The following is a 57,671-nucleotide window of genomic DNA, read 5'->3' on the forward strand; positions in this document are numbered from 1 at the left end:
GACAAGGACGATATGACCTTGTACAAGGTGAGATTCAACGATATCGCCTGCGCGATTGCGGACGGTGTGGCCGAGGGCTTTGGCAAGATGGTTATAGAAACGGAGGAGGAGGACGAAACTATGACGATGGAACAGTTTCAGGCGATGTATGACAAGGTAAACCCGCTGTATACGGCGGTGGCCGATGTACCGGACTATTGGCAGGCCGAGCTGCGTGAGCTGATGCAGTGCGGTGCGATCAAGGGCGACGGCAAGCACGAGATCGCCATCCGGCGCGAGGAGCTGCAGGCGGCGGTCGTGGCATATCGCGCGGCCGTGGCGGTGAATAAATAACGGTGTTCAATTTGGACACGGGAAAGCCCCTCTGGCCGAAAGGCCGGAGGGGCTTTGCTCTATTCTGTGCCGCCGGTGGAGGCGGTTTGCTGTGCTGGCGCCGAAGCCGCCGGTGTGTCTTCAACGGCAGGGGGAGTGGCAGTAGACACACCTTGCGGTGGATCGGCGTTCTTTCCGATTAGAATCACCTTGTTACGTAAGTTAGCGATCTCAATAGGTGGTATGGAGGAGGAAGGATTCCATTGCTGCTCACTTTCATCTATAAAAATCTGCTTGAATGGAGGTTTTTTCAATTTACTTGCCCGACTTCGCAATGCCTTAGTGATAGAAAGTATTTCGTTATTATCAGTGAGAATGTCAAAATAGCCCTTCCAATACATTTGGTCTGACAGGCAAAAATTGGAATTTGCCAATGAAGATATATCGAAATATGTGGATGTGGCTGATTGATTTCCTTCATATAACTGTACAGTTGCCTCTGTTTGGCTGGACTCAGCAAACTTAATACCGCACCAATGTGCACAAAACATGTCTTCAGGCTTACATTTTTCGATTATGCGTGTTTCGGGATTTATGCATGTTTCGGGCTGGCATCCATCGCCGGCCCAATAAGGGAGCAAGACGCGCACCCGTTTTTGGGACGCTCTTTGCAATATTTCTTTCAGTTGGCTGTCACTTGAGAATGTCGCAGTCACAGCGTGGTATTTGTTGGCCTTACTCTGCCCTACAATTTCTTTTCTGGACAAGGCTTTATTAATGGCATCGGTAAGCGCGTCTGCATCGAACATTTCACCAATTGTAGACAGTCCATCATTAATAGCGATATCCTCGATTCCTTTTGCAATTGCGACGGCATAATCCATTGTATCTGCTTCATACATAGCTAGAGCCTCGTCCCTGGCTAGAGCCTTATTCCATGGCGCGCGAATCAACGAAGCAATCGCCATGCCCGCGGCAAAGCAGCCGCAGTTAGCACCGTCCTGCTCGATCTGTGTAATGGTTCTATGGTGTTTTTTGTTTTGAATTCGTTTTCCCAACTGAGATGTGCCGGTAGCTGATATGTTGTGGTCTGATTGGCTTGTGCGGCCTGCTGCTGCATGGCGGTATCAGTTTGTACAGTCCCTATTATTTTTGAAACCTGCTGTTGCTCTGACTCTACATGACACATATCGATGCCTCCTAACAAAAAAGATCAGAATGTAGGTTTTGATATAAGTATTGTAAAGCAATTTTGTGTCTATTGCAAGGTTTGTTGGAAATTATTAGAATAATATCTGTTTTAGCAACTTGGTGGTGCTATGGCGGCACAAGCGAGAAACTGACCGTCAGCGAGGGGAATGTGGTGAGCGGTGTTAAGGTTGCGGTGCGGAACAATGTGGTCTGCGCGCTGGATAAAACCACCCGTCGCAGCCGCAATATGATCGGCGAGCTGGCAGATGGCCGGATCATCGTTGTGCAGTCCTCGGACGGCTGCACAGAGGATGAGGTTGCGCGCTATGCGGCCAGTCGATATACGATCGCCCTGCTGCTTGTGCAGGATGCAGGCGGCTCTACGGGCATGTACCGCGCCAATGACGGTTGCCTGTTTGCACCGGAACGTGAGGGGGCTCATGGGCGGCCTGTCTGCAGCGTGGTTTGCATGAAACGAAAAACAAAGAAGGAGGAAACACTTGTGAGCAAGAAGAAGGTATTCATTGGTGTCGGCCACGGTGGCAGCGACCCGGGTGCGGTCGGCTACATTGAGGAGGCAGACACTAATCTACATATGGCGCTGGCCTGCCGCGATTTCCTGACCGCATACAGTGTGGATGTCCAGATGTCCCGCACCAAGGACGAGGAGGACACGGTGACCGAGGAGGTCGCGGAGTGCAACTCCTTCGCGCCTGATCTGGCGGTCGATATTCACAACAACTCGGGCGGCGGCGACGGTTTTGAGGTCTATCACACGATCTATGGCGGTACTGGCAAGACGTTGGCAGAAAATATTGAGAAGCAGGTGGTAAAGATCGGCCAGAACAGCCGCGGCGTCAAGACTCGTCAGGGGAGCCATGGAGACTACTATGCCTTTATCCGTGATACGGCGTGCCCGGCGGTGATCTGCGAGGGTGTTTTTGTGGATACCAAGGCAGACGCTGCACAGACCGATACGCTGGCAGAACAGCAGGCATTCGGTGCGGCTTATGCAAAAGGTATCCTGGATACGCTTGGTATCCCGTACGACGAGCCGGAGGAACCCGAAGCATCCGAAAATCCCGAGAAACCGGAAAAGGAGCACTGGGCGCAGAAGCACTACGACAGCTTGATCGCCAAGGGGGTAGAGATAAGCGAAACGAGGTTTGACGACCTGATCACCCGCGGCGAAGTGTTCGCGCTGATCGATCAGATCGTAAAGTAAAAATGTAGCATAATGAAAGTAAGCCCCTTACAGGATTTGAGTCCCGTAAGGGGCTTTTGTTTTTATACAGGGTGGTGCGCCTACATCAGTCTTTATCTCCGTCGAAGTTGTAGTAGGCGTCCTCAATTTGCTGGTACTCGTTGAAGGTAGGCTGGAATCCTGTGCGCTCGATAAATTCAGATATTAACATTTTTGTGTGCCTCCTTGATTTTCTTGCCTTACTCTGTTATCATAGAGGCGGCCGGGGTAAGGCTCCCGGCTTGCCTCTGCTTTAGGGGTACGGGATAGCGGTGCTTTGATCAGGGCCGCTATCTCTTTTTTATTGTGCCGTCGCCTGCCGGATTAAAGCAGCGGCTTCTTCCGGCGTCTTGACCTTGCTCTCGACGAGCTGGGCAAGCGTTTCGAGGAACGCATTAAATTCTGCCTCTGATATGTAGAGCTGAACCTGTTCGGGTTCGTTGGATTGATTCTCCATTCGGTTCATGCACCATAATATCTGAAACCTCACAATTTAGAGCTTCACATATCAGATCAAGGTGCTAAAGGCTGATTCGATCGGCAAACTCATGGTAAAGCTCGTTGATAGTATTCGGGCGTATACATGTTGCGCGAGCGAGATCCGCTTGTGTCCACCGCCGCTCGCCAAGCCGGGTGGACAGTAAAATCCTAATCATTTACGGTAAATTATAACTATGATTTTATAATTCTGCAGGAGTTTGGTTATCATCTGCACAGGGGTCAAACAGGGGTCACCCAGTGTAAATTAAATCCTCAAAAACCCCCGCCATATCTGCGTTTTTAAGGATTTATAGCCTGTAGCTTGACGTGCGGAAGGTCGGCGGTTCGAACCCGTCAATGTCCACCACAGAAAACCGTCCCCAAAGGGACGGTTTTCTTATTACACAGGTCAGAAATGAAACACCAAAAAAGCTGCTCCTATGCGTCGGAGCAGGTTGTAAAACGGAAAGGACGCTTTATCCCAGATCGCCGTTGCCAGTGGTGACAATATAGGAGAGATCATCGCGCACATACACGAGAACATCCGGCTTATAGTCTGCCAAGTACTCGTAAATGTTTTTTTCAGTATAGTAACGGAAATCTAAGCTGCGCATTTCATCAAACGAGGTATACAGGATGGTCTCCAGCGCGTTGGTGAAAGAGTCACCGATCACAAGCACATTGGTCAGTTCAGTCCGGTTTGTTCGGATGATACTCTCAGCCACATCACCGCCCATATAGTATCTGTACATATTTTTCTGGCTTTCGCTGAACACGGTAGCCGGGACGGAACTGCCATTGTCATACCGCGTAAAGGGGATCGGCTCTGTGAGCTTGTAGGTGTATTGACAGTCCTCAGATTGGAAAAGGCCGAAAAGCTTGCGGTTACGCGAACCAAGGAACGTTGTGTCGAGCGGCGTGATTGCTAGATCGGTCGTGACCGGTGCTGTGCAATAATTTTCGTTGATATATTCCATCACACGCAGATAGGTCTCGTATGCGCCATACAAGTTGTAATGATGGTCGGTTTTGCTGTAAAACTGCTTGTAATCTGCGGATAAATATTGCGCCATATCCAGATGGTCTATCCCGCGCCCGACCAGCCCTGCCATGAAATCCACACGGAGGGAATCGTCCTGATAGCGGGAATCGTTCAAGTAAGCGGGGTAACGATCTCGGAACGCGCTGCTTTGCTCCGGTATGCTGACATACAGAAAATCAATATCATGCTGCTTGCAGTAGTGGTCCAGTGCTTGCAGCATATCAAGTTCTTGGGCCATTGCCTCTACATCATAATGGTCGAGCGCTGTGCCATAATAGGGAAGCAGGATATCCCCGGAAATCACGGTGTTATTGATTACCGGAGCGTGCAGCCCAAATTCTTTTAGCGTATTTAGCTTCAGCAGTCGGTCGCGTCCTGCAAGATGGTCGTTCACATAGGTTTCGACCTGAGGAAAATATTTGCCGTCCAGCACCTGCTGCATGCTGAAGGGTGGAAATACCGCGAGCGTGCGGTTTTCATAAAACGAGGTGGAAGCCGGTGTCTTTACCAGCGTCAGCACAGGGATCAAAAAGAGTATCCCACAGAACGAGGCGATTTTAACGAAATGTTTCATAGGCTCACCGTCCGTCAGAACCGGAAATAAATGAAGGGATTATAGCTATTGTTCAACAGGGACATCACGCATAGCACAAACAGCGCTGCGATCAGCGGATAGCTGAGCATGGCATACGCTTTCTTGCTTGCGGCCAACTGGTACAGCGGTGCGGATAGTATCACGCCGCACAGCAAATATGGCCAGAAACGCACGAGGTATTCCACCACCATTGGATCTACCGTCCGGCTAAATGTGAACATCACGCGTAGATAGCGGATCGCATAGGATAGGGAATCGCTGCGGAACAGCACCCAGCCAATCACGATGAAGAACAATGCATATATGTGGGTCAGCACGCGGGGAAGCTTGTCCAGGATGCGGGTCAGCGCATATTTCTCCAAAATCAGCAGTACACCAAAATATAGTCCCCAAGTGAGAAAGGTGAAGTTGGCCCCATGCCAAAAGCCGGTCAACCCCCAAACCACCAGCAGATTGAAAATATGCCGTTGCGATGAACAGCGGTTGCCTCCCAGCGGGATATATACATAGTCACGAAACCAATTGGAAAGCGACATATGCCACCGGCGCCAGAACTCTGTGACCGAACGGCTGATATACGGATAATTGAAGTTTTCCAAGAAGTGAAAACCGAATAGTTTGCCCAAGCCAATCGCCATGTCCGAATAGCCGGAAAAGTCATAGTATATTTGCAGCGTATAGGCCACCGCGCCGAACCACGCCAACAGACTGGATAATTCATTCGTTGAGCGCGCGAAAATGCTGTCTGCGATCTGCGCGAACACATTGGAAAGCAGCACTTTTTTGGACAGACCATAGATGAAACGGTCAATACCTTCGGAAAAAACGGCTGCTGTATGCGCGCGCTGTGTGATCTGCTGATCTACATCGTGATAGCGCACGATTGGCCCCGCAATGAGCTGCGGAAACATGGAAACATATAATGCCAGCGAAAGCAGATTTTTTTGCGGAGCAGCATCACCACGGTATACGTCAATCACATAGCTGAGCGCCTGAAAAGTGTAAAACGAAATGCCAATCGGCATAACAATATCCGGCAGCCCAAAGGATGCACCGAACATACTGTTGGCGGTTTGGATAAAAAAATTCAGATATTTATAGATGCCGAGCATCATTACGTTAATGATAATGCATAGGATCAGCCATGTTTTTTTGTTCTGGCTGCGCATCAGCAAGCCAAAAGTGTAGTTGAGCAGAATCGAAAAGAACAGCAAGCCGATCAACTTCGGCTCACCGTAAAAATAAAAGAACAAGCTGAACACCAGCAGCACACCATTGCGCACCGACAACCACTTTTGGGGCACGATGTGATAACAAAACAACAGCGTGGGCAGAAAAAAGAATATAAAAATTAAACTGCTAAAGACCATTCCGTACACCTGTCAAGCGTATTAATTATCCATATATACTGATTTCTCTAACCATTGTAAAACTACAACGATTATACCAAAAAATCAAACAAACTTCAAGCCATAATTTCCCTCAAGGAGAGGCGCTGGCTTGTATCGCCTGCTATACACAGACGGTACTTGTGATACTTGACCTGCTGTGTGACCGTGGAGAAAGTAAGCACTCCATTTCCCAGTACAAGATAGCATACTTGACTGACAAATGGAGTGCCGTTTATGTTTGGGAAGAGAGTGGTTGAGATATATGCAAAGTAGTTAAAGCTTGGGATACAAAGTGGATTATTGGGTCAAAGGGGTAGATTATTTCTTATAGCCACACTTCGGGCAAACACCCTTTTCATTCAGCGCGATGCCGCACCACGGGCAGCGGTCAATCTTGTTCTTGGTCTCAAACTCCGCCGAGCCGGCATTGACACCGCTGGTGAAGGTGATCTTGGCAATGTTCAGCTTGTCCTTGAGCAGATCATATACGATCTTGATCATGCCCTCAACGGTCATGGTCTCCTTGGTGACGACCAGACGGCACTCCGGATAAGCGGTCGCAAGCTCGGTCTTGAAGGCAGGGCCCTTCATGGTGTTAGTGGGGGTGCCGTCCTTGATACCCTGCGCCTCGTAAACACTGAGGATGGCGGGGAGCAGCGGATCGTCTTCGCGGAGGATCAGCGAATGATCGAAGTTCTTCAGAACGTCCCAAGCGGTTTTCTGAATCTCATTGCAGGGGAAAACCATGTTGACGCCCGGCTCAACGGAATCCTCTACCTCGATGGTCAATACGCCGGTGTGTCCATGCAGGTACTGGGCTTCTCCCTTGAATCCGTAGAATCTGTGTGCGTACTGCAGGTCCAATGTTGTGATACTTCTCATGACTATTCTCCTTATTATATATTATTTACGGGTTTCACGCGCCCGTATGCGCACTTGTTTGATGAGATGCTGACCCTTCTACCCGCAGATGTGGCAGGGAGGGGGGAAGGAGCTCTTGCATTTCATCTGCCGCGGACTATGCTCTTACTGTATCAAGAGAAGATGTTTAACAACGATATCTTATCTTAATAAGAATTATATAGTAAATAATATATAATGTCAATATTAATTTTTGAAATTTTTAAATTAATTTTATGCAAAGGTAAAGTGCATTTTGAGGTACAAAAAAGGACGTCGACCGCTGCCGACGCCCATAATCTCAGAATATTGTGAAACCTCGTTCGTTGTATATCACTGCCGCGGTTCCACGCCCAAATAGCGGGTTTTACGATGTTCTCATCTCACCCTGCGCTACACCACATACGTTATCCCCGCATAATGTCCTGAGGAAACAGACGCTCTCCACCAACAAAGGGGACAACAGACCGTGCGGCTCAATCGCCCACGGCCTGCTCCAAAGAGTTCAGCACATCCTCCTGATGAAAGGGCTTGTATACAAAGCCCTTTGCGCCGATCTCACGAGCCTCGTCGATCGTGTCATCATAAGCGAGCGACGAAACCATCAGGATACGCGCCTCGGGGTGCTCTTGTAAGAGCAGGCGGGCGGTTTCGAGGCCATCCATACCGGGCATGATAATATCCATTGTCACCACATCAGGCATATATTCTTCATATTTTTTCAGTGCTTCCTCGCCGCTGCCGCAGCAGGCAACGATTTCAAAGTCAGTATCAGACAGGATCTTCTCCATCTGAATCTGGACGATGCGGGAATCGTCCACTACCATGACTCTCTTCCCCATTGAACGATCACTCCTTAATTGATTTCGATTCATTTAGCACACAGTGGATGATCTGTGCGTTTTCATTTTGGTCGCTTACATAATTAAGCACACTTTGTGCATCCGTGTCCTTTTCCGGCGTATAGCTGCCAACAGAGGCGTGCGGTACGCTGAAGCGGGAGGAAATATGCTCGGCCCGAAACAACCCGACAGCGATATGCCCGCAGATGACATTAAAATACTCTTTTGCCAAGTCCTCAATATCCTGCGCGGAGACATGCTCCTGCTGCAGCATACGCTGCGCCAAGCGTGTCAGCAAAGGCAGTTCGGCACACAGCACCAGCGTGGCATGATAGCCGCCTTCAAAAGTGGCGTGCATCGTGCAAACCTCGCCGGATGGCAGCGTGTCGTTTCGGTACAGACGAATACCTCCAACTTGATCGGTCACATCCTTCAGGACTTGATCGATGAGGAGCAGGAACACCTCTTGTATGCGGAGATTCAACGCTTCGCCCTCTCTCGTAATATGAAATTTTTTTATGATTCAGTAGATGCATTTCAATTCGCCATCCACCATACGAACCGTACAGTGATGCGTGACCTCGTGAATGCGGATGGATTCGCCGTCTATGCCGATAACGGTGCCGGGATAGAGGGATTCGCAAATCAGACGACGCTCGTCATTTTCGGGTGTTTCCGGCATCAGCGCGGCAAAATCCTTATCGAATTTTTCCAGCTTCATTTTTGCCACATACATATCCAGCCGCAGCTTGGCGAGCTTGCTTGACTTGGCAGGGCTGTCGGGCTGCGGCTCGAGCTTTTCCATCGTGTACTCGATCTCGCGCAGCTCGGACAATATCTGGCCTCTTTCAAAATCCTCACAGGGCAGACCGCCCAGCGTGATCGCAGTCATGGCTTCGGACTTCGAACCGATCGTTAGTGCCTGCACCTCCTTGGATACCCGGATGTCGCCGCCGATGATGGTACCGCGGCCGGTTCGGACGCTCAGACAGCCATCGGAATACACGTCGCTGATGATCACGCAGTCAGCCTGCACGCTTTCACGCGCATAGACGCGGGCATGTTCAATAAATTTGGTATAAATGTTTTTATGCGCACTGATATGTGCGTTGCCTTGCCCTTGGATGCCGCCGACAACGGTCAGATCGCCGCCCGCTTCGATGGTGCAGGCCTCGACGACACCCTCAACATGGATATTGCCTATCGCGCGCACGGTAAAACCGCTGCAAACATCGCCGTGGATATACACATCGCCAAGAAAGTTGATATTTCCGGTGCTGTAATCAACATTTTGCGCAATATCAAGCACCGGCTTGACTTGGAAGGTTCGCCCGGAAAACTCCACATGGCCGGCGCGCGTCGCTATCAGATGCCGCCCGTCCTCGGAAAGCTCGGTATTACGACCCTTCGGCGGAGTGGCCGGAACGCCGTCGCGCGCGGGGATCGTCTGTCCGAGAACGCTCATACCCGGCTTACCGGGAATGGGATCGCTGATATCGCAAATCACATCGCCCTCGGCAACGTTGTGCACAAAGTTAAGTGAGGTGTAATCCACACGATTGAATTCATCCACTTGAATGGTGCGCTCCACCGTGCGTGGAAAACGGTCGGATATCATACCGTCTTTGCCTTGGATCGCCGGTATGCCGTGCGCAATAAAGAACAAATGGAAGTATTTCTGAGGGTGGCTTGGCAGGCGAGCCAAAAGCTGCTCGTCAACACCGAAGGTCACACCCTTTTGGACCAGCGCCTGCTTGATCTGCGCGGCAGTCAACTGCCGGCCACCGCCGATAGGGGGCAGCAGCAGTATCCATGCGGCCAGCTGGTCGGCGGACAGATGGGTCAGCACCATCTCGTCCAAGACGGGCGCCGGCTGGTCATCCGGATGCACTACCGCATGCCGCAGCCTCAGACCAGCCTGAAAAGCCAGATCCTGCCGCAATACGCCCTTTTCGTGAGACAGGTTGGTAACCGGAAGCTCGACCTTGGGATCCTCCGGTGCAAAATCCAGCTTGGGCGGAGGACCCACATCGACCCCATCACGCCAAAGATCCCAAAGCTTATACAGCACATGATCGTCTGGCAGTGCGATCTCGGTAGGAGAGGGCACATTTTCAACCATGGCTGCCTGCGAGGTCTTCGACTGCTGCGTATTCGTCTCGGTACTCGCTGCATCTTCGCGTTCATCGCCGTGATGGAAAAGCCGAGAGAGCATTTTTTTGGCAAAATCCATAAAATCACCTCTCCGTAAAACTTGTGGGAAACAGAACCATTTGAATAAGAAACAAAGACGCTTACATACCGGAAGGCCGGCCATGTTTCTTATTCATTTTATTAATCGTCAAATTGCAGCATCAAAATAAGGGTATCATCCGTTTTTTTATGAAGAAAACCCTTATTTTAGAACAATTATACATTTCCCATATGTTTCCTTCCTAGTATTTTTCAGGGTGTTGCAGCGCTGTTTTACAAGCAGAATGCAGCGGCCCGGTATCATAACGCCATGTTTTGGGAGCGCGCATTTTGCAGCGCGGAGACGTGCGAAGCAGCTGTTTTTTTTCTGTACTTTTTGGCAATGCTATGGTACACTGGATACAAACAGGGAGGAGGACTGCCTATGTTTGGCATACCAAGCTTATATGTGTGGGTAGCCGTCATCATCATTGGAGTGGCGATCGAGGCGTTCACGCTCGACCTGTCCGCGATCTGGTTTGCCGTGGGAGCACTGGCCGCGTTGGTCGCCGCGAGTATCCGGCTCGATCTGTCGGCGCAGCTTGTGATCTTCGTGCTGTTCTCGGCGGCGCTGCTCATACTGGTGCGTCCATTTTGCCGCCGCTTTCTACAGACCAAAAGTGAGCCAACCAACGCCGACCGCATCATCGGCGAACCTGCGATTGTCGTAGAGGAGATAAACAATATGCAGAACGTGGGTGAGATCAAGGTTTTTGGCCAGCTGTGGACGGCGCGCAGCGCGGATGATTCTATCGTGCCCAAGGGCGCGGCGGTTAAAGTTGTTTCGATTCGCGGCGTCAAGGCGATCGTAGAGAAAGTATAACGTCATTATTTATTTTTGAGAAGGGGAGTTTTCAATATGCCGTTTTCATTTATCGTTCCGCTTATCTGGATATTGCTCGCCATCCTGCTCATTGCCTTTCTGGCAAGCAATATCGTCATCGTACCGCAGGCCAAAGCCTACATCATTGAGCGGCTCGGCACCTATCGCGGCACTTGGAACACCGGCCTGCACTTTAAGGTGCCGCTGTTTGAGCGCATCGTCCGCCGGGTGACGCTTAAAGAACAGGTCGTTGACTTTCCGCCGCAGCCGGTCATCACCAAGGATAACGTGACCATGCAGATCGACACGGTGGTCTATTTCCAGATTACCGACCCCAAGCTATTCACCTATGGCATTGAAAGCCCGATGGCGGCAATCGAAAATCTGACCGCGACAACGCTGCGCAACATCATCGGTGACTTGGAACTAGACCAGACGCTGACCAGCCGTGATATCATCAATACCAAGATGCGCGCCATTCTCGACGAAGCGACCGATGCGTGGGGCATCAAGGTCAACCGTGTGGAGCTGAAGAACATCATTCCGCCCGCCGCCATTCAGGAGTCTATGGAGAAGCAGATGAAGGCCGAGCGTGAGCGCCGCGAAGCCATTCTGGTGGCAGAGGGAAAGAAGCAATCAGCCATTCTGGTGGCAGAGGGCGAGAAGGAATCCACCGTGCTCCGTGCAGAGGCCAGCCGTCTCGCCAAAATCAAGGAAGCAGAAGGCGAGGCGGAAGCGTTGCTGACCGTGCAGAAAGCGCTGGCTAACTCCATCTCGCTGCTCAATCAGGCCGCACCGACCGAGCAGGTCATCAAGCTCAAATCGCTTGAGGCGTTTACGAGCGTGGCCGACGGCAAGGCGACCAAGATCATCATTCCGAGCGAAATACAGAGCCTTGCGGGTCTGGCTACCTCCTTTAAGGAAGTGATGGTCGACCCGACGCAGACACAGCAAAAGTGAAAGCAGAGGAGCCTGCTTACCGCAGGCTCCTCTGCTTTTCGCTCATGAAAAATGCACTGCGCTTGCTTGGTCAGCACGCGATACAGGAAGGTGGCGATCCGGCCGCGTGTGCATATGCTGTCAGAGGAGAATGCAGTATCCGAGGTGCCGGCGGTCACGTCATTCTCGACTGCCCACTTGACGGCTTCGGCATGGTGCGTCAGGCGTTTCTATTTGCAGGGCGCCATTTTCCTCGTAAACTGCTTCAGCGGGCCACAGTCCCACCCATGCACAGAGTCGATGCGAGGAACAGGGCTGCGATTTTTCTTGGGTTGCACATCCTTTCTTTTTTTCGTAAACGCCATGGCAGGATCGCTCACGCCCACGGCGGTACCACAACGCATCAAAGCGCCTTTTACTTGTGACATCTGCTATCTGTGTTTCCGCCACTATTTTACTGTATGCCGTATGGAAAAGCAAGTGCATCGAATAGGACTGTGTAGCAGGCATGATGCGATACCACCACTAACAGGCGCATGGGATTCTTGACAGAACCCTAATTGGATGCTACTATATTTGAATAGGTACTCATGTGTAGCAGGAGGGGTAAACTTGGCAGGCAAGCTCCGTCAACCTGAAATAGAATGCTGTGAGGAGCACAGCATCCACACCGGTGCGGTTTGTCTGGCGCGGCAGGCCATGCCGTGCGAGGAAGTCACCTCAGCCGCTTCTGACTTTTTCAAGGCTTTTTCGGACAAAACGCGCTTGCGTATCCTGACGGCACTCAGCGCTGAAGAGCTTTGTGTCTGCGATATCGCAGATCTTTTGGGCATGAGCCAGTCCGCGATTTCACATCAACTACGCTTTTTGAAGCAGGCGCGGCTGGTCAAAAGCCGCAAAAGCGGAAAGACTGTATATTACGCACTTTGCGATGATCACATCCAAACGATTTTGGCGCAGGGCATCGCGCATGTGCAGGAGGGATAGAGGCATGAAAAAAAACAGCGACCAGCCTGAGCAGCAGCCTGCGGACAAGCAGACGCTTGTGCCGGATGTACCGGAGAGCGCTTCTGCCGAAGCGCTTTTGGCGCAGGTCGAGACAGAGAGCGCCGCGCTTGCCAATCTGGCCGTTTTAGCGGACGAGCAGGCGCCAGAGGACAGGGCGGCGGATGCTGCGGCGTCAGAGGACGCGGCCGGACAGTCGGAGGAGGATATATCTGAAACACAGTCCCTGCCGGAGCCGCCGGAGGAGACGGCGGAGGAAGCATATGCGGAAGATATAGAGGACTACGCCGGCAGTGAGTACGACGAAGCACTGCCGGCGCTGGAGGAGACTGCGCTTGCCGTACCGGGTGAGGTCGAGGATGAGACTGCCGGAATGTCACTGATAGAGCGCGCGCGGTACCACGCAAAAATGCGCCGCCGTGAACAGACTCGCCTGCGCCGTGAAAACGCGCGCCGGGGCACAAACGGCTTGGATGTGCCGCGCCAGCCGATGAGCATGATGGATATCCGACTGACGCTGATCCGTCTGGCGATCGCGGCGGTCTTTCTGGTGCTGGGCGCGCTGCTGTCTGGTCTTGGTATTGGCTCGTTTCTGTACTTGGTGGCTTACCTAATCACGGTTTTGCCGATCGTCATCAGGGTCGCCAATAATTTTACGCACGGCAAATATTTTGACGAATACTTGCTAATTTTAATCGCCTCCTTCGGTGCGTTTTTGCTAGGCCGCCGGCCGGAGGCCAGCATCGTGCTGATCCTGCACGGTATTGGCAAGATGATAAGCGATCTGGTGCTGGCTTCAACACACAAATCGCTTGCAAAGCAGGTCGATTTTATTCCGGTGCAGGCCTCGCTGGTCAATATGCAGGGGGAGGAGCGCCATGTCGCGCCCGCCGAGGTGCAGGTCGGTGATTTTGTGCTCGTGCGCTCGGGCGAGCGCATCCCGATCGACGGCATCGTGTTGCGCGGCGAAGGCACAGTGGACGATACCGTGCTGACCGGAGAAAGCGAGCCGATACCGGTCGTCAAGGACGCGAGGGTGCTTGCGGGCAGCCTGTATGAAGGTACGCTGCTGCTTCTCCGCGCTGCCGCACGGTTTGAGGACTGTGCAGTAAGCCAGATCTTGCATGTGCAGGAGCAGTCGGCCAACCGCCGCGCTTCGCTGGAAAATAGTGTGTTCGACGGCTCGGCGCGCATTATTCCGATCATCATTGTTTTCGCGCTGCTGCTTGCAGTCATCCCGCCGCTGTTCCACTCCAGCGCTTCGATGGCAAGCTGGGTGTACCGCGCGCTGACCATTGTCGTTGTCTGCTGTCCGACCGCGCTGCTGATTTCGGTGCCGCTGAGCTTTATTGGCGGAGGCGGGCGGCTATCGCAAAAGGGAGTACACGTCAAAGGCAGCGAAGCGGTGGAGAAAATGGCCGAACTGCGTATGGTCGTTTTCGATAAAACCGGTACGCTGACACAAGGCAAGCTGCGCGTCAAGGATATCCATCCGACGCAGGAGTTCAATAAGGAAAGCTGCCTTGCGCTGGCTGCTGCCGCTGAGCAGCTCTCCCAGCATCCGGTGGCGCGCGCGGTCGTGGCCGCTTATGACAATGTGCCACAGAAAATCACTGAATTTGAGGAATTCCCGGGGCGCGGCGTGCGGGCGCGTATTGGCAACCGCAATCTGCTGGCGGGCAACCGCAAGCTGATGATCTCCCGCGGCGTGAAGGGTGTGCCCGATATTCGCGGCACGGTAGTCTATGTCGCATACGAAGGCGATTACGCCGGTGCGATCGTGCTCGAGGATGTCATACGCCCCGAAGCGGCCGAGGCGATCACTGCGCTCAAGTCGCAGGGGGTGCTGCGTACGGTCATCCTGACCGGCGATACCGAGCTGCCTGCACAGCAGACTGCCGACGCAATCGGTATTGACACTGTGCATTACGGGCTGCTGCCTGAGGAAAAGGCCTCGAAAATGGAGTTTTTGCTGCGCACTATCCCGACCGATGGCACCGCGGCCTATGTGGGGGACGGCATCAACGATATCGAGGAGCTGAAGCTGGCTGATGTCGGTGTTACGATGGGAGCTGCCGGCTCGCAGAAAACCGCAGACGCTGCCGATGTGCTAATCATGACCAATAATCTGGTACGCCTGTCCGACGCGATGCGCATCTGTCGGCGTACACACAGCATCGCCCTGCAAAATATGGTGCTGGTGCTGCTCATCAAGCTCGCGCTGGTGCTGCTGACGCTGTTTGGCGTCGCCCTGATGTGGCAGGCAATCGCGGCCGATGTGCTGCTGACCGTGGTGACCGTGCTCAATGCGGCGCGCGTGCTCGGCACAAAATAAAAAAGCAAAGAGCCATACCGACCAAACGGCATGGCTTTTTTGCTCGAATTATGTTATAATCATTACTGCATCCCGCTATGGAGGAAATCTGCCTTGCACAAAAAAATGGAAGCTATCCTGTCCCGCGTGCAAAAGCCGGCGCGTTATGTCGGCGGCGAGTGGGGCTCTGTGATGAAAGATAAAGCCAAGGTCGATCTGCGCTTTGCCTTTTGCTTTCCCGATACCTATGAGGTCGCCATGTCCCATCTTGGTTCGCGCATCCTGTATGGACTGCTCAACGAGCAAAAGGATATCTGGTGCGAGCGCGTCTGCGCACCGTGGATCGACATGGAGGCTGAGATGCGCGCCGCCGGCCTGCCGCTGTATGGGCTGGAGAGCGGCGATCCGCTGTCCGATTTTGATATCATCGCCTTTACACTGCAATACGAGCTGTCCTTTACCAACATTCTTAATATGCTCGATCTCGGCGGCGTTCCGCTGCTCGCCGCCGAGCGCACGGGGCTGAAGCATCTTGTTGCCTGCGGCGGACCATGCGCCTACAACCCGGAGCCGCTTGCCGACTTTGTCGACCTATTTATGATCGGCGATGGCGAGGAGATCATGCTCGAATTTACCGACTTGTACCGCCGCGCCCAGCGCGAGGATTGGTCAAAGCAGGCGTTTCTGGTCGAGGCCGCGCAAATACCCGGTATGTATGTCCCCTCGCTTTACGAGGTCAGCTACCGGACGGATGGTACGATAGACCGCGTCACGCCGACAAATGGTGCGCCTGCTGTGGTGCAAAAGCGCATTGTGCAGGATCTGGATACGATGTACTATCCCACGTCGTTCGTCGTGCCCTCGACCGATATCGTGTTCGACCGTGCGATGGTCGAGCTGTTTCGCGGCTGTCCGCGCGGCTGCCGCTTCTGTCAGGCCGGATATACCTACCGTCCGCTGCGCACCAAGTCCAAAGAGGTGCTGAGAGAACAGGCCGAGACTGTGCTGAAAAACTCCGGCTATGAGGAGATCTCGCTCTCCTCGCTGTCTACCAGTGATTATGGCGAGCTTTCTGGGCTGACCGAATGTATGCTCGATTACTGCGAGCCGCGTCATGTCAGCCTGTCGCTGCCCAGCCTGCGGGCGGACAGCTTCAGCACGGAGCTGATGCAGCGTGTGCAGAAAACACGTAAGAGCGGCCTTACCTTTGCCTGTGAGGCCGGCACGCAGCGCCTACGTGATGTAATAAACAAAAACATCACCGAGGAGAATGTGCTCCGCGCCTGCGAGATTGCCTTTCAGGGCGGCTGGAATAACGTCAAGCTCTATTTCATGATGGGCCTGCCTACCGAGACGACCGAGGACTTAGATGGTATTCTGGATATCTGCAAAAAGGTGGCCTATTGCTGGCGCGTCAATACCAATAACCGGGCGCGTGGTGTACGCATTACTGCCTCGGCCTCCTGCTTTGTGCCCAAGCCGCAAACGCCCTTTCAATGGGATGCGCAGGACACGCTTGCGGTGCTGCGGGAAAAGCAAACCTACCTTAAAGGCATCATGAAAACCAAAAACGTCACCTTTAACTGGCACGACGCCGAGACTTCAGTGCTCGAAGCGGTGATCGCCCGGGGTGACAGACGGCAGGGTAAGGCGATCTATCTGGCTTGGCAGCGCGGCTGCAAGATGGATGGCTGGGATCAGTGCTTTGATTTTGACAAGTGGATGCAGGCCTTTGCCGACTGCGGGCTCGACCCGGCGTTTTACGCCTCGCGCCAGCGGCCGTTAGACGAGGTGTTCCCCTGGGATCACATCAGCTGCGGCGTGCGCAAGGAGCATTTGAGAGAGGAGTGGGAGCTGTCCCGCACCGCCGCGATCACGCCGGATTGTATGCATAAGTGCACGGCCTGCGGCGCTTCCGCCTTGCTGAAAGGAGGCGCATGCCGTGTTTAAGGCCCGCATGAAATTTGCCAAAGAGGGAAGAGCCAAGTACCTCTCCCACCTTGATCTGATGCACACTATGCAGCGCGCTATGGCACGCTGCCAGATGCCGCTGTGGTTTACCGAGGGCTTTAACCAGCACGCCTATGTGTCGGTGGCGCTGCCGCTTTCAACCGGCTACTCCGGCGCGTGTGAATTCCTCGATTTCCACATCACAAGTGAGACCGTACCGGAAAACGCGGTGGAAGCACTCAACGCAGTGTTCCCAGCAGGTCTGCGCGCAATCGAAATCTATCCGCTTGCCGACGGCGGCATGAAGGTCGGGGCGATCGAATGGTCGCAGTACCGCATCACATGGGGCTTTGAGGGTGAAATACCCACTGGCTTTGCGGAGGACGTGCGTGCGCTGTTCAGCCGCCCGGTGGTTGAGATCGTCAAGCGCAGCAAGCGCGGGGAAAAAACGGTCAACATGCGTGAGCTGATGCGTGACCTAAAGATCACCCAGCATGAGGATGAGGTTGTCGCCGTGGTAACGACCGCTGCCGGCAACAACACGATGAGCCCCGAATACCTGACTCGTGCCATCCGTCAGTATCTGCCGGAATACAATATCCCGTTCAGCGCCTATCACCGCATGAATGTGTTCACCGGTGACGGCATACCATTTCGTTAAATCGTCAAAAGGAGGGCAGCATGAGCGCCCCAATCATGGTTTCCGAGCAAGAAATACAAAACCAATATACCTATCTGGATGCGGTCAGCCGTATGATCGGCGGCCGCGGCAAGCGCGCTTATACGCACACCTTCGGCTGTCAGCAGAACGAGGCCGATACTGAGCGCATTCGCGGTATGCTGGCTGAGATGGGTTATGAGATGACTGATTCGCCCGAGGAGGCGGACTTTATCCTCTTTAATACCTGTGCAGTACGTGAGCACGCAGAGGATCGGGCATTCGGCAACATCGGCGCGCTGCGCCAGCTCAAAAAGCAGCGGCCGGATATTATTATCGCGCTGTGCGGCTGCATGGCGCAGCAGGAGAAAAATGTAGAGAAGATCAAGAAAAGCTACCCGCAGGTCAGCCTGCTGTTCGGCACACACGCGCTCTGGCGCTTTCCGTCGCTGCTGTACCGCGTACTGAACGGCGAAAAACGCGTGTTTGACATTGGCGGTGAGGACGATATCGCCGAGGGGCTGCCTGTGCTGCGTGAGCAGGGCGCTAAGGCGTGGCTGTCGATCATGTACGGCTGCAACAATTTCTGCACCTACTGCATCGTGCCTTATGTGCGCGGACGGGAGCGCTCCCGCCGGCCGGAGGACATCGAAAAGGAGCTTCGTGAGCTGGTCGCGGCGGGCTACAAGGATATCACGCTGCTTGGGCAAAACGTTAACTCCTACGGCAAGGATCTCGGTCTGGACATGGACTTTTCCGACCTGCTGCGGCGGCTGAACGATGTGCCCGGTGACTTTTTGCTGCGCTTTATGACCAGCCATCCGAAGGACGCAAGTCCCAAACTGTTTGATACAATGGCGGACTGTCCCAAAATCGCAAAGCAGCTGCATCTGCCGTTTCAGTCGGGCAGCGATGCGGTGCTGCGTCGCATGAACCGCCGCTATACCGCAGAGGATTATTGCAAACTGATCGACTACGCACGGGATCGGATGCCGGATATCGTACTTTCGAGTGATATCATCGTCGGTTTTCCGGGCGAGCGCGAGGAGGATTTTCAGCAAACGCTCGATCTGGTGCGCAAGGTGCGCTTTGACCTGCTGTTTACCTTTTTGTATTCCAAGCGCAGCGGTACACCCGCCGCAGAGTATGATGACCCGGCCACGCCCGAGGAAAAGCAGGACCGCTTTGCACGTCTGCTGAGGGCACAGGACGAGATTGTTGCCGCGCGGCAGGCCGCGTACATGGGACGCACGCTACGCGTGCTGGTCGACGGCGCGGCAAAGTCTCCCGAGCATCCGTTCACCGCGCGCACTGAGGGCAATCTGCTGGTCTGTGTACGGGGAGACGGCATTCAGATCGGTGAATTTATTGAGGTTGACGTGGAAAAAACCTCACTTCGCTGTCTGTTCGCTGTCAAAAAAGAATAAAGGCTGTACAGTGGGAGCCATGGCATCCCTTGTAAGTGGGGATAGCGCCATGAGGATATAAAAACATATTGACAGCAGGCAGGAGGATAGAGATGGCAGAGCTCACGCCCATGATGAAGCAGTATTTTGAAGTAAAGAACCAGAACAAGGATTATATCCTGTTTTATCGTCTGGGTGATTTTTATGAAATGTTTTTTGAGGACGCCAAGCTGGCCTCCCGCGAGCTGGAGCTGACGCTGACCGGCCGCGATTGCGGACAAGGTGAGCGTGCGCCGATGTGCGGCGTGCCGTTTCACAGCGCGGAGAGCTATATCGCCAAGCTGGTGCGCAAGGGCTACAAAATTGCGATTTGTGAGCAGATGGAAGACCCGAAAAAAACCAAGGGACTTGTTAAGCGCGAGATCGTGCGCCGCATCACACCGGGCACGGTCGTTGAAGCGTCTATGCTGGACGAGAACCGCAACAATTTTCTCGGCTGCATTTACGCCGGGGCAGCGGGGATCGGCGTGTGCTTTACTGATATCACGACTGGCGCGGTATATGCCACCGGCGCGGCAGAGTGGCGCAGCATCATCAGCGAGCTTGCCCGTTTCTCACCGCGCGAGGTGCTGGTCGGCGGCGAGGCTGCTGTCTCGGAGCCACTGGTCTCCTTTTTGAAGGAGCGCCTGGAAGCTTTGGTCGAGCCGATGCCGGAGGAATGCTTTGACGCACAGCGCGCGAACGAGCGTATCACTACCTATCTTCACCCAACGGAGCGTGACGCTGCGGCGCTGTCCGAGCTGCCGCAGACTGCCTGCTGTCTCGGCGGTCTGCTCGCTTATCTGGAGCAGACTCAAAAGGCCAGCCTTGCCGGTCTGAACCGTTTGGATGTCTACCGGCAAGGGCAGTACATGGAGCTTGACCTGAATGCGTGCCGCAATCTCGAGCTGTGCGAAAATATGCGCACTAAGGATAAAAAAAGCACGCTGCTTTGGGTGCTCGACCGTACCAAAACCGCGATGGGCAGCCGTTTGATACGACAGTGGCTGGAAAAGCCGCTGTATGATCCGCTGGCGATCGCGCGGCGGCAGCAAGCGGTCGGCGCGCTGTGTGATGAGATGATTACGCGCGCCGCACTGATAGATGTACTGAAAAAGATGTTCGATATGGAGCGTCTGATCGGCCGCATCACATATGGCACGGCAAACGGCCGTGACCTGCGCTCGCTCGCCTGTACGATCGCGTGCCTGCCGGCGCTTTGCGAGCAGACGGCGCTGTTTGGCCAGCCGCTGCTGCGTGAGCTGACCGCAAACATCGACCTGCTGGACGATGTCCGTGCGCTGATCGAGTGCGCCATCGTCGATGAACCGCCATTGCTGCTGCGGGAGGGAGGACTGATCCGTCCCGGCTATAAGGAAGAGATCGACGCGCTGCGCGACCTTGCATCGGGCGGCAAGGATAAAATTGCCGCCATTGAGCAGCGCGAGCGTGAAAGCACTGGCATTAGCAAGCTGAAAATCGGCTACAACCGCGTATTCGGCTATTATATTGAGGTCAGCCGTGCCAGCGCCGAGTTGGTACCCGCGCACTATATCCGAAAGCAGACGCTGGCTAATGGCGAACGGTACATCACAGAGGAGCTTAAGGCGCTCGAAAGCACGGTGCTTGGCGCGCAGGAGCGCTTGACCACGCTGGAATACGATGTGTTTGTCGAGGTGCGCGACCGCATCGCGGACGAGGTGCATCGTGTGCAGTGCACGGCGCAAGCGGTCGCGGCGATTGACGTGCTGTGCGCGCTGGCCGAGGTCGCGTGCAGCAACAACTATGTCTGTCCGACAGTTGATTGTTCAAGCCGCATCGAGATCCGAGACGGCCGCCATCCGGTAGTGGAAAAAATGCTGGCGGACAGCCTGTTCACCCCAAACGATACCATACTGGACGGCGGGGAAAACCGTGTTGCCATCATCACAGGACCCAATATGGCGGGCAAGTCCACCTATATGCGGCAGGTGGCGCTTATCACCATCATGGCGCAGATCGGCTCGTTCGTACCAGCCTCGTCGGCGCATATCGGCGTGGTCGACCGTGTATTCACCCGCGTTGGCGCATCGGATGATCTTGCCACCGGCAGATCGACCTTTATGGTCGAGATGAGCGAGGTGGCCGACATCCTCCAAAACGCCACCCGGTCGAGCCTGCTGATCCTCGACGAGATAGGCCGCGGCACATCGACCTACGACGGCATGAGCATTGCCCGCGCGGTGATCGAATATGTGGCCGATCCGCGCAAGATCGGCGCGCGTGCGCTGTTTGCCACCCATTACCATGAGCTTACCGTGCTGGAGGATATGGTCGACGGCATCAAAAATTATAACATTGCCGTCAAAAAACGCGGCGATGATATTACTTTTTTGCGCAAGATCGTGCGCGGCGGCGCAGACGACAGCTTTGGCATTGAAGTGGCAAAGCTCGCCGGAGTGCCTAACGCGGTCATCAAGCGCGCCAAGGCCGTGCTGGACGATCTGGAGGCGACCGTGCCCAAGCCTGCGCTTCGCACAGTCGATGAGGAGGAGATACCGCAGATGACGATAGACACCCTCTCCGGCAGTGCGATCGCCGACCGGCTGCGCGCGCTGCAGATCGACACCATGACACCGATCGAGGCGCTGAATGCGCTGTTTGAGCTGAAAAAACTGCTGTAAAGGTCATTGTGCCAGATAAACCGTAGACCACAAGCTTGCAGCCGCACCGACAAAAAACATATGCTGTCACAGCTGAAAGGAGGCTGTTTTGGCAATCATACAGGAACTCTCCCCGCATTTGGCTGATCTGATCGCGGCAGGTGAAGTTGTCGAGCGACCGGCATCGGTCGCAAAGGAGCTGATCGAGAATGCAATCGACGCAGGCTCGACCCGTATCACGGTGGAGATAGAAAACGGCGGCATCTCCTATCTGCGCGTAGCGGACAATGGCTGCGGCATGTCCGCCGAGGATGCGCCCGTCGCCTTTCGCCGCCACGCGACGAGCAAGCTGCGCACCGAGGCCGATCTGGCCGCGATCGGTACGCTCGGCTTCCGGGGCGAGGCGCTCGCCGCCATCGCGTCAGTCACACGCATCGACCTGTTCACGCGGCAGTCGGGCGCAATCGCCGGGCAGCACCTGCGTCTGGAAGCGGGCACAGTGCAGACACAAGAGGAGGCTGGCTGCCCGGAGGGTACGACCATTGTGGTGCGTGACCTGTTTTTCAACACGCCCGCACGCATGAAATTTCTCAAAAAGGATTTCACCGAGGCGGGTTACATCCTCGGTGTGGTGCAGCATGCCGCGCTCTCCCATCCGGAGATTGCCTTTTCGCTCATCCGGGACGGCAAGCAGGTATTTTCGAGCGACGGCAAGGGTAAACTGCTCGCACCGGTTTTCGCGGTGTTCGGCAAGGAACTGACCGCCGATATGCTCAAAGTGCCGCGAAGCGAGCACAGCGGCATGACTGTACACGGCTATATCGTCAAGCCCCACGCCGGACGCCCCAACCGCTCGATGCAGCACTTTTTTGTCAACGGCCGCTATATCAAAAGCCGTTTGATGCAGGCAGCGCTTGAAGAAGCCTATCGCAACGCGATGATCACGGGCAAATACCCCTCCGGGGCGGTCTTTTTGGAGCTGCCGCTGGCTGCGGTAGACGTAAACGTCCACCCTGCCAAAACTGAGGTCAAATTTTCTCAGGAAAAGCCGGTATTCGAGGCGGTGTATATCGCCTGTAAGAATGCGCTGGCGGCTGGGGATAACATCCCGCGCCTGACGCATCAGGAGAAGCCCGCCGCCGCCCGCCCGCGGGAGGACAATCTAACGCAGGCGCAGCAGCGGTTTGCTGTGCCTTGTGCACAAACCACCGCCGAGATGCCGGCTTCCGCACCGCCGCAGATATGCAGCACAATGCCCATGCTCGAGGATTTTCTTGTCGCTGTGCCGCCGCGCGCGGAAAAAACACGTCCGCTGGGCGGGACGGCTGCCGCGCCGCCCATCCTGTACCGGGAGGGCAAAAGCTCAGACGGCCTTGCCGCCCGACAGGCCGGAACATCTTCGGCAAATGCAGCGGTATCCGCGATAGCGCGTGTCCCTGCACCGGTCGAATCAGCGTCTGCGCCGCCCGAACCGCCCGTGCTGGAGGCGCTTGACACCGGCGCTCGTGTAATCGGCGAGTGCTTCCAGACTTATATCCTCGCGGAAGACAGCGATGGGCTAATCCTGATCGACAAGCACGCCGCACATGAACGCATGCTGTTCAACCAACTGCGCGCACAGACCGATATGCCGCAGCAGGAGTTGCTGACACCTGTGATCGTCGAGCTGACCGGCGAGGAGTCGGCTGCCATCCGCGACCAAATCGACGAGGTGCGCGCCGCTGGTTTTGCGATAGACGGCTTTGGGGAGCACAGCTTTGCCGTGCGCAGCGCACCTGCCTATCTCGACAGCGGCGATATCCGCAGCGTCATCAGCGAACTGGCGGACAAGCTGATGAACAGCCGCGCGGCCACACCCGACCGTCTGGACGATCTGATCCACACAGTGGCATGTAAGGCCGCGATCAAGGCGGGCAGGGCAAGCAGCCTTGCCGAGCTGCAAGCGCTGTGCGACCGTGTGCTGCACGACGATACCGTGCGCGCCTGTCCGCACGGCAGGCCGACCACCGTTCGTCTGACCAAATACGAGCTGGACAAGCTATTCAAGCGTGTCAATCAATAGGGGAGAGAGCATGGAAAACCGTCTGATCTGCGTCTGCGGGCCAACGGCCAGCGGTAAAACCGCGTTGTCCGTTGCGCTGGCCAAACAATTGCATACCGAGATCATCTCGGCCGATTCCATGCAGCTCTACCGCGGGATGGACATTGGTACCGCAAAGCCGACAGCGGACGAGCGGCAGGGCATACCGCACCATTTGCTGGACGTGTGCGAGCCGACTGAGACATTCTCGGTCGCGCGCTATGTGGCCTTGGCGGATGCTGCCGCGCAGGATATCCTGTCCCGCGGAATGACGCCCATCGTTGTCGGCGGCACGGGGCTATATATGGATGCGCTGATCGAATGCAGCATCTTTTCAGGTGACGATATGGATCTGACTGTGCGGCAGAAGTATCAGCGCATGGCCGCCGAGCAGGGCAACACAGCCGTGCATGCCCGTCTGATGCAGGTCGATCCCGAAAGCGCGCGGCAGCTGCATCCCAACAACCTCAAGCGTGTCATTCGCGCGCTTGAGGTGTTCGAGCAGACCGGTATGACGATCGGCGCGTTCAACCGCCGGAACAAACGCCCCGCGCCCAAGTATCAGGCGGTCAAGCTCGGTCTTTGTCCGGCAGACCGGCAAGTACTTTATGATCGAATCGACCGCCGCGTAGAGCAAATGCTGCGGGAGGGACTGATCGAGGAGACCCGGCGCCTGAGGGACAGCGGCTGCCTGACCGGTACAGCCGCGCAGGCCATCGGCTACAAGGAGCTGCTCGGCTATCTGAGCGGGCAAGCTCCGCTGGCGGAATGCGTTGCGCTGCTCAAGCAGCATAGCCGCAATTACGCCAAAAGGCAACTCACATGGCTGAAAAGAGATGGCAGTATCCACTGGATTTACTATACGGCGCAGGAAGAACTGCCTGCTGTCTTACAGGAAGCGACAGAATATCTGCAAAATCACGGTGTACAATAATTCCATAAAATGTAAAACATTGGAGGAATCATCATGAGAAACGAATTTAACTTACAGGATCGTATGCTGTGCGCGCTGCGCCGTCAGGGTCAAAGCACGACTCTCTTTCTGACCAACGGCTTTCAGATGCGCGGTGTCGTGCGGGGGTTTGACAATTTTGTCGTCCTACTGGAAAGCGACGGCAAGCAGCAAATGATTTACAAACACGCGATTTCGACCATCATTCCGCAGCATCATATTGATCTTTACACGGATACGCGCACGGAATGATTACATACGAGGTCAGATATGGACGAAGAAAAAGATTATAGGCGAACCCGAAAAATACGCCGCTTTAACGGTCGTCCGCTGCTGGTGATCGGCGCGGCACTGCTCGTGCTGTATGTCGGTACACAGGTCGCATCCGCCTTTTCCACCGGCATACAGACGGTACCTGCCGCCCGCGTGACTGTGAACGACAGCTTCACGGCTACCGGCTGGTTTTTTCGCGATGAGGTATCGGTCACCGGCAGCAAGAGCGATTCGATCAAGCATACGGTTTACAGCGGCGAGCGCGTCCAGCAGGACGCGCCGCTTGCCACTGCCTATGCGGACGAGCAGGCGCTTGCACTCAGTCGTGAGCTCGAGCCGCTGCTCAATCAGATCGGTCCGCTGAGCACGGCGCTCCAATCCGCAGGCGACGGCTCGGATGCCGCCAAGCTCGATCAGCTGATCGCACTTTCGCTACAGCAAATGGCCGAACAGGTCAAGGCGGGTGCGGGCGCGGCGCTTTCGTCCTCGGCTGAATCGCTGCGCACGCTTTCGCTGCGCCGGGAGGCAGGCAGTGTGGATGCGGCGGCGCTGCGCAGCGAGCGTGACGCACTCACCGCACAGCGGGACGAGCTGCTCCGGCAGCTTGCGGGCCGGACACAGCAGCTTACCGCGCCGACCTCGGGTTATTTTTCCGAGATCATTGACGGATATGAGGATATATTGACGCCCGAAGCGCTGGATGACCTGACGGTCGACCGTTTTCACGAGCTGCTCGGCAGCCGGAAAACGGCCAATGTGGACGGAACGCTCGGCAAGATCATACAAGGCTTCAGCTGGTATCTGGTCGCTGAAGTCCCGGTCGATCAGGCGGACAGGCTCAGCGAGGTACTCGAGCAGCGCAGCGACAACAATCAGGACACGGATATTCGCGTCGGTTTTACGCAGGCCTCACTTGAGACGCCGGTGAACGTCTATCAGATCATTAAGCAGCGCGACGCGGATACCGCACTGATCGTACTGGAAGGCTCGGATTTTAACAGCGAAATGGTATCCATGCGCAGCCAGCCGATCGAGATCATCCTCGGCACTTATACCGGGCTGAAAGTGCCCAAGCAGGCGGCGCGCATGGTCAGCGACGGCAAGGGCGGCGAGACTCTTGGCGTATATATTCTGAGTGGGTCGATACAGAAAGAAAAAACGATTAAAAAGCTGTATGAAACCGACACATACTATGTCGTACAGCAAAGCGCGACCGATGTTGGTGCGCTGGTTGCGCAGGATCAGATCATCGTGCGCGGAAAAGACCTGCAAAACAATATGGTGGTGAAGACATGACCGAACAGGAAAAGACAGCGCTGCGCGACCGCATCCGTGCGGTGCAGGAGCGCGTAGCGCAGGCTGCCGTCAAGGCGGGGCGCTCCCCGGAGGATATCACACTGGTGGCTGCCACGAAAATGAACGATGCCGCACGTGTGCAGGCGGCGATCTCCTGCGGTATCCGCGTATGTGGAGAAAACCGTGTACAGGAGCTGCTAGATAAATATGCGCAGCAGGCTTATGAGGGCGCCGATCTGCAGTTTATCGGCACCCTGCAGACCAACAAAATCAAGTACCTGATCGGCAAGGTGTCGCTGATCCAGTCGGTCGGATCGGTACGCCTTGGTGAAGCAATTGCCAAAGAGGCCGCAAAGCATGGGGTGCGGCAGGATGTTTTACTCGAGGTCAACATCGGCAGGGAGGCAGCAAAGAGCGGCCTGCTGCTGGAAGAATTGGATGAGGCGATTGCACGTTTAAGCGCAAAAAATGCGCTTTCTATCCGCGGATTGATGGCAATTCCGCCTGTTGCAGATGAAAAAACAAAGAATTTAAGCTATTTTACTGAAATGCACCAAGTATTTGTTGACATTTTGACGAAAAAATACGATAATGTAAATATGGACTATTTGTCGATGGGCATGACAAATGACTTTGAAACAGCGATCGCCTGCGGCGCGAACATGATTCGCGTGGGAACGGCGATTTTCGGCGCGCGGTCATACCAGACCGCTTCGCCCTAAAACATAAGGAGGAACTGGCATGGGTTCGATCAAAGGCTTCATAGATTGGGTAAAAGGCGAAGATGTGGAGGACGAGTATGAGGAAGAAAAGCCCCGTCATCGCAATGAAGAGCCTGTCGTGAGCAGCACGCCTTCGGCTTATGACAGTGTTCTGCACGACACCGCTTCGTCTTCCCGCAGGGGTAACAAGGTCGTCAATATCAATGCGACTACGCAATTGGCGGTCGTGCTGGTCAAACCGGATCGCTTTGAAAGCGCGGCCGAGATCGCCGACCACCTGAAGGATAAGCGCACGGTCGTGCTCAATCTTGAGCAGACCAATAAGGATGTTGCGCGCCGTCTGGTCGATTTTCTCAGTGGTGTGGCGTATGCCAATGAGGGCAAAATTAAAAAGGTGGCCAACAGCACCTATATCATCACCCCGTACAACGTGGATATTATGGGCGATCTGATCGATGAGCTGGAAAGCAGCGGAATGTATTTTTAAGGTTGGTTTGTTGTGTTGCATATAGTTATTTTGCGGTTTGTGGCTTCGGTCGTTCGCTGCATGGAATTTATGTTTTTTGCCCGCGCGATCATGTCGTGGTTCCCGCAGGGACGGGGCTCGAAGATATATGAGTTTCTGTATATGGTCACCGAGCCGATCATCTTGCCCTTTCGGCATTTGACCGAACGGATCAGCGCCCTGCGCGGCATTCCATTTGATATTCCTTTTCTTCTGGCATTTTTCAGTTTGGAACTGGTTTTAACGCTGCTTTACCGCCTTTGACGTGCGGCCAAGCGCGATGGTCGGGCAACGTCCGGCCATTTTCCCATACGCAAGGCATAGATAACAAAACGGAGGATAAAGACACATGACGGTGCAGGAAATTCAGGATATCGGCTTTGAAAAAGCAGTTTTCGGCGGCTATGATATGAAATCCGTCGATACATTTCTTGAGCGTGTCGCAGAGGAGATTTCAGCGATGCAGAAGGAAAACGCCTCGCTCAAGGCCAAGATGAAGGTACTGGTCGAAAAGATAGAGGAATATCGCGGTATCGAGGACGGTATGCGCCGCGCGCTGATGAGCGCACAGACGATCGCGCAGGATACGATAGACAAGGCCAAGGCAGAGGCGGAGCAGATCGTTGCGGCTGCCAAGGATGAAACCGAAAACAAGGTCAAAACCGCGCAGGATGAGATCGAGCTGGAGGAGCAGAAGCTCGAGACCGCGCGAAAAAACACGATAGAATTCATCGCCCGTGTCTCCGCTGTGTATCAGGCACAGGCCAAGGCGCTTGTCGAGCTGGCCAAGGGAGAAAAGCTCGTCCGTCAGCAGGCCGAGCCACAAGCGGAGACCAAGCAGGCGCAGCCGACTCCCGCCGCTGCGCCCGCACAGGAAAGCGTGGCGGCACAAGCACCCGAGCCGCCGCAGCCTGAGCAGGCGGATGCGCCCATAGAGGACGCGACCCGCAAGTTTGATTTCGGTGAGCTGAAGTTCGGCGCCGAATACGACCCGAAACAGTGAAGGAAGAAAGCACGAAGCGAAAGGACTGACACGACAAGATGTCGCAGGATTACAACAGCACGATCAATCTGCCAAAAACCGAATTTCCCATGCGCGCGGGTCTTCCCAAACGGGAGCCTGCCTTTCTGGAAAGCTGGGAGAAGGACGACCTTTATCATGAGCTGATGCGCAAGAACGAAGGCAAGCCGCTTTTCGTTTTGCACGACGGCCCTCCGTATGCAAACGGCAATCTGCACATGGGCCATGCGCTCAATAAAATACTCAAGGATTTTATCATCCGCTCGCGTAACATGATGGGCTTTCGTGCACCCTATGTCCCCGGTTGGGACACGCACGGCCTGCCGATTGAGCGTCAGGCCATCAAGGTCTATGGCATGGATCGTGAGCGCATGTCAATAGCGGCGTTCCGCTCCAAGTGTGAGGAATTCGCTCATAAGCATGTGGATACACAGCGCAGCCAGTTCAAGCGTCTGGGCGTGATCGGCGACTGGGAGCGCCCTTATCTGACCCTGTCCCATGATTACGAGGCTGCTCAGATCGAGATTTTCGGTGAGATGGCCAAAAAGGGCTATATCTACAAGGGGTTGAAGCCAGTTTATTGGTGTCCGCATGATGAGACCGCGCTGGCTGAGGCCGAAATCGAATATCAGGACGAGCCATGCGCATCCATCTATGTCAAATTCCGCGTGACCGATGACAAGGGCGGCAAGCTCACCGCGCTCACCGGCTCGCTGGACAATGTATACTTTGTCATCTGGACTACCACCACTTGGACACTGCCGGGCAACCTTGCAATCTCGCTCAACCCCGACTTTGCATATGATCTGGTTAAAGTGCCCAACGGAGAGGTCTATATCCTCGCCAAAGAGCTGGTCGAGTCTGTCATGCAGGCCGCAAAGATTGACTCGTGGGAGGTCATCGGCACGCTGTCCGGCGCGGAAATGGAGCTGATGCGCACTCAACACCCGATCATGGATCGTGAAAGCATCATCGTTTGCGGTGACCATGTCACGCTGGATGCCGGCACCGGCTGTGTGCACACCGCGCCCGGCTTTGGCGCGGACGACTTTGCCGTGTGCCAGAAGTACGACATCCCAATCATCGTCCCGGTCGACGGTAAGGGTATAGCCACCGCGGACGCGGGTAAGTACGCCGGCATGTACTACGAAAAATCTACCCCGGTCATTCTGGACGATCTCAAGGCCTGCGGCGCGCTGTTGGCGGTCGAGGATATCGTGCACAGCTATCCGCATTGCTGGCGCTGCAAAAATCCGATCATCTTCCGCACAACAGAGCAATGGTTCTGCTCAGTCGATGCGCTCAAGGACGACGCAGTCAAGGCATGCGAGGGCATCCGGTGGATCCCCGGCTGGGGTGAGGAGCGAATGACCTCGATGATTCGCGAGCGTTCAGACTGGTGCATCTCGCGTCAGCGCGTATGGGGTGTGCCCATTCCGATCTTTACCTGCAAAAAGTGCGGCAAGCCGCTGGTCAATGAGCAGACCATCCAGATTGTTGCCGACCTGTTCCGCGAAAAAGGCTCCAACGCATGGTTTGACATGCCCGCGTCGGAGATTTTGCCTGCCGATATCCAGTGCGCCTGTGGCTGCGGCGAATTTGATAAAGAAACCGACACAATGGACGTGTGGTTTGATTCCGGTTCGTCTTGGCGCGCCGTGATTGAAAAGCGGGAGGGGCAGGCGACCCCGGTCGATGTCTATTTGGAGGGCAACGACCAGTATCGCGGCTGGTTCCAGTCATCCATGCTGACCTCGATCGCCACGCAGGGCAAGGCGCCGTACAAGACTGTTATCACACACGGTATGATCGTGGACGAAGAACGCCAGAAGATGTCCAAATCGCTGGGCAATGGCATTGCGCCCGAGGACATCCTGAACCAATACGGCGCGGATGTCATGCGCCTGTGGGTCGCCTCTGCCGATTACCGGCAGGATATGCGTATCTCCAAGGATATGCTCAAGCACCTGTCGCAGAATTATCTGAAGATCCGCAACACGGCGCGCTATATCCTCGGCAATCTGTTTGACTTTGATCCCAAGACCGATGCAGTGGCCTATGCTGATATGCCTGCGCTGGATAAGTGGGCGTTGATGAAGCTGAACGATCTCATCGCCAAGGTGCGCGGCGGGTATGACTGCTATGAGTTCCACACTGTGTTCCATGCGATTCACAACTTCTGCGTGGTCGATATGTCCAATTTCTATCTGGATGTTATCAAAGATCGTCTGTACTGCGATGAGACGAGCGGCCTTAGCCGCCGCGCCGCACAGACCGCCATCTATCGGATACTCAGCGCGCTGGTTCGTATGATTTCGCCAATCCTGTGCTACACAGCGGATGAGATTTGGCAGGCCATGCCGCATGAGGCTGCGGACGATGTTCGCAATGTTGCGTATAATGAGATTCCTCAGGCTGACGAAGCGTTCTCGCTGTCCGAAGCTGACCGCGCAGTGTGGGCTAAGCTGACGGCCTTCCGGGATGACGTGAACAAGGCACTTGAGGGCGCGCGAAACGAAAAGGTGATTGGTAAGCCGCTTGAAGCGAGCGTTACTGTGTTCGCTGATGCAGAAGCGGCTGCGCTGCTTGGCGACAGCGGTCAGGACTTGGCTGACCTTTGCATCGTCTCCGCGCTTTCGGTTGTGGAAGGCGAAGGCGAGGGCATGGACAGTGAGTATTATCCGGGACTGAAGATCGCGGTCAAGCGCGCTTCGGCAGAGAAATGCTTGCGCTGCTGGAAGCAGTCCACTTCCGTGGGGTCGGACTCCAAGCATCCCGCTCTGTGCGCGCGCTGCGCCAAGGTCGTGGACTGAATGAAAGAGGGAAGGGGAACAGAACCTGCTTCTGTTCCCCTTTTTTGAGCGATAGGAGTGGAAAGCAATGCTTTGCTATATCATTGCCGCACTGTTGATGATCCTTTTTGATCAGGCGGTCAAATATTGGGCATTTACCGTGCTGCAGCCACAGCATACCATGCCGCTACTGGAAAACGTATTCCATTTGACCTATGTGGAAAACCGGGGTGCGGCTTTCAGCCTGTTTGCTGAATGGAATTCCCGCTGGCTCTTTGTGGGATTGGCAGCTGTTATCACGGTCGCCATCATAATCGCCTTGCGCCGGGATATCATGCAGACGGCGCTCGGCCGCTGGTCGCTGGTGCTGATCGCCGCCGGCTCGGTGGGCAACGCGATCGACCGCGTTGTGCACGGCTTTGTTGTCGATTTATTTGATTTTCGACTGATCCACTTTGCTGTATTCAATGTGGCTGATATTTTCATTTGTACAGGCGCAGTACTATTCATGCTGTATGTGTTGTTTCAGCATAAGGAGGCGGGCGACGGCCATCCCACCCAAAGCACACCAGACGATCACACAAAAAATGGCCAAGGTGGCAAAGCGGTATGACAATGCGCGCATTATCTATATCTGCGCGGCAGGAAGACGCGGGTAAAAGAGTTGACACTTTCTTGTCGGAAACCATCGAGGGATTGACACGCTCCGCCGCGCAAAATCTGCTGACCGAGCAAGCAGTGACCTGTAACGGTGTCCCTCTGAAAAAAAATTATAAGCTGACCGGCCATGAATCTCTGTCTGTTATCATGCCTGCGCTGCGCGAGGTCGATTTAACTCCAGAAGATATCCCGTTGGATATTATATATGAGGATGCTGACATTATCGTTATCAACAAGCCGCGTGGCATTGTCGTGCATCCAGCGGCTGGTAATTGGTCAGGCACCCTGGTCAATGCATTGATGTTCCATTGCGGGGACAGTCTGTCCGGTATCAATGGCGAGCACCGACCGGGTATCGTGCACCGTATCGACAAAGATACCAGCGGCCTGCTTGTTGTGGCCAAGAACGACGCAGCGCACCAAAGCCTTGCCGCGCAGATTGCTGCGCACACGGCACGCCGCGAATACGAGGGCATTGTGGTTGGCTCTATCCGGCAGGAGGAGGGGATGGTCGACAAACCGATCGCCCGCCATCGGACAGATCGCAAAAAAATGGCGATTGTGGAGGAAGGACGCCCGGCGGTCACACATTACAGCGTTATCACGAGGTTTCACGGCTATACCCATATGGCATTTCAGTTGGAGACGGGGCGAACTCACCAGATCCGTGTGCACATGGCTTCGATCGGTCATCCGATCATCGGCGACCCGGTATATGGTCTAAAAAGGGATCGCTTTGCTGATATCGGCGGGCAGTGTCTTCATGCAGCCCGGCTGACGCTGACCCATCCGCGAACCAATGAAGTGATGACTTTTACGGCACCCTTGCCGCAATATTTTCAAAATATTCTTGAAAAATTGGGGAAAATGCTATGAAAAAATTTGAAGGTATGCTGCTCGCCTGTGATATGGACGGCACACTGCTCAGCAGCGATTTAACAATATCCCGTGCAAATCAACAGGCTCTCCGCTATTTCACGGAGGAGGGGGGACGCTTTATGCTGTCCACCGGACGCGCGCCGCGCGCGATCCGTTTTTATCTCGATCAGCTGCCGTTCAATACGCCGTATAGTCTGCTCAACGGGTCGCTCATCATGAGTGAACAGCATCAGGTGCTGCGCTGCGCTGGTATGCCGGAAAAGACAAAGGAACTAATCGACGCAGTATTGTCAAAATTTCCACAATTTGGTTGCGAGATCTTTCAAGGTGACCAGATACTCATTCGGCAGATGAGTGATGTCACGGCGCACCATATTGAGGTGCTGCAGCTCGATTATACACCGGTTACGCAGCAGCAGCTTGGCTCTACCGCGCAATGGTGCAAGATCAATTTCACCGGCCCGCAGGAATCCATGGATGCACTCCATACATTTCTCGCGCCATATAGCGACCGCTTTTGTATCTCATCCAGTATGCCGACATTTTGCGAGATCACCGCGCACGGTGTGCACAAGGGTTCGGCCATGCTTGCGATTGCAGCCGACTGCGGCATCGACAAAACGAATATTTATGCCGTTGGAGACAGCCATAACGATGAAATGATGCTCCGCGCGGCACAGATCGGCTTTGTTCCTAAAAATGCAGAAAACGCGATTCGCTCGATAGCAGACGTTGTCGTTTCCGACAACGATCACAATGCTGTGGCAGATGCTGTTAAATATATCGAGGCACATCTTTGCTAATGTGCCTCGTTTTCCCTCCCCTTAATTATACAAAACTTTTATTTTGTATAATTAAGTATACCAGATTTCAGTATGCATGATTTCCTGAAAATATCGGTATCACGCACTTCCCTCCAAATCAACAACCACGATCTCAGGTGGATTGAACAGTCGCAGCCGCCAATCTACGACAAGACCGCATCCGACGATCTCAACCATCGAATCCGTCCGATAGATGCCACCGGCATATTTCGGAAAAAAACCTTGACCCGGTGCGACCAATCCGTTCAGCAGCGGCGGAAATCGGAATTGTCCACCGTGTGCATGGCCGCTCAACACCAGATCGAACGGATGCGCTGCATATTCCTCAAAATACTCTGGCCGGTGCGCCAACAAAACCGTATACCGTTCAGGCGGCAGATCGTCAAACGCACAAAGATGGCTGATGTACGCATCACGGCTCCCATAGGAATGCGGCTTGTGTACGCCGCTCGCCGCCGGATCTTCCACGCCGCAAAGAATCAGCTCTACACCGTTGACCGAGACCTGCTCACGCTCATTTTGTAGCACGCGGATGCCATATGCTGCAATCGACGCAAAAGTATTCTCGGGCGCGGCCGACCAGTATTCATGATTGCCCGACACATAGAAACACGGTGCAATCTCAGTGATCCCCTTCAGCAAAAGTGCCGCGCCCCGCGTTGGCTGTCTGTCATCAACAATATCTCCGCAAAGCAAAATCAAATCTGGATCGGCATCCCTGATTTTGTTTATCAACGGCGATTGATCTTTTCCAAATACACAGCTATGCAGATCGGACAACATGACCAGCCGCACACGCTTCCCTGCCGGCAGTTTCGATGATGTGACGATGTAATGGCGCTCGGTCAGCACGCATTGTACGCTTGCGATTCCTATGCCGAGCAGGCAAAGTAATCCTGCCGACAGCAGTCGTTTGTGCTTCATTTATCCCCTCCTGAAAAAATACCGGCAATAAAAAGGGGGCACAGTTCCCTTGCCCCTCTCTTTTTCTTCAGTTGATTTGCTGCTTATGATGGAAGTCGATCTGCTTGGATTTGATAAAAGAGCTCAGCTTTTTGTAAGCCAGCATGGTTATCAATGTAAGAATGCCGCCTTTGATTAGGTTAAACGGCAACACACCAAGCAGCAGATAACCCTGCATACCGGTCACATACGGGTTGACAGCCGTGCAGGCCGCGAAAATTGCCTCAAGCGGCATTACTTGCGCATAAAACGGAATGAGCAGGAAATAATTCGTCAGCATGGCGATGCACGCCATCGCTAATGTACCGAGCAGACAGCCCATAACCGCCATTTTACGTGACTTATGTGCGCGATAGACCAGAACGGCCACAATCACGAGCGAGGAGAGCATCAAAAAGTCTGCCAGCTCACCCGAGCCGCCGGTCTGTGTCTGAAACAAATGAATCACATCCTTAATGCCAATCATCGTGATCGCCGGCCCGATACCGAAAATAAACGCACCGATCAGCACGACCGCACCGGACAGGTCGACCTTGAGAAACGGTGGCATGAACGGCAGCGGAAATTCCACATACATCAGAATGGTTGCAATGGCGGCAAAGATAGCCGTATAGGTGATTTTGCTTGTTTTTGTCATGAAATTCTTCCCCTTTTCGGGTTCTGTTGCGTTGGAGGCATAAAAACACCCTCGGATAATCATCCAAGGGCGCGCAGACGTATCAAATACATCTGTTTCTTTCATCCGGACTATGACCGTCGGTCGGGATTCACACCCGTCATGCCTTGCGGCTCGCAGACTATCGGAGGAACGCTCCGTATACTGCCGGTGGAGACTTTCACTCCGCCCTGAAACAGAACCTATCAATTTTCTACATTCATTATAGAGCAGAATGCTCCGTCTGTCAATCCCCATATAGCATAGTCTCGATCTCCTCCCGCATATCACATGCGTTGATGCAGTCGAGCAGCGCATTTGCGCTCATATGCTGGGGCAATCCGAGCTGCGCCAGCAATGCGACGCGCCGTACCGCGCTGTCCGTCCTACCGGACAGTCCCCACGCATACAAGTCCTGCTTGGTGACCGGTATGCTGCCCGGCTGCTCGTTTTGCGGCTGGTCGATGAAGGTCGCGCCCGCCCGGTGCAGCGCTTGTATCAGGATCGCGGGCGTCATGCCCTCAACGCCCAGTTTACCTTCTTTGGAGACATGTCGCTTGCGCCGCTCCTTCCCTGCAATATCCGGGATATACGCCTGCTTGATTCGGTCGGCCGGCAGCGCCCCTTTCAGATATCCGCGGATGACAAAACCCGCGCCGTCGCTGTCTGTCAGGATGATAAGCCCACGCCTTTGCGCGACACGCCGCAGCAGCGTAAGCTGCTCCTTATCCTTGAAAATACGAAAGCCGCCAGTCTCCAGCACGATGGTATCGACCACCTGCTTGATCGTATGCACATCATAGCGACCTTCCACTAAAATCGCCTCACGAATACGGATCATCCACTCCCCTCCTTCAGCGCACTGGCCAGTGCAAGCAAGGTCAGCTCTATCTGTTTTTGCCGGTCAGCCGCACTGCCCTTGAGCGCGGCGTCGGTCTCTCCGCAGAGTGAAGCTGCGCGCCGCAGCCAACCCAGTGGTACACGCCGCGCCGCGTTTTGTATCTGCCGCGCATAATACGGGGATTTGGAGCCGATCAGTTCCATCAGCATCTTCTCCCCTCCCTTTGCGGCTGCGCACAGTTTGGCGGCGTAAAGCCGCTGAATATGCCGCGTGATGGTGGTGAAAATCATGACCTCATTGTTCTTTTGCGCAATCAGCTCACCCACCAGCTCAACTGCGCGGTCAAACTTACCGGCTGTGATCGCATCTGTCAGATCGAATACAACCGCATCAAGTACCGGTGAACAGACCGCGTCAATGTTGTATTTGCGTATCTCACCCGTAGTCGTGTGGGCGGCCGCCTTTTCGATCTCCCCCGCCAGATTGGTCATCGAATTGCCGCACAGGAAGATCAGATATGCAGCATCGTCCGGTGTGATCGAACGACCGAGCGCGCGGGCACGCCGCTCGATCCATGCAATAAGCTCCCGTTCCTCCAAATGGGTAAAATCAATATAGCAGGCGGTCTTTTCCAGCAGCTTGTACAGCTTGGTGCGCTTATCAGGCTTGCCGTCCAAAACATCGTAATAGAATACCATGCATACATAGTCAGGCAGTTCGCCAAGCATCGTGGGCAGCTGGTCGGCAAAACCGGCGGGTGGCTTGTACAGATCAAAATCACGCACAAGAATCAGCTTGCGCTCAGCCATAGCCGGATAGCTGTCGATCGCTTCGGCCAGTTGTTCAGGCAGCAGGCTTTTGCCCTCGTATTCGATCAGATTGAAATCGGCAAAGGCCGGGTCGATTACACGCTTTTTCAGTTCGTTCAGGTAATACTCTTTGAGATAGGTCTCATCCCCATAGAAAACGTAAAGCTGGGCAAATGTCCCCTCTTTCAGATCGCGGAGCAGGCGAGCCTTGCCCGCAGGCTTGCTTTTATCTGCCGCCATTATGCGCTTGCCCCCTTCGTATAGTTTTGCTGTATCTCGCCGGATATGTACGGGCTGCGCACCGGTACACCCTCATATGAGGGCATAAAACCGGCATAACCAGCCTGAATCACGATGCGCTCTGCCTGCGTGGCCGCCAACGTCCTGCGCAGCAGTGCGGCGTCTGACAGGTTTCGCTCAGAAAGCACAAGCTCGGCAGCAGCATAGCGCTCACCGCTGTCCCAGAAAGCATCCAGCTGCTTTTGCGTCGGGCTGTGCAGCACCAACACCTGCTCATCAATCAGCACGCCCAGCTTGCCCTCCACGACAGGAAACAACGTAATCGGCACGACGGATGACAGCACCTGCTGCTTTTCTGCCACGATTTTAGGCGAAGCCGCTCGAACCCGGGTCAGCAGCTCCTTGTTGTTTTTGCTCTCTTTACTGCCGTCCGGTATCCAGATCTCACTCACCTCGACCTGCTCCAACAGTGTGGGCAGATCGCGCGCGTGACCTTTATCGACCGCAGTCAGCACCAGCGCATCCACCCTATCATAGCCATGCCAAAGCAGCCATTCCCGCACAGCGGCGGCAGCGTCGCGGTAGCCGCCGTCACCCGCGCAGTCGATCAGCGTGACGTAGCGGGACGAATCCGAAACAAGTATGGCCTGCCCGTTGCCGCAAGGCAGGTAGGTGACTGAAAAATGCGTTTGCGCATAGTACGCACCCGACACTATCAAAGCGGCCATAGCAAGGCCAAAGCAGGGCGCGGCAATGCGCCATTTGACGCGCTTTCCGGCAATCAGCCACAACAATAGCGCCGCAAAGCAAACGAACATCATCGCAGCCGAGAATCCATCGGTCCCGTGCAGCTGCCCAAACGGCAGATCAGCGACCCAGCCCGCCACGCCCAGCATATATCCGAGCAACGGACGCAGCACGGCGGCAAGTACCGCTGCCATAGGTATTGCAGCCGCTGCCAGCACGCAGAGCAGCAAGCCGCCGATGAAGCAGACCGCCGTCACCGGCAGAACCAGCAAATTACTCAGCACAGACAATACCGACACATGGCCGAATGAGGTCAACACAATCGGCGCGGTAAAGAGCATGGCGCAAACCGAACAGGACAGCGCACCCACCACGAGCGCGGCCAGCTTTTTCACCGGCTTTGCGCAGGCAGCCAACGGTCTTGTCAGCCGCCGCTGCATCCGGTCAGCGAACAAAATCAGTCCAAGCGTGGCAGAAAACGACAGCTGCAAGCTCAGGCTTGCGATCGAGTATGGGTTGATGAGCAGCAGCGCCCCCAACGCAGCGCACAGCGAATTGAGCGTATTCGCCTCTTTGCGCAGCAGAAACGCCGCAGCAGGAATCAGGTACATCACAGCCGCGCGAATGACCGATGGTGACGCACCGGCGACCGGTACGAACAGCAAAATCAGCGGTATAGACAAGTACGCGCCCCATTTCCGCCCGAGCAGCAGATAGCAAAAGCCAGCGAGAAAGCCGATGTGCAGACCGGAAACGGCAATCAAATGGCTTAGTCCGGCAACACGCAGCGAAAGTGCATCCGCTTCAGACAGGGTGCTCTTGTCCCCGAGCAGCAGGGCACACAGCAGTCCGGCCTCACGCGGCGGGAGCGCCTGACGAATGCTCTCACCGCAGCGGCGCGCGATGCGCTGCGGCAGAAAACGCAGGCTGTTTCGTCGGCTGTCGAGTAATGCAAACCGGGTGGGATTGCCTGCCTCGTCCTTATTATAGGATGAGGTGATAAAGCAGCCGTTTGCCGCTTGATAGGCCGCGCGGTCAAACCCCTCTGTGTTGCCGGCGATGTAAAATCCAAGGCTTACCTCGATTCGGTCGCCCGCCAGAAGCGGGGTATCTGTCGGTGGCAGATAACAAAGCGTCCGCACAGTGCCCGGCAGCCTATCGTCATTGTCGAGCAGCAGCTCGGCGCGCTGGCTATCGTCGTATACGGTCGCATCCTCCAGCACCGTCGCGGTGACGACCATGTTCCGGCCGTTCAGCGCGCGGCACGGCGCAGCTACGAGCCGGTCGAACGCGGCCAGACCGGAAAGCGCGCCCGCCGCCGCTGCCAGCAGACAGAATACGGTAAACATCTGCCGGTGCTGCACGAAAAGTCCCGCGCTGAGTAAAAACAACCCAAAAAGCAGGAGGGAAAGATACAGGTTGACAGGCAAGCCCAAACAGACCGCCGCATACAGTGCGACAGCAGCGGCAGGCATCAGATAAACCAACGGGCGTGCAAACAACGAGCATCCTCCTCTCCTTTGACTGTCAGAAAAAAGAAGTGGCACGGTTTTGTGCCACTTCTAAGGCATTCCTCAGCCCGGAGGCCATGTCATGTCGCGGCCGGACAGCACATGGAAATGCAGATGGAACACGCTCTGTCCCGCCTGCTCCCCGGTGTTAGAAACCACGCGGAAGCTGTCCATCCCCTTCTCCCGGGCGATCTTGGCGATCACCGCAAGGCAATGGGCGACAACTGCACTGTTGCTCTCGTCCACTGCGGCGACCGACGGGATATGCTGCTTGGGGATGACAAGAAAATGTGTTGGCGCTTTGGGATCAATATCGTCAAAGGCATAACAGAGCGCATCCTCATACACCTTGGAGGACGGTATCTCCCCCGCCGCTATTTTACAAAACAGACAATCAGACATAGCAGTATCCCCTTTCTGATTACAGTATAACCAACATCAGAGCTGCGCGTCAACGATATTGTTGACCGCTTCGAGCGCCTCCTCCAACTTGGAAGGGTCTTTACCACCGGCTGTTGCGCTGTCGGGCCGGCCACCACCGCCGCCGCCAACGATTTTAGCGACCTCCTTGATGATCTTACCGGCGTGCGCGCCCTTTTTGACGGCTTCCGCACCGCAAACGCACAGCAGGCTGATCTTTTCCCCGTTAACGCTCGACAATACGGCCACCATATTGGGCGCTTTTGCCTTGATATCGTCGCCCATCGTGCGCAGCACATCGGGCGTAGCGTCCTCCAGCTTGGTTGCGATCACGTTGACACCCTTGATGTCGCGCGACACATTAAGCAGGTCGACCATCTGCATAGAGGCCAGCTTGCCGTTAAGCTTTTCGATCTTTTTGGACATCTCACGCAGGTCGCTCATGGTCTGCTCCACCCTGCCGAGCAGCTCATTGGGCGAAGTTTTAAGCGCCGCAGCCGTATCCATGATAAGGCGCTGGCGTTCGCTCAGAAAACGCAGCACTCCCTTGCCGGTCAGTGCTTCGACACGGCGCACACCGGCGGCCACGGAAGCCTCGCTGATGATCTTGAACATACCAGCCTTGGCAGTATTGTCCAAGTGAGTGCCGCCGCACAGCTCGATCGAATCTCCGGCCTGCACGACACGAACAGTTGAGCCGTATTTCTCGCCAAAAAGGGCCATCGCACCCTTCTTCTTAGCATCCTCAATACTCATTTCCTCGGTAATGACCCGGTCTCCAGCAAGGATCGCTTCATTGACCAGCATTTCTACCTGCTGCAGCTCGTCCGCAGTCAGCGCAGCAAAGTGCGTGAAGTCAAAACGGATATGGTCGGCCGCGGTGTACGAGCCAGCTTGCTCCACATGGTCGCCCAGCACCTTGCGCAATGCCTTATGCAGCAGATGGGTCGAGGTATGCGCGCGGCAGATGGCCTGCCGATATTCCGCGTCAACCTTGGCTTCCACTTCCTCGTCTACCGAGATCGAACCCTCAGTCACAGTTCCGATGTGCATATACTTGCCATCCTTGGTCTTCTGAACATCCGAAACGGTTATTACGCCGTTTTTGCCGACCAAAATGCCGTGGTCGCCGATCTGGCCGCCCATTTCGGCGTAGAACGGAGTGTGGTCAAGCACAACGGTGATCTTTTCACCCTGCGCCGCCGCGCCAGAAGGCTCACCCTCGTTAACGATCGCCAGCACCTTGGCGCGCTCACCCAGCGTCTCGTAGCCGTCAAAGCGTGTCTTGATCGACTTGTCAAGGCCGAGATCCTCGCTCTGCCAGCCAAGGTCACCCATCTTTTTTCGGTCCTCGCGGGCGCGCTCACGCTGCTCGTTCATCAGTCGGTCGAACTCGTCGCGGTCGGTGGTCATGCCCTGCTCCTCAAGAATTTCAAGCGTCAGGTCGATCGGGAAGCCATAGGTGTCGTACAACTGGAAGGCGTCCGCCGCGGGCAGCTGCTTGCCGCCGGAGGCCGCGACATAGTTTGCTATCCGGTCGTTCAGGATGGACAGGCCGCTGTCAATCGTCTTATGGAAGCTGGCCTCCTCATTTTCGATCACCTTGTGGATATAGTTCGACTTTTCCACCAGCTCAGGGTATGCACCGCCCGACTCATGGATAACAGTATCAGCTACGATGGAAAGGAACGGACGATCGATGCCAAGCAGCTTGCCGTGGCGCGCCGCACGGCGCAGCAGACGGCGCAGCACATAACCGCGCCCCTCGTTGGACGGGATAACACCGTCGCAGATCATCATCACGGTCGAGCGGATGTGATCGGTGATGACGCGGAGCGACACATCCGTCTTATCGCTTTCGCCATAGTGCTTGCCCGCGATCTCGGATACCTTATTGGTGATGTTGCGCACCGTGTCCACATCAAACAGCGAGCCGACATTCTGCACCACACAGGCCAGACGCTCGAGACCCATGCCAGTATCAATGTTCTTCTGCTTCAGCTCGGTGTAATTGCCGTTGCCATCATTCTCAAACTGGGAAAAGACGTTGTTCCAGACCTCCATATAGCGGTCACAGTCGCAGCCGACCGTGCAATCCGGCTTATCGCAGCCGTACTCCGCGCCGCGGTCGTAATAGATCTCCGAGCACGGGCCGCACGGTCCGGAGCCATGCTCCCAGAAATTATCCGCCTTGCCAAAGCGGAAAATGCGCGCGGCCGGAATGCCGACCTGCTTGTTCCAAATCTCGAACGCCTCATCGTCGTCCTGATAAATCGACGGATACAGGCGGTCGGGGTCGATGCCGATCCACTCCGGGCTGGTCAGAAATTCCCAGCTCCACTCGATGGCCTCCTTTTTGAAATAATCACCAAAGGAGAAGTTGCCCAGCATTTCAAAAAAAGTACCATGCCGCGCGGTCTTGCCGACGTTCTCAATATCGCCGGTGCGGATACATTTTTGGCAGGTGGTCACGCGGTGACACGGCGGCTCCTGCTCGCCGGTAAAGTAGGGCTTCATCGGCGCCATGCCGGAATTGATCAGCAGCAGCGACGGATCATTCTGCGGGATGAGCGAAAAGCTCGGCAGGCGAAGATGCCCCTTGCTTTCAAAAAACTTCAGGTACATCTCGCGCAGCTCATTTAGACTTCTGTACTGCATAGTTATCCTCCAAAAATATAGATTACAAAATAAAAAGCTCTCGCCCAAATCGTTAGGGGCGAAAGCATACTTCCACGGTACCACCCTAATCTGCGCCATATGCATAAAAGCGGCGCATCTTAGCGATCCGGTATCGGGGATCGGGCGACCTGCTTTCACAGGCTGCTTGGAAATGGCTGTTCTCCGCCGGTGGCCGAGGGCTTTCACTCTCCCCTCTCGCTTGTGGGTCTCTGCACGGGAACTCGTTTCGTCATCGCATTCTTCGATATTTTATTAATGTTATTATGCCACCATTCTTCCGTTTTGTCAACAGGCAACCCGGTAAGTCCCAAGTGCCGCACGGTTATCGTTTATACGCGCTTCTGTCTCCTCCTCCACACATGATCTCCTCTACGCTCCTTGCAATATATTTAATAAAATGTTATAATATACCAGCTGTCAATATTATATATGGTGCATTATGCTGATATGCGGCGGCCTGATGTGTCCATCTCTTCCAAGGCGGCACTGGTAAAATGATAAAAGGGGGATCTGGTTTGTATGAAAAACTGGAAATTACGCACAAAAATTACGCTGGGAATTACGCTGATCGTTATTTTGTGTATGGGACTGCTATACATAACAGCAAACAGAAAATTAAAGGGTATGATGCAGGAATCTGAACGCAACCACATGTATAGTGTGTTGAAAGCACAAACCAGCCTGATTGAGGAATATGTGATTCGTCAGGAAAAGCTGCTCATCGCATATAGCAAGACGCCGGCAGTCAGAACGCTTTTGAAGGATGCAAACAATGCCGAAAAACGCAGCATCGCCCAATCCTATACAGAGTATTATTATACAGGGCTGGACAATTGGGAGGGCATTTATATTGGCGAATGGAATACCCATTGTATCGCACACTCAAATCCGAATGTAGTTGGTGTCACTCTCAGAGAAGGTGAGTCACTGAAAGCATTACAGAATGCAATGACCGCACGCAAAGGCTTATATAACGCCGGCATTATTGTCTCACCGGTATCCGGCAAACTTCTCCTGTCTATGTACTGCCCGGTATTCGATACAGACGGCACTACGATCGTCGGCTATGTCGGCGGCGGCCCATATGTTGAGGATCTGGAGAATATACTAAATGAATTAAAGCGCGAGGGGGATACAGCAGACTACTATATGATAAATCCGGAAACCGGAATGTACATCTTTGCTGATAATAAGTCCCTGATAGCAACAGAAATTCGGGATGAGAAGCTGATAAACATTATCGACAGAATCAAAGCCGGACAAAATAAAGGAGAGGTCAATTATACAGGCGAGAACGAGAATTTGATCGCCAATTACCAATATATTGATGGACGCGGATGGGCGGTCGTTTCTTTTGACAGCGAGTCCAATATTTATTCTTCTGTCAACAAAAACATGTTTGTTTTAGGAAGAATTTGCGTCATATTTGTATTAGTGATAAGTATACTGGCATTTGTAATGATCCTAGTTAGTATGAGACCGCTGCGATATATTGAAGAATCTATTATACAGCTAAGCAATTTGCAGCTTCAAAAAAATAATAAATTAGAACCTTGGATCGGAACCAAAAGCGAAATCGGAAAGATTGCCACAGCAATGGATTCATTATACAAAGCGCTTGGGGAAATTGTCACGACGCTGTCAGCCTGCTCTTCATCCTTGAATGACTCCGCTGTGGACATGCAGAACTCCTCCAATACACTGATCTCATGTGTTTCCGACAACTCCAGGGCCACAACGGTTTTTGCAAAGCATACAGAAGCCATCCATAATACGGTTGCAAAGGTCGATCACGAAATCGCTGAAATCGCAAAGGTGGTTTCAGGGGTTGAGGAACGCGTCCAGCAAGGAAACGTACATAGCAACCAATTGCTCAATAAGGTTGAGCAGATGCAGCAGCTGGCCGACACGACCATGAAAAATACAAGCACACAGATTGCGGAGAATCAAAAAGCGATTGAAAAGGCTATTGAAAAATTACAAACGCTGATGCAGATTGATGAAATGGCATCGCAGATTTTAGATATCACAAGTCAAACCAACCTGCTATCCTTAAATGCGTCTATTGAAGCGGCAAGAGCTGGCGAAGCAGGTCGAGGATTTTCAGTAGTAGCAAATGAGATCGGTGATTTGGCGCATAGCTCATCTGCCACCGCAACACAGATCCAGTCCATCTGCAACCAAACAAAAAATAATATCACACAGGTTAAAATGTGCTTCGATCAGGTGATTTCGTTCCTGCAAAATGATGTTCAGACGCAATTCTCAGAGTTTGCAAATGCTACCAAGGATTACTATCAATCTATTAAGGATATGCGGCATATCATTGCAGAGATTGCAAAGGCTTCGGAGGTGTTTGTCGATACGGTGCAAAATATACAAACGCAGATTTGTGAAGTATCGGATGTGCCGGATGACCAGAGCGTCAGCAGTCAGGATATGCTGGATAAAGCAAGGCAGACAAAAGAAACCACAGAAGCCATGACAGTGATAGTAAGCAGGAACAAGGAAAACGCTAATGCGATCAGCGGCATTGTGAAGCGCTTTTCATAAGAATATGCCCCCCCCCTACGTCAGATTGGGATGCTGCTGCATAGCGCTTGTTTAATCACACTTCCTATTCTATTCTTGTAGAATATATAAATTTTTCTTGCAACTATTGTATTGTTTTTGTTAAAATATTATAATATATACTAACTTGGGATATTCTACAAAAGGGTGTCGCACGGAACCTGCGCCACCTGACAGATGCCGCTTGGTATAAGCGGCATGGAATAAAAAGTGAAAAGGAGGAAAAGTATAGCAGCAGGATGTGCGGCAGATAGGACAGATTATTCCTGAGAGCTGCATTGGAAGAGGGTGGTTCATGGAAAGAGCATCCTTGGCCGCACACAAAAAAACGATTCTGTCTCAGCGCAAATTATAAGAGCCTGTTTGAAAAACCAATATTTTGAACATGGCTCGGAGAAAAAGGGAGCAGTATATGATCGTATTGCGATTCTTGTGATCGGCAGCTGGCTCTATTCCAAGCTTTCGGTCAAGCTGCTTCAACCCAGTGCGGCGCCGACACCTGCCTACACCAGACAGGACGGCTTGGACTTTGTTCCGATGGGCAAGGCGCGCAACTCGCTGATCAATCTGCTCAACATTGCAGGTACAGGCCCTGTACTCGGTCCGATTCAGGGCATCCTGTTTGGCCCTATCGCTTTTCTCACCATCCCGGTCGGCTGTGTTCTGGGCGGTGCGATCCACGATTACTGGTGCGGTATGATCCCCTTGCGCAACGGGGGTGCGCAGATGCCCGCGTTGGTTGAAAAATTCCTTGGCAAAGCGATCTCCAAGGTCTACTTCGTATTTTTGGTGCTCGTGCTGATGCTTGTGGGCGTGGTGTTCGTCTATACCCCCGGTGATCTCTTTGTCGGGCAGGTGCTGGGTATTACGGCTGACGCACCCAATTACTTAATGGTCACCATCATCACCTTTGCTGTGATCTTCGGATATTATATCCTTGCGACCATGCTGCCGATCGATAAGATCATCGGCAAGATCTACCCCATCTTTGGTGTCATCCTATTCCTGTCCGCTGCAGCGGTGTTTGCTATCACCTGCATCGGCGTATTCAGCGGAAAGTATGTCCTCAACGAGATTTGGGGCACTCTGCCCGACTGGGCCTACACCGGTGCGCTCAATCCCACCGACCCACACTATGTTCCCACCTTCTGCGTAACCGTTGCCTGCGGCATCGTTTCGGGCTTCCACAGCTCACAGGTCACGCTGATTTCCCGCACAGCGCAAAAAGAGAAGGATGGCTCGATGATCTTCTTCGGCATGATGTGCGTCGAAGGCTTCATCGCCATGAGCTGGGCGGCCGACGCTATGATCGTCTTTAATCTTGGCATGAACGGCAGCCCGACGGATGTTGTTGGCCTGATTTCCAAGGAGATGCTGCATTTCTTCTGGGTCGTCCCTGTGGCCAGCGTTATCATTCTGCCCATTTCTTCGGGTGATACTGCTTTCCGTTCGGTACGTCTGCTGGTTCAGGATTTCTTCAAAATGAAGAAGTCAACCGGCAACAACCTCATGGTGGCGCTTGGTATCTTTGCTGCCGGTATCGCCCTGCTGGTATGGGCCAAGGCAAGTCCCAATGGCTTTAGTATGCTGTGGCGGTACTTTGGCTTTGCCAATCAGGCCATCGCTGTGTTCACTTTCGGCGTTATTTCGGTCTATATGAGGCGCAAGGATAAACCCTTCCTGATGGCATTGATCCCCGGTACTTTCTATGCCTTCATTGTAAGCAGCTTTATCCTCCATCAAGAGATTGGCTTCCGAATCGCCAACTGGAATCTCTGCTACGCCATCGCCGGTGTGCTGGCCGCCGCCTTTGCCATCGCCGTCTATTTGGTTGGTAAAAGGCAGCGCACCTCTATGGGTCTGCTCAAAGACTGCCCGGAGGAGCTTGGTCAGACTGTGTCCGAACAGACGGAGTCTGCTTCCGAGGTACAAGGCGGTAATCCCAATCTGGCTTGATTTTCATCCTTTGGAGCAAGTGCGGCTCAGCGGCACCACTCCTGATACAAAAAGCACGGCTCAAACGCTTTTTGCATTTGAGCCGTGCTTTTTTCCGCATTCTTTTTAGTTTGTAAGGCTTGCAGGCGCATCATCCGGCCTTGTGACTTTTTTCACCCATTTCCAGCTGTGCAGCCGCAGTGCCACCGGGATCGCTTTATACAGCTGATCCCACTTGAGTAGGAAAAACACGATGACCGGCGCACAATGCCACCAAAAAGCAGCCATAGCGGAAAGCGGAACAACGATGAGCCACATGCTGATGAGGTTCATCTTAGCCGAGAACGCGGTGTCTCCCCCACCTCGGATGATGCCGTTATCGCAGGCCATCTGGTACGCTGTACCGACCGTGGTGACCGATAGTACAGCCATAAACTGCATGGACAGACGGCGCGCCTGTGTGGTCAGTGTACCGCCAAACACGAAAAGAATAGGCGCGCGCAGCAAGAAAATCAGTCCTCCCGAGCAAAGGCCGATCGTAATGAACAGAATCTGCAGCGTTTTGACCAACGGGTGCAGCTGCTGCTCATTACCCTCCCCGATCGTCTTTCCAACCACGATGCCGGACGCCGATGCAGCGCCATAAGCAACGACCGACAGCACCTGATAGACCTGCACGGCAATCGCATTAGCTGCCGTTACATCACCGCCGAGGTGGCCGAGGATGCCGGTCTGCACCATTTGTGCAAGACCCCAGAGCGCTTGATTTATCAGCACCGGCGAGGAAACGCGCGTGTAATCACGAATATAGCTGGTATCAATGTGTAGCAGCTTGTTGAACGTCAGGCAAAGCCGCCGCTCCTTATTTTTTAGATAGTATAGCACAATCACCATCTCCACACAGCGAGAGACCAGCGTCGCAATGGCCGCACCACGCACACCCAGCTCAGGAAAACCGAAATTACCATAGATCAGCAGATAGTTCAGGCATACATTGATTACAAGTGTCGAGGCCGAGATCACATAGCCAATTTTGACAATGCCAATCGAGCGAAGTGAAGCGACAAGAATGTTGGTGACCGTGAAAATCACATAAGTAAAGCAGATGATCTGAAAATACTTCGCTCCCTCGGCGATAACGGCCGGCTCGTTGGACAGCAGATGCAGCAGCGGCAGTGGAAAAAACAGCACGATGCCGAACATGACCACAGCCAGCGCACCGCCAAATCGCAGCGCCACACCGATAATATGCGGAATCGGCTCGAGCCTTTTCTTACCCCAGTATTGTGAGCCGAGTACGACTGCCCCCTCCCCCGCGCCGACAACCAGCATTTGCAGTAAAAACTGCACCTGATTGCACAGACTGACACCGCCCATCGCATTCTGGCTGTAGCGGCCGAGCATGATCGTGTCCATCATATTGACGCTGTAGGTCAGTAGGTTCTGCAGCGCGAGCGATAGAGTCAATATCATAAAGGATTTATAAAACGTCTTATCTTTCAGCATTGGTCGCACCTCTCTGCTATTCCTTGTAATTGCTAGCATACGCAAAAGAACAACGTTTTGCAATAAAAAAACAATGCAACTTATTTATATTTTGTGCTATTATATAGCAAGAGGTGAAGGCAGATGAAGGTACTGGGCGAGCCGGGTGTGCTGATACGCTCCGAGCGTTTTTTCTCCACACCGTCCGCCACGGCGCGGCGGCTGTTTTTCTATGTGACACGCTGCGGGCATTATTACTGCGATGCACAATATGACTTCGTTGACAGCTGCGCGGTTGGCAAGCTGGACAGCCATAAAAACTACTTCCTGATGTACATTCGTACAGGCGCTATGCATTTCGAGACCGATACCGCGTCGTTCCGCGCCGAGCAGGGACAGGTTGCCCTCGTCAATTGCCGCAAGCCGCACCATTTTTTTGCAAACGCGCCCGTCGAGACGCTATGGATTCACTTTGACGGTGCGAACGCATGCGACTTTTTTGAGCAGATCGTCGCATTTCGCGGCAGGCAATGCTTTTTCCCGCCGTCCGCGCAGCATATAGAGCAGCAAATGGCGCAGATCATCTCCGGACTGCGCAGCGCGACTATGACCGAGGTCGAATGCTCACAGCGCATTTATCGTATCCTGTGCGCGCTGCTGTTCCTCCCGCAGCAGGCAGGAGGCACGGCTGAGGGAGATGTGGTCGCCTCCGCCATCTGCTACATCGACGCGAACTTATTTGAGGATATCACGGTCGAACGCATCGCATCGGCGGTCAATCTCAGTCCATCGCATTTTTCGCGCCTTTTTCGCAGTACGACCGGCTTTTCGCCGCATGAATATATCGTGTTGCATCGCATTGACGAAGCAAAGGCGCTGCTCCATTCGACCGGCCTGTCTGTCAAGGAGATTGCCTTTCGCGTTGGCTATCATAGTGAGGTCAACTTTATCGCCTCCTTTACCAGCAAGGTCGGCGTATCCCCAACTGCCTTTCGGAAAAGCGCGTTTTGAATGGCTTTATCCTGCTGATTGCTAGGCAGATACAAAGCTCCGCCCATACCAATACCCGGTACAGGCGGAGCCTTTGTTATGCTGTTTCTAAGTGAGCCTTTTATGAGGCCACAATCACGCGGATCTTGCCGCCGTTCTCTGCCGTTTTGTTAGCGTAAACACGGAAAGTATTGTAATTGCTCTTGGCGCTTTGCAGCGAGATAAACTCCTTCTGCGCAGTGGAATACACGCCGATGCCGTCAGCCAGCGGGTAATAGCCCTTGCCCGTGCGCACACCGCTGACGCCATCGAAAGCAGCACGATCCACCGTGTCGACCAGCGTGAGCGAAAGCGTGGAAAGCGAGCTGCTTGCACGCTCGCCGCCGCTGATATAACCCTTCGGAACACCGACCGGGATATCATTCAGCCCTTTGGAAATACCAAGCGCTCGGTATGTATTCGTCGCCGTCTTGCTGCCGTCCCAATGCCGCAAGATAACCTGATAGGTCGTATCCTCATCGGTCACAGAGCCGATGCCATACACCCAGCTATCGCCTGTCACATCGCCCAGCACGATATCAGTCACCGTACCGGCGCTGTCGGTCACCGTGTAGCGAATCTGCTCGGATGAAACGGTTGCCGCTTTGATATCTGAAACACTGATCGCACTCAGCGGCGCGCCGGAGAGCACTTCTTCATACACGCGCACACGAGGAGAAACCGGACTTGTGCCTAGTTTAGCATCGGCAATCGTCCAACTGCCGCTGGTCTTGGTCGAAAACGGCTTTGCCGTCAAAGAAGCCTTGTCGCCGGTCGACTGAGCAATCGACACCATATGTCCCAGCAAATCATTTGGGTTGATCGATCCTTTCACATCAGTCGGGTCGCTCGTGTCGATTTCAGCCTTTATCGTCAGGCCGTTGGTCAGAGCTATTGTGGCCTGCGTGTCCTTAATGCCTGTGACAACACCCTGCATATCAGCGCTGACCACACTTCGGGGGTAGGCTGCGGCAACATTACCGGATACATCGAATAGCAGCGTGATATAGTCCTTCAGTCGGATGTCCCGAAACAACGCGGCCGCATTGCTCGGAATGGTGTAGGACTGTCCGTACAGCGTCACGGTCTGCGGATAGCTGGCCGTCGGGCCGCCAGCCGTATACTGGCCGCTAATGCGTGCATCCGAAACAAGCGCTTGCTTGTTTGCCGCGTCCAGCGTAACCACATCGTATTTTTGCAGCTTGGAGCGGTCGACCTGCGCGCCATTCTTGACGATCTTGTATTCCTGCGGGATGCTGACCGAGGTCGCAACGCCGTATACAAAGGTGCTGTCACTTACCATAGACACTGTTGGCAAAACGGCCAGCAGCTGTAGCGCGCCGTAAGCATCATAGTAACACGTCAGCGTGTCGCCGCTTTGCACACTCGACCACATTTCGGTGTACTTGCCAGCAGCGCGCTCACGCGCCACATAAAGCGACGTGTCCGCATCAGGGCGCAGCGTCTGCGCATCGGTGGACACACGATCCGCCGCCACACTGCGCACCGTGAACGTCTCAGTTTTGTAGGCGTTTGGCACAACGCCGATCACAACCTTTTCACTTCCCTTTCCGATCACTACCGTGCCGTGCACGCCGATCAGGCTCTTGTCCAGTGTACCGGCGGTCTTGCGCGGACTTGCAGCCACTGCGCCATTCTCAAAAAACAGCGCCTCGTTGGCGGCAAGTGTCGCATCAGTCTCGCTCGTGGCAAGCAGAATACAGTTTTTCACGGTTGAGGATGCAGTCTTGTCGATCAACGTACTCTCGCTGCCCTTCATCGACGCACCAAGCGTATTGAGCAGCATGGTTGCCGCGTCGCCGCGGTTTATTCCCCCCAGCGGATTGGTGATGGAAACGCCCTCGGTAATGCCGACCAACTGCGCGCGGGCAATGTAATCCGCCGGCCAGAACGGGCCGATATCCTCTTCTGTATAGCCAAGCATACGAAGCAGCATCGTGCAGGCCTCACCAAAGCTGACCGTTTTATCCGGCCCAAAGGTGCCGTCCGCGTAGCCGCGGATGATAGACTGCTTTTTCAGGTCGGGATGGCGCACGGCAGCGTTGATATATTGCGCTGCCCAGTGGCCGTTTTTCACATCGGGGAAGATCGTATAGCTGCCATATGCACTCACGTCGGTAAAGCCCATCGCTGTGACGGCAAGCTTGCAAAACTGCGCCCGGGTAAGCGCGCTGCCCGGATCAAACCGACTGCCACCCACACCCTGCATGATACCAAGCGCGTCCAGCACGGATGCGGTCTGAGACAGCTTGCTGTCAGCAATATCGGAAAATGCAGCAGACGCCGATGCCAGCATGAGCAGCATCGCCAGACAAAGGCTGATGATCCTTTTGTTCATTGGTTCTCTCTCCTTCTTTTATTGCGTGCGCAGCGCATCGACCGGCTGCAAATTAGAAGCCTTATTGGCAGGATACAGGCCAAAAATGATGCCGAGCAGCGCGGAAAACAGGAAAGCCCCCGCAACCAACCCAAACGAGGGCAAAACGGTGAAATTTTCGATCACCGGCATCCAGCCGCCTCCCTGCGCTTGCTGCAGCAGGAGCAAATTGCCGAGTATCGTCGCGGCAAAGCACCCTAGTATGATGCCAAGCATACCGCCGCAGCAGGACACTACCGCCGCTTCTACCAAAAATTGGCTGATGATATCGCGCTTGCGCGCGCCGATTGCCATGCGGATGCCGATCTCGCGCGTGCGCTCGGTGACCGACACCAGCATGATATTCATGATGCCGATACCACCGACCAACAGCGAAATGCCGGCGATACCGCCGCCGAGGAGCGCCAGCATATTGCTGGAGGCCTCCGCCTGCTCCTGCCACTGAGCATTCGAGTAGACCTCAAAATTGCCGTTCGACGAATCATAACGGGCGGACATGAACTTCCTGATCTTCTCAATAGCCGGTTCGATTGCATCCTTACTGGCAGCCTGTGCGTAGTATTGACGGTTCTGCCCGGGGTCGCCCATCATACGCTGCTGCAAGGTATACGGCAGCACGATCATCTGATCCTGTGAGTTGAGCTTACCGCCGAATTTGCCTTTATACACGCCGATGACCTTAAAGCTCGTTCCGCCAATGCGAATACTCTGGCCGAGCGGACTCATTGCGCCGAAAAACGCCTTGCGCACGGTCTCTCCGATCACACAGACCTTGGCAGCGTTGCGACAGTCGGCTTCGGACAGGTCGCGCCCGGCCGTGATGACATTGTTAGTACAGGCGCCGTAATCCTGATTGCCGAAATAGATCTGCGTGTTGTTCATCTCGAGCGTTTTGGAGCGGTATTTGATGCCCTTATTCTGCCAGTCCCAGTATTGCCCCTGCGGCGACCATGCCTTGATTTCATCTTTCATTTCGGTGTCTATATAGGTTTCGAGCGCCTTCCAGTCCGCCGAGCGTGGCCCCCAGCCGTAAATCTGTATCTGATTTGTGCCCATCGCCTCGTATTGCAGACGCTGGAGCGTGCTGGCTCCCTGCACGAATGCCACGATCGCAATGACCGAAGCCACGCCGATGATGATGCCCAGCATGGTCAGGACCGAGCGCACCTTATTGTTCATGACCGATTTGAAGGCCATGCGCATCGTCTGTCCCCAGTTCATACGCCGATCCCTCCCTTCCCCGGCTCATCGGAGATGATATGCCCGTCCTGAATGGTTACGATACGCTTTGCCATCTGTGCCAGATGGTTATCATGCGTGATCAAAATAATTGACGTACCTTGCTCATTGAGCTGCGAGAGCTGTCCCATGATATCACGGCCGGAAGCGGAATCAAGGTTGCCGGTCGGCTCGTCCGCCATGATGATCGGCGGCTTGGCCGCGACTGCGCGTGCGATTGCAACGCGCTGCTGCTGTCCGCCGGACATCTCGCCCGGACGGTGGTCGATACGGTTTGCAAGCCCGACTGATGTCAGCGCGTCCACAGCCAGCGCGCGGCGCTCCTCTCTGCCGAGGCCTCGGTAGATCAGCGGCAATTCGACGTTTTCCAGCGCAGTCAGCGCCGGAATCAGATTGAAGCCCTGAAAGATAAAGCCGATCTCGCGGTTGCGGATGCCCGAAAGTACAGAAGGCTTGAGGTCGCTGACCGCCTGCCCATTGAGAAAATAAGTGCCATAGGTCGGGATATCCAAGCAGCCGAGAATGTTCATCAGCGTAGATTTGCCCGAGCCGGATTGCCCGAGGATGCAGAGAAACTCGCCCCACGGCACGGTCAACGAAATATCGTCGAGAGCGCGCACCTCGTTCTCCTTACCCTCATGATATATCTTACTCATGCGGCGTACATCGATCAGCAGATCATCATTTGGCCCCTCCGATTCACCGGAGACCGGGCGTGGCGGCACGTGCTTTCTTTTCCAGAACATTGCGCCCTCCTTAGCCAACGGCGGCGGTCATCGACATGTCGCCCATGCCCATATCGCCATACAGATCGCCAAGGGCAAGGAATACTATGTCGCCATCCGAAATACCCGAAAGTATCTCGGTATTGCTGGCGTCGGAAATACCCACCTCGACCGGCACCAGAACAAAATCAGGCGGTACACCCTCGGTACCTTCTGGGAGCGGCAACGCATTGTCGAAGGACTGACCCTCGGCAGGCTTTGCAAAGACCGCCGTGCCATCCTCCGTATTGACGACCGCCGACGAGGGTACGATCAGGCAGTCCATCGACGAGGCGGTCGTGATGCGGTAGTCCACGCCTTGGCCAATCGCAACCGACCGGCCCTCGACCGGGTCGATAGAGATAACCGCCGGGAAGGTCGGCATACTGCCCTGCCCGCCGCTGGAATCCTGCGAAGGCTCGAGCGCGACCGAATCGACCATGCCTGTCATCATCAGTTCGCCATCGCTGGTATACATCGTCATCGTGGCCGGTTGGCCGGCAGTGACTGCGGAAACGTCAGTCGCTGTGATATTGGCGTTGACGATGATATCGTTCAGATCGGCCACGACGACCAGCGCCTGCGTGCCGCTGACCACCTGCTCCTCAACGACACTCAGGCTGACGACCACGCCATCAATCGGAGATTTGACCGTGGCATTGGCGATCAGCTTTTTCAGCTCGGCGATGCGCTCCTGCTTGGACTGCACCAGCTTTTGCGCGTTCACAACTCCGTTCTGCGCGGTGATTACACTGCTCTGCGCGTTTTTCAGCTCATCCTGCGCGGCATCGCTCGTCAACTGCATAATGGTCGCGCCGCCTGTATAGCTGTAATAGTCGATACCGTTGAGCGCGGCGATCTCGCCGCCGGTCTGTACAGTGACTGTCTCCTCGCGGGCATACTCCAGCGTGCCGGACTCCGCCGGATACAGCTCTCCCGCTTCCGTCACGATCGTCGCGGTTGCAATCATCCCCTTGGTCAGCGTGCCGGGATTTTCAAGCGAAAGATTGACCCGGAACAGCTTGACACCCTCGTTTGAGATGCGCTGCGCCGATTCGATCGAGGACACCACGCCGGACACTGTGCTCATGGCTGAGGGAACAGACACGGTCACTTTTTGACCGGACTGTATCTGTCCGGAATAGGCCGCGCTGAAATACAGCGACAGCATCATCTTGCTCTCATCCACCATATAACCGATGACCGTGCCCTCGCTTAGCTGCTGACCGACCCGGTAGACGGGTGCTTTGCCGTCCGCATCGGTCGCCGGTATTAATTTGCCGGTGAAGGGCGCGGTAATGGTCAGCTTATTGAGGCGTTTCTGCGCCGCGTTTACCTGCGTCTGCGCGCGGGCAACCTCAGCCTGCGCGTCGGACACACCGCGCTGCACATTCACCAACTCGTTTTCAGCGCTTTTCAGCTCCTCGCGCGTTTCGGTCGGATTGACAACGAGCAGCGCATCACCAGCCTTGACCTCGTCGCCCACGGAAACGAGTATCTCGCTGACCTTGCCCTTCAGCTCCTTGCCAAGCTCCTCCCGTTTTTTGGCGGCGGTGACACCGTTGCCCTCTATGTAAGTCTCCAACATACCGCGCGTGGCAACCGCAGTCATAGCTTCATCTGCCTGTGCACCCACACTACGCGTTTTCATCACCAGAAAAATACCGAACGCAATCAGCAAAATGAGAATCGCCGCGCCGATGCCTGTGCGCAGCCCCTTGCTGAGCCGCCCCTTTTTCCGGTTCATCTTGTCCGCATAGCGGTTTCGCTTGGGCATACCGGCGGTATCCTCAGCTATCACTTCTGTAGTGACGGACACCTCCGGGTCTGTCTTAGCAATATATGCGTCGTTTTTCTTTTCCTGCTGCTTGTTGTCTTCATGCATAACTGCTGATCCTTTCCTCTATCCGTTTATTGCTGTAAAGCGCGCGAAAACCGCGGCTTGTACCCACTACTGAGAAATAAGGCCGGTAAAGAACAGACGAACCTTTTCCGGCAGCTCGTCCAAGGTGCCGTCGTTGTCGAAAACGCCGTCATACACATACTGCGCTACACCGTCATCCGAGCGGTTGCCGAGAGCTCCGCGCGCGCCCTCAAGTGCGGGACGGCGGACGAGTACGGCCTTGCACCCTGCGCCGACGGCCGCACGGAAGCGGTCGATTTCCTCCGGCTCTCTAATATGGACGAACAGCAATGCCAAATCGTTCCTCAAAAACCGCTCGTATTGCTTGATACAGTAGCGAAACGGCAGATCATTAAAAGCTGTGCACGCCTCCTTTAGCTGGGAGAGAAAGCGGCGTGCTTGCGGCGTTTTACAGCCATCCCATCCGGCCGCGCGCGCCACGTCAAGGATCGGGGTGATGGACGACACATTCTGCACCTTCCAGAAGCGCGCAGCCATCTCGCAGACCGTGTCCTTGCCGACACCACCGCTGCCGTTGATGACAAACACCTGTTTATCCACCCAATCCCCTCCAAAAAAGCCAATCTCTTTTATAGTTTATCATAGGATAGAGGCATTTGCAAGTATACCCGGGAGATATGTCCGCAGCACTGCAGTAGCGGCGGAGCAACTACCATAAGAAGCTCCCCTCTGTCAGAACAGAGCGCTTTAGCACACGGCAAACTGCGACTTTGACACCTGTGCCGCCTTACCTTTATCAGCATGAATTTTTGCCGCAGCCATGCCGCTTTGCCCGTTTTCTGTATGACATTCCTCTGTTTAGGTAAAATAGTATATTAGGAAGCACCGCACAGCTTTGCCTTCAGCGTATGGCGGCCATTTTGTGCTCTTGCCGAATGATGCGGTGTTACCTCAATAACCACAAAACGGAGGAATGCACTATGGCATCAACACGTCAGATCACACGGGAGCAAATAACCGCTTTCACCCGCCACCTGCAAAGTGAGGAGCGCGCCCCCGGCACGGTTGAAAAATATCTGCGGGATGTACGCACCTTTGCTGCGTGGCTGGACGGCAGGCCAGTGACCAAAGAGCTTGCCTTGCTTTGGAGAGAACAGCTTCTGTCCAGCCATATGCCGAGGACAGTTAACTCCATGCTGGCATCGGTCAATGCCTTGTTCCATTTCCACGGCTGGACAGACTGCCGCATCAAGGCTCTGAAGCTCCAGCGCCAGCTGTTTCGAGAGCGCTCGAAGGAATTGACACGAGTGGAATACGACCGCCTGCTGCACACTGCTCATACGCTTGGCCGCGACCGCCTGTTCCTGCTGATGGAGACCATTTGCGCCACCGGCATTCGGGTCTCCGAAGCGAAATATATCACGGTGGAAGCGCTGCAGATGGGTCGGGCGACCATCTCTCTCAAGGGCAAGATTCGTTCCATCCTTCTCCCCAACAAGCTGTGCCGCAAGCT

Annotated in this window: 48 protein-coding genes, 1 pseudogene and 1 riboswitch (1 of these 50 running past the window's edge); of the genes and pseudogenes, 26 read left to right on the forward strand and 23 right to left on the reverse strand. The window is 54.5% G+C overall.

The annotated features are described in order from the left end of the window. Positions 1-333: hypothetical protein (locus MR935_RS00005; RefSeq protein WP_290569930.1), on the forward strand; the 333-nt coding region annotated here is incomplete at its 5' end. Positions 334-392: 59 nt separating this feature from the next. Here the strand turns inward: MR935_RS00005 and MR935_RS00010 are convergent. Together MR935_RS00010 and MR935_RS00015 are read right to left on the reverse strand one after the other, a co-directional pair. Continuing rightward, entirely contained in the window at positions 393-1,214 is an 822-nt protein-coding gene (locus MR935_RS00010) for a hypothetical protein (protein ID WP_290569932.1), read from the reverse strand. 47 nt (positions 1,215-1,261) lie between these two features. Then, a complete protein-coding gene (locus MR935_RS00015; RefSeq protein ID WP_290569934.1) occupies positions 1,262-1,501 on the reverse strand; it encodes a hypothetical protein in 240 nt (79 codons plus the stop codon). Between the two features lie 174 nt (positions 1,502-1,675). On the opposite strand from MR935_RS00015, the gene MR935_RS00020 reads away from it, so the two are divergent. Further along, positions 1,676-2,728: an N-acetylmuramoyl-L-alanine amidase family protein gene (locus tag MR935_RS00020; RefSeq protein ID WP_290569936.1), complete on the forward strand. Its 1,053-nt coding sequence runs from the start codon at positions 1,676-1,678 to the stop codon at positions 2,726-2,728. A gap of 319 nt (positions 2,729-3,047) precedes the next feature. Here the strand turns inward: MR935_RS00020 and MR935_RS00025 are convergent, their stop codons facing one another. The 8 genes and pseudogenes from MR935_RS00025 to MR935_RS00060 all read right to left on the reverse strand — a co-directional run bounded on the left by MR935_RS00025 (position 3,048) and on the right by MR935_RS00060 (position 10,229). Next, the gene (locus MR935_RS00025) at positions 3,048-3,203 is read right to left on the reverse strand and encodes a hypothetical protein (protein ID WP_290570023.1); all 156 of its coding nucleotides are present in this window, start codon (positions 3,201-3,203) and stop codon (positions 3,048-3,050) included. Continuing rightward, a pseudogene (locus MR935_RS00030) lies at positions 3,142-3,402 on the reverse strand (helix-turn-helix domain-containing protein). The gene MR935_RS00025 and the pseudogene MR935_RS00030 overlap by 62 nt, the downstream one beginning before the upstream one ends. Before the next feature lie 300 nt (positions 3,403-3,702). Then, positions 3,703-4,842: a DHHW family protein gene (locus MR935_RS00035; RefSeq protein WP_290569938.1), complete on the reverse strand. Its 1,140-nt coding sequence runs from the start codon at positions 4,840-4,842 to the stop codon at positions 3,703-3,705. Between the two features lie 14 nt (positions 4,843-4,856). After that, complete coding sequence (locus tag MR935_RS00040) at positions 4,857-6,233, reverse strand: MBOAT family O-acyltransferase (RefSeq protein WP_290570012.1); 1,377 nt, start codon at positions 6,231-6,233, stop codon at positions 4,857-4,859. Positions 6,234-6,572: 339 nt separating this feature from the next. Next, on the reverse strand, positions 6,573-7,136 hold the full coding sequence (locus tag MR935_RS00045; RefSeq protein WP_290569940.1) for a 6-pyruvoyl trahydropterin synthase family protein: 564 nt from the start codon (positions 7,134-7,136) through the stop codon (positions 6,573-6,575). 494 nt (positions 7,137-7,630) lie between these two features. Continuing rightward, positions 7,631-7,996, reverse strand: a complete 366-nt coding sequence (locus MR935_RS00050; RefSeq protein WP_290569942.1) for a response regulator — start codon at positions 7,994-7,996, stop codon at positions 7,631-7,633. A gap of 7 nt (positions 7,997-8,003) precedes the next feature. Then, complete coding sequence (locus MR935_RS00055) at positions 8,004-8,480, reverse strand: chemotaxis protein CheX (protein ID WP_290569944.1); 477 nt, start codon at positions 8,478-8,480, stop codon at positions 8,004-8,006. Positions 8,481-8,519: 39 nt separating this feature from the next. Beyond that, complete coding sequence (locus MR935_RS00060) at positions 8,520-10,229, reverse strand: DUF342 domain-containing protein (protein WP_290569945.1); 1,710 nt, start codon at positions 10,227-10,229, stop codon at positions 8,520-8,522. 384 nt (positions 10,230-10,613) lie between these two features. Here MR935_RS00060 and MR935_RS00065 point away from each other — a divergent pair, with 384 nt between their 5' ends. The 20 genes from MR935_RS00065 to MR935_RS00160 all read left to right on the forward strand — a co-directional run bounded on the left by MR935_RS00065 (position 10,614) and on the right by MR935_RS00160 (position 33,987). Further along, entirely contained in the window at positions 10,614-11,051 is a 438-nt protein-coding gene (locus tag MR935_RS00065; RefSeq protein ID WP_290569946.1) for an NfeD family protein, read from the forward strand. Between the two features lie 36 nt (positions 11,052-11,087). Continuing rightward, positions 11,088-12,011: an SPFH domain-containing protein gene (locus MR935_RS00070; RefSeq protein WP_290569947.1), complete on the forward strand. Its 924-nt coding sequence runs from the start codon at positions 11,088-11,090 to the stop codon at positions 12,009-12,011. Between the two features lie 591 nt (positions 12,012-12,602). After that, entirely contained in the window at positions 12,603-12,977 is a 375-nt protein-coding gene (locus tag MR935_RS00075) for an ArsR/SmtB family transcription factor (RefSeq protein ID WP_442862992.1), read from the forward strand. 4 nt (positions 12,978-12,981) lie between these two features. Continuing rightward, on the forward strand, positions 12,982-15,330 hold the full coding sequence (locus tag MR935_RS00080; RefSeq protein WP_290569950.1) for a heavy metal translocating P-type ATPase: 2,349 nt from the start codon (positions 12,982-12,984) through the stop codon (positions 15,328-15,330). Between the two features lie 105 nt (positions 15,331-15,435). Continuing rightward, the gene (locus tag MR935_RS00085; RefSeq protein WP_290570014.1) at positions 15,436-17,259 is read left to right on the forward strand and encodes a TIGR03960 family B12-binding radical SAM protein; all 1,824 of its coding nucleotides are present in this window, start codon (positions 15,436-15,438) and stop codon (positions 17,257-17,259) included. Then, positions 17,252-17,920, forward strand: a complete 669-nt coding sequence (locus tag MR935_RS00090; RefSeq protein ID WP_290569951.1) for a TIGR03936 family radical SAM-associated protein — start codon at positions 17,252-17,254, stop codon at positions 17,918-17,920. The genes MR935_RS00085 and MR935_RS00090 overlap by 8 nt, the downstream gene beginning before the upstream one ends. Before the next feature lie 20 nt (positions 17,921-17,940). Then, positions 17,941-19,344, forward strand: a complete 1,404-nt coding sequence (gene miaB, locus MR935_RS00095) for a tRNA (N6-isopentenyl adenosine(37)-C2)-methylthiotransferase MiaB (protein WP_290569953.1) — start codon at positions 17,941-17,943, stop codon at positions 19,342-19,344. 92 nt (positions 19,345-19,436) lie between these two features. Then, a complete protein-coding gene (gene mutS, locus MR935_RS00100) occupies positions 19,437-22,025 on the forward strand; it encodes a DNA mismatch repair protein MutS (RefSeq protein WP_290569955.1) in 2,589 nt (862 codons plus the stop codon). 88 nt (positions 22,026-22,113) lie between these two features. After that, a complete protein-coding gene (gene mutL, locus MR935_RS00105) occupies positions 22,114-24,066 on the forward strand; it encodes a DNA mismatch repair endonuclease MutL (RefSeq protein ID WP_290569957.1) in 1,953 nt (650 codons plus the stop codon). Between the two features lie 10 nt (positions 24,067-24,076). Then, a complete protein-coding gene (gene miaA, locus MR935_RS00110) occupies positions 24,077-25,018 on the forward strand; it encodes a tRNA (adenosine(37)-N6)-dimethylallyltransferase MiaA (RefSeq protein WP_290569959.1) in 942 nt (313 codons plus the stop codon). A 30-nt stretch (positions 25,019-25,048) separates the two neighbouring features. Then, positions 25,049-25,288 (forward strand): RNA chaperone Hfq, encoded by a 240-nt coding sequence (hfq, locus tag MR935_RS00115; RefSeq protein WP_290570015.1) that lies wholly within the window; start codon positions 25,049-25,051, stop codon positions 25,286-25,288. An 18-nt stretch (positions 25,289-25,306) separates the two neighbouring features. Beyond that, a complete protein-coding gene (locus MR935_RS00120; RefSeq protein ID WP_290569960.1) occupies positions 25,307-26,605 on the forward strand; it encodes an HlyD family efflux transporter periplasmic adaptor subunit in 1,299 nt (432 codons plus the stop codon). Further along, the gene (locus MR935_RS00125) at positions 26,602-27,327 is read left to right on the forward strand and encodes a YggS family pyridoxal phosphate-dependent enzyme (RefSeq protein ID WP_290569962.1); all 726 of its coding nucleotides are present in this window, start codon (positions 26,602-26,604) and stop codon (positions 27,325-27,327) included. Before MR935_RS00120 ends, MR935_RS00125 begins: the two co-directional genes overlap by 4 nt. Positions 27,328-27,346: 19 nt before the next feature. After that, the gene (locus MR935_RS00130) at positions 27,347-27,814 is read left to right on the forward strand and encodes a cell division protein SepF (protein WP_290569964.1); all 468 of its coding nucleotides are present in this window, start codon (positions 27,347-27,349) and stop codon (positions 27,812-27,814) included. 60 nt (positions 27,815-27,874) lie between these two features. Continuing rightward, complete coding sequence (locus tag MR935_RS00135) at positions 27,875-28,096, forward strand: YggT family protein (RefSeq protein ID WP_290570017.1); 222 nt, start codon at positions 27,875-27,877, stop codon at positions 28,094-28,096. Positions 28,097-28,181: 85 nt separating this feature from the next. After that, positions 28,182-28,835: a DivIVA domain-containing protein gene (locus MR935_RS00140; RefSeq protein ID WP_290569966.1), complete on the forward strand. Its 654-nt coding sequence runs from the start codon at positions 28,182-28,184 to the stop codon at positions 28,833-28,835. A gap of 38 nt (positions 28,836-28,873) precedes the next feature. Continuing rightward, the gene (ileS, locus tag MR935_RS00145) at positions 28,874-31,666 is read left to right on the forward strand and encodes an isoleucine--tRNA ligase (RefSeq protein WP_290569968.1); all 2,793 of its coding nucleotides are present in this window, start codon (positions 28,874-28,876) and stop codon (positions 31,664-31,666) included. 67 nt (positions 31,667-31,733) lie between these two features. Next, complete coding sequence (lspA, locus tag MR935_RS00150; protein ID WP_290569970.1) at positions 31,734-32,258, forward strand: signal peptidase II; 525 nt, start codon at positions 31,734-31,736, stop codon at positions 32,256-32,258. Positions 32,259-32,260: 2 nt separating this feature from the next. Next, entirely contained in the window at positions 32,261-33,181 is a 921-nt protein-coding gene (locus MR935_RS00155; RefSeq protein WP_290570019.1) for an RluA family pseudouridine synthase, read from the forward strand. Continuing rightward, the gene (locus MR935_RS00160) at positions 33,178-33,987 is read left to right on the forward strand and encodes a Cof-type HAD-IIB family hydrolase (protein WP_290569972.1); all 810 of its coding nucleotides are present in this window, start codon (positions 33,178-33,180) and stop codon (positions 33,985-33,987) included. Before MR935_RS00155 ends, MR935_RS00160 begins: the two co-directional genes overlap by 4 nt. Before the next feature lie 99 nt (positions 33,988-34,086). On the opposite strand, the gene MR935_RS00165 is transcribed toward MR935_RS00160, so the two are convergent. The 7 genes from MR935_RS00165 to alaS form a co-directional block, all read right to left on the reverse strand. Continuing rightward, positions 34,087-34,932, reverse strand: coding sequence for a metallophosphoesterase (locus MR935_RS00165; protein ID WP_290569974.1), 846 nt, complete (start codon positions 34,930-34,932; stop codon positions 34,087-34,089). A 67-nt stretch (positions 34,933-34,999) separates the two neighbouring features. Beyond that, on the reverse strand, positions 35,000-35,608 hold the full coding sequence (locus MR935_RS00170) for an ECF transporter S component (RefSeq protein WP_290569975.1): 609 nt from the start codon (positions 35,606-35,608) through the stop codon (positions 35,000-35,002). Positions 35,609-35,697: 89 nt separating this feature from the next. Further along, positions 35,698-35,829: riboswitch (FMN riboswitch) on the reverse strand. A 44-nt stretch (positions 35,830-35,873) separates the two neighbouring features. After that, entirely contained in the window at positions 35,874-36,467 is a 594-nt protein-coding gene (locus MR935_RS00175; protein WP_290569977.1) for a toprim domain-containing protein, read from the reverse strand. After that, entirely contained in the window at positions 36,464-37,516 is a 1,053-nt protein-coding gene (holA, locus tag MR935_RS00180) for a DNA polymerase III subunit delta (protein ID WP_290569978.1), read from the reverse strand. Before holA ends, MR935_RS00175 begins: the two co-directional genes overlap by 4 nt. Next, complete coding sequence (locus MR935_RS00185; RefSeq protein ID WP_290569980.1) at positions 37,516-39,765, reverse strand: ComEC/Rec2 family competence protein; 2,250 nt, start codon at positions 39,763-39,765, stop codon at positions 37,516-37,518. Before MR935_RS00185 ends, holA begins: the two co-directional genes overlap by 1 nt. Before the next feature lie 72 nt (positions 39,766-39,837). Beyond that, entirely contained in the window at positions 39,838-40,176 is a 339-nt protein-coding gene (locus MR935_RS00190; protein ID WP_290569982.1) for a histidine triad nucleotide-binding protein, read from the reverse strand. A gap of 36 nt (positions 40,177-40,212) precedes the next feature. Further along, entirely contained in the window at positions 40,213-42,852 is a 2,640-nt protein-coding gene (gene alaS / locus MR935_RS00195) for an alanine--tRNA ligase (protein WP_290569984.1), read from the reverse strand. Positions 42,853-43,392: 540 nt separating this feature from the next. Here alaS and MR935_RS00200 point away from each other — a divergent pair. Beyond that, positions 43,393-45,426, forward strand: coding sequence for a methyl-accepting chemotaxis protein (locus MR935_RS00200; protein ID WP_290569986.1), 2,034 nt, complete (start codon positions 43,393-43,395; stop codon positions 45,424-45,426). 381 nt (positions 45,427-45,807) lie between these two features. Continuing rightward, positions 45,808-47,400 (forward strand): carbon starvation CstA family protein, encoded by a 1,593-nt coding sequence (locus MR935_RS00205; RefSeq protein ID WP_290569988.1) that lies wholly within the window; start codon positions 45,808-45,810, stop codon positions 47,398-47,400. A 105-nt stretch (positions 47,401-47,505) separates the two neighbouring features. On the opposite strand, the gene MR935_RS00210 is transcribed toward MR935_RS00205, so the two are convergent. Then, positions 47,506-48,885, reverse strand: coding sequence for an MATE family efflux transporter (locus MR935_RS00210; protein WP_290569989.1), 1,380 nt, complete (start codon positions 48,883-48,885; stop codon positions 47,506-47,508). A 123-nt stretch (positions 48,886-49,008) separates the two neighbouring features. Between MR935_RS00210 and MR935_RS00215 the strand changes: the two genes are divergently transcribed. Continuing rightward, positions 49,009-49,875: an AraC family transcriptional regulator gene (locus tag MR935_RS00215; protein ID WP_290569991.1), complete on the forward strand. Its 867-nt coding sequence runs from the start codon at positions 49,009-49,011 to the stop codon at positions 49,873-49,875. 100 nt (positions 49,876-49,975) lie between these two features. Here MR935_RS00215 and MR935_RS00220 read toward each other — a convergent pair whose 3' ends face one another. From MR935_RS00220 to MR935_RS00240, 5 genes are all read right to left on the reverse strand, one after another. Next, complete coding sequence (locus tag MR935_RS00220; RefSeq protein WP_290569993.1) at positions 49,976-52,252, reverse strand: S-layer homology domain-containing protein; 2,277 nt, start codon at positions 52,250-52,252, stop codon at positions 49,976-49,978. 18 nt (positions 52,253-52,270) lie between these two features. Then, positions 52,271-53,512 (reverse strand): ABC transporter permease, encoded by a 1,242-nt coding sequence (locus MR935_RS00225; RefSeq protein ID WP_290569994.1) that lies wholly within the window; start codon positions 53,510-53,512, stop codon positions 52,271-52,273. Beyond that, on the reverse strand, positions 53,509-54,186 hold the full coding sequence (locus MR935_RS00230; protein ID WP_290570021.1) for an ABC transporter ATP-binding protein: 678 nt from the start codon (positions 54,184-54,186) through the stop codon (positions 53,509-53,511). The genes MR935_RS00225 and MR935_RS00230 overlap by 4 nt, the downstream gene beginning before the upstream one ends. A 100-nt stretch (positions 54,187-54,286) precedes the next feature. Next, positions 54,287-56,179, reverse strand: coding sequence for an efflux RND transporter periplasmic adaptor subunit (locus MR935_RS00235; protein ID WP_290569995.1), 1,893 nt, complete (start codon positions 56,177-56,179; stop codon positions 54,287-54,289). A gap of 66 nt (positions 56,180-56,245) precedes the next feature. Continuing rightward, positions 56,246-56,758 carry a hypothetical protein gene (locus tag MR935_RS00240; protein WP_290569997.1) on the reverse strand — a complete coding sequence of 171 codons (513 nt, stop codon included), beginning with the start codon at positions 56,756-56,758 and terminating at the stop codon, positions 56,246-56,248. Between the two features lie 380 nt (positions 56,759-57,138). Between MR935_RS00240 and MR935_RS00245 the strand changes: the two genes are divergently transcribed. After that, on the forward strand, positions 57,139-57,671 hold the 5' portion of the coding sequence (locus tag MR935_RS00245; protein ID WP_290569998.1) for a tyrosine-type recombinase/integrase. The gene runs 313 nt beyond the window's last position; the window shows 533 of its 846 coding nt (coding positions 1-533); its start codon is at positions 57,139-57,141; its stop codon lies beyond the right edge, outside the window.

The organism is Agathobaculum sp. (genome assembly GCF_022775115.1).
Classification (GTDB): domain Bacteria; phylum Bacillota; class Clostridia; order Oscillospirales; family Butyricicoccaceae; genus Agathobaculum.

Coding starts and splice junctions, on each gene's coding strand:
- MR935_RS00010 (WP_290569932.1), bottom strand. CDS start 1,214: ATGTATGAAGCAGATACAATGGATTATGCCGTCGCAATTGCAAAAGGA.
- MR935_RS00015 (WP_290569934.1), bottom strand. CDS start 1,501: ATGTGTCATGTAGAGTCAGAGCAACAGCAGGTTTCAAAAATAATAGGG.
- MR935_RS00025 (WP_290570023.1), bottom strand. CDS start 3,203: ATGGAGAATCAATCCAACGAACCCGAACAGGTTCAGCTCTACATATCA.
- MR935_RS00035 (WP_290569938.1), bottom strand. CDS start 4,842: ATGAAACATTTCGTTAAAATCGCCTCGTTCTGTGGGATACTCTTTTTG.
- MR935_RS00040 (WP_290570012.1), bottom strand. CDS start 6,233: ATGGTCTTTAGCAGTTTAATTTTTATATTCTTTTTTCTGCCCACGCTG.
- MR935_RS00045 (WP_290569940.1), bottom strand. CDS start 7,136: ATGAGAAGTATCACAACATTGGACCTGCAGTACGCACACAGATTCTAC.
- MR935_RS00050 (WP_290569942.1), bottom strand. CDS start 7,996: ATGGGGAAGAGAGTCATGGTAGTGGACGATTCCCGCATCGTCCAGATT.
- MR935_RS00060 (WP_290569945.1), bottom strand. CDS start 10,229: ATGGATTTTGCCAAAAAAATGCTCTCTCGGCTTTTCCATCACGGCGAT.
- MR935_RS00065 (WP_290569946.1), top strand. CDS start 10,614: ATGTTTGGCATACCAAGCTTATATGTGTGGGTAGCCGTCATCATCATT.
- MR935_RS00070 (WP_290569947.1), top strand. CDS start 11,088: ATGCCGTTTTCATTTATCGTTCCGCTTATCTGGATATTGCTCGCCATC.
- MR935_RS00080 (WP_290569950.1), top strand. CDS start 12,982: ATGAAAAAAAACAGCGACCAGCCTGAGCAGCAGCCTGCGGACAAGCAG.
- MR935_RS00085 (WP_290570014.1), top strand. CDS start 15,436: ATGGAAGCTATCCTGTCCCGCGTGCAAAAGCCGGCGCGTTATGTCGGC.
- miaB (WP_290569953.1), top strand. CDS start 17,941: ATGAGCGCCCCAATCATGGTTTCCGAGCAAGAAATACAAAACCAATAT.
- mutS (WP_290569955.1), top strand. CDS start 19,437: ATGGCAGAGCTCACGCCCATGATGAAGCAGTATTTTGAAGTAAAGAAC.
- miaA (WP_290569959.1), top strand. CDS start 24,077: ATGGAAAACCGTCTGATCTGCGTCTGCGGGCCAACGGCCAGCGGTAAA.
- MR935_RS00120 (WP_290569960.1), top strand. CDS start 25,307: ATGGACGAAGAAAAAGATTATAGGCGAACCCGAAAAATACGCCGCTTT.
- MR935_RS00125 (WP_290569962.1), top strand. CDS start 26,602: ATGACCGAACAGGAAAAGACAGCGCTGCGCGACCGCATCCGTGCGGTG.
- MR935_RS00130 (WP_290569964.1), top strand. CDS start 27,347: ATGGGTTCGATCAAAGGCTTCATAGATTGGGTAAAAGGCGAAGATGTG.
- MR935_RS00135 (WP_290570017.1), top strand. CDS start 27,875: ATGGAATTTATGTTTTTTGCCCGCGCGATCATGTCGTGGTTCCCGCAG.
- MR935_RS00140 (WP_290569966.1), top strand. CDS start 28,182: ATGACGGTGCAGGAAATTCAGGATATCGGCTTTGAAAAAGCAGTTTTC.
- ileS (WP_290569968.1), top strand. CDS start 28,874: ATGTCGCAGGATTACAACAGCACGATCAATCTGCCAAAAACCGAATTT.
- lspA (WP_290569970.1), top strand. CDS start 31,734: ATGCTTTGCTATATCATTGCCGCACTGTTGATGATCCTTTTTGATCAG.
- MR935_RS00155 (WP_290570019.1), top strand. CDS start 32,261: ATGCGCGCATTATCTATATCTGCGCGGCAGGAAGACGCGGGTAAAAGA.
- MR935_RS00160 (WP_290569972.1), top strand. CDS start 33,178: ATGAAAAAATTTGAAGGTATGCTGCTCGCCTGTGATATGGACGGCACA.
- MR935_RS00165 (WP_290569974.1), bottom strand. CDS start 34,932: ATGAAGCACAAACGACTGCTGTCGGCAGGATTACTTTGCCTGCTCGGC.
- MR935_RS00170 (WP_290569975.1), bottom strand. CDS start 35,608: ATGACAAAAACAAGCAAAATCACCTATACGGCTATCTTTGCCGCCATT.
- MR935_RS00175 (WP_290569977.1), bottom strand. CDS start 36,467: ATGATCCGTATTCGTGAGGCGATTTTAGTGGAAGGTCGCTATGATGTG.
- holA (WP_290569978.1), bottom strand. CDS start 37,516: ATGGCGGCAGATAAAAGCAAGCCTGCGGGCAAGGCTCGCCTGCTCCGC.
- MR935_RS00190 (WP_290569982.1), bottom strand. CDS start 40,176: ATGTCTGATTGTCTGTTTTGTAAAATAGCGGCGGGGGAGATACCGTCC.
- alaS (WP_290569984.1), bottom strand. CDS start 42,852: ATGCAGTACAGAAGTCTAAATGAGCTGCGCGAGATGTACCTGAAGTTT.
- MR935_RS00200 (WP_290569986.1), top strand. CDS start 43,393: ATGAAAAACTGGAAATTACGCACAAAAATTACGCTGGGAATTACGCTG.
- MR935_RS00210 (WP_290569989.1), bottom strand. CDS start 48,885: ATGCTGAAAGATAAGACGTTTTATAAATCCTTTATGATATTGACTCTA.
- MR935_RS00215 (WP_290569991.1), top strand. CDS start 49,009: ATGAAGGTACTGGGCGAGCCGGGTGTGCTGATACGCTCCGAGCGTTTT.
- MR935_RS00220 (WP_290569993.1), bottom strand. CDS start 52,252: ATGAACAAAAGGATCATCAGCCTTTGTCTGGCGATGCTGCTCATGCTG.
- MR935_RS00225 (WP_290569994.1), bottom strand. CDS start 53,512: ATGAACTGGGGACAGACGATGCGCATGGCCTTCAAATCGGTCATGAAC.
- MR935_RS00230 (WP_290570021.1), bottom strand. CDS start 54,186: ATGAGTAAGATATATCATGAGGGTAAGGAGAACGAGGTGCGCGCTCTC.
- MR935_RS00235 (WP_290569995.1), bottom strand. CDS start 56,179: ATGCATGAAGACAACAAGCAGCAGGAAAAGAAAAACGACGCATATATT.